Here is a 57,532-nt window from a genome sequence, read left to right as displayed (position 1 = left end):
CCGCGCCTAAATCAAGTGTAAGGCCAGTATAGAAGAATCAAACCGGCTTGTGAAAATTAAGCTGGACGAAGCGCCCGTTACCGTCATCAAAACAGGTAAAACGGGTTAAACAGGCGTGCGGCAAATCGATATGAAAACTTTGGGTAACCGGCAGCTTGAAGGCTTCTGCGAATATTGCTCTGATCACACCGGCATGGGTTACTACCAGCACGCGGCGTCCGGCCTGCTCAGCCAATAAACTTTCCCAGCCCTTCCTGACGCGGGCGGCGAATGCTTGGTAGCTTTCCGCGTTCGGCGGGGTGAAATGGACGGGGTCTTTATAAAATGCCGCCAGTGAGTCGGGCCAGCGACTGGAAATTTGCTCGGCGGTTTGGCCTTCCCAAGCGCCGAAATCAATTTCACCCCATGCCGGTTCAATCACCAAATCCTGTTGCTGTTGTTCGCACCAGGCCGCGGCAAAGGAACGGCAACGGCGTAGCGGCGAACTGATCACCACATCCCACTGCCCTGCCCCGCATTGGCCATACATCTGCCGCCAACCGCGTTCAGTCAGCGGATCGTCGGTGATTCCGCGATAATACGAACCGCCACGGGCTTCGCCGTGTCGCAGAAAATCGATTACGGTCGACTGATGCATCGCGATGGAATCAAGTGTTCAAGGTATCCATCAAATCGATCATGAACTCCATTTCCTCGTCTTCGATCCGTTGCCATGCCCTAAAGCCCAGGGCATTCAACACCCCACCGCCTTTTTCATCCTTATCCATCTCCAGTAATATTTTTTGAATGTCGGCGCGGCGATTCTGTAATCTCGGCCCTATCATCAAAGAATGGTAGATGACGCTTATTTGGCTACGCACCAAGATCCGCAGCTGTTTTTTAATCACACCGGACAGGTTGTCATAGGCCTCCGCCAGAATGATGCCGACATCCGCTTCGCCTTTCAGCAGGTGTTTGGCCACCAAAACATGATTGTCCGATAACAACGGGACGATATTCCCGGCGTGCAAATCCGCGGGCTCCAACATAATCATGCCCATCAGGCGCACATCCGGATCGTCGGTGAAAGCCACCCGAGTATTCGGTTGTAAGTCGGCCACATCGTTGATATTACTGTCGGCGTTAACGGCAATGATCGCTTCGTCGGATTCGCCCTGGGCGCGTACCAGCGGCAAAAAACCTTTTTCTCGGACCAGCATGGCGGCGTCGAAGGGGTTGGCGTAAATCAAATCGATCTTATCGGCTGCGATGGCCTGATGCAGGTCTTGATAGTGATTGTACATTTCCAAATGGATGGCCTCGGCGCTCTGCTTTTGCAACCAAGTGTTGAATATATACCAACCCGACAGGTGGTCTGGGGCAAAATCCGGGCTGACTGTAAACATGTAAGACATGATGCTCCCCAATTAACTAAGTGTCGGATACAGTGCGATGCATTCATCGACTTTACTGCGCGAGGGTTTGCGGCGCACCGAGGTATAGCCAACCACCTTACCGCCGCGCACATTCGGAATGACCGTGGCTTTTACCCAGTAATAACCGCCGTCCTTACGCAAGTTTTTCACGAAGCCTTGCCATTTTTCACCGCGTTGCACCGTATCCCATAAGTCTTTAAACGCAGCGGACGGCATGTCCGGGTGCCTGAGAATACAATGCGGCGCGCCGATTAACTCCGCTTCGGTATAGCCCGACATTTCCACAAATGCGCGATTGACGTGGCTGATAATGCCATCCGGCGTCGTGGTGGAAACAATCAATTTGCCGTCGGGATACGGCGTTTCAAGCTCGGTGTACAGCACTTTTCTGGATTTGCCGTCGCAATAGGTAAGCGTTGCTTCCTGGTACTCGCCAATGATGTCTTCGGGCTTCATATCAACGATCATGATTTACTCCGGGTTGCCGGTTAGGGTTTACAGCATTTCGGAAATACTCTCTGCCGCACGCTTCACATCAAGAAAGATGAGTCCGAGCTTGGCGTTGGGTTTGGCGAGTACGGTAAGCACGGCTTCATTACCGGCATAGGTCATTAGCACATAGCCCCTGGCACCTTTGATCAACACCTGTTCCAAATTGCCGCGATTTAATTCTTGGGCCGTTCTATCGCCCAAAGACAACATGGCTGCACTCATAGCGCCTACCCGATCCTCGTCCATACCGGCTGGCAACACCGACGCCATCATCAGACCGTCGGTGGAAATCACACCTGAGGCTTCTATATCCGCCGAAGTACCGTTCAGCTCGTTTAAAACCGACGTCAGCATGTCTGCTTTCATAATCTAATTCCTATTCATTAATGGGTGATATGCGATCCGCTTAATTGGCAGCATCAGCGGCTTTGCTTAAATAACGGGTGATTAAAGCCCAGGCCAAGGTTACAAACTCCGCTTGGTTAAAATGCGGTACGCCGCTGATCGCCAGCACAAAACGGTGCTTACCGACGAACATCGGCCAAAAACCGATTTGACTGTTACCGAACGGATCAACGATGGCCCAGGCATGGCTGGAAATACCCATATTGTTTATCAGTAATCCGGAACGGCGTTTATGCACCGTTGCCAGTTCCGCGCTGAGCGCGGACAATTCTTCGGCGACCTCATGCGGAAAACCGCTACACGCCAGATAAAACCCTTGGTCATCTGCCAATAGCACTTTGCCGCTCTCGGAAATCGATCCCAATAAATCCGGCAACATCGTCTCAAGCGCAGCCTGTGGCGCCTGTAAAGGCGTGTCTACGCCTTGCACCCAACCTAGCTTTTGGCAGTACAGCAACAATTGCAAGGCTTTGTCCTCGTCATCGATTTCCATCAATGTTTGCAACTGCGCGATAGTCAGTGCCGGAGTCTGTTCCTGTTGCAGCAAGCGGATTAAAAACCGCCGGGGTTTATCGTTTTCGGGTGACGAGACAGCGTAGTAAGCACCAGCGGGAGTAGGATAGAGATACAGCCCGTTAATCAGATCAAATCTTTCCATGGTGATTACCCCGCCAAACCAGGATCCAGGGAATATAAAAGAGCTTGTACCAACAAAGAAACATCATTCTTTTCCCGTGCATCCACCGAAAAAACCGGCGGTTTCAAGCCAAAGCCTTGCAGTTGCGCATGGTAGTCTTCTATTGAGGGTGTGCTACTTAAATCCATTTGCGTCACCCCAATCGCTACGCTGGTGTCGTTGATAAACTTACCGAACGCATCCAGAAAAAAACGCATATCCTGAAAAGGATCTGCGCGGGTATTGTCTAGCAATAAAATTAAGCCGATGCCGCCGTTGGTCAAAATATCCCACATAAAATCAAACCGTTCCTGGCCGGGAGTACCGTACAAGTGAATTTTTTCGCCGCCCGCCAAATTCATGACACCGTAGTCCATCGCCACCGTAGTGGATGCTTTACGATTTTTTGTCATATCACTGGCAGCCGCATCAGTTTTTATCGGAGGCACATCGCTACTAGCGTTGATTGCAGTCGTTTTGCCGGCGCCTACCGGGCCCGTGAAAATAATTTTGTATTGACTCATCGAGATTCCTTATCGTTTGCTAAGCGCCGCGCAATTTATTGAGAATTTTGCTTAATAAACCCTCATTTTTGGGCTTCTTGGTGGGTTCTACGGCAATCACCGCATCGGCTTGACGTTCGCTTTGTTTCAATATGCCTATCGTCTGGCAAGCACTAATAAACACAAACACATACTGCGGTTTGACATGTAACAGACCAGCAACTTCCAATGGCGTTCTCGGTGCCTGAACCAACAATGCGGCAATGCGCAAAGCGTCTGGCGTGATGACCAGTCGGGTAAAATTCGGCCATCTTTCTAAGTAGACAGGCCCTTGAATATCCAGACCTATCGGGAAGCGTCCTTTGGATGTCCAGATTGCCAATTTCCAGACAAAAGCCCCCATATCTTGAAACTTATCTTCGGCGCGCTGAATGGCGGTTGTGGAATCGACTGCCGTCAAAATCATTTTGCCGACGGAGCCTTTACCCAATGGCATCCCGGCAAATGCGCGGGTTTGTTTATCGTCGGCATCGATCCAGACTTCCTGGCTTTCCGGAAAAATCGTCAAAGGTTTCCAAATCGAACAAAGTTGCAAAACACGCGACTGTAAATTGGCCGTTTTATATGCCGACATCACGTAGCCCAAAAAATACTGGCGCGGATCGTAACAGGCTGTTAACAACTGCACCTCGTCGTCAAAATCGATGTCGCTCAGTGTCCCTAAAAACGCTGTGAAGCCGCCTTCGTTCAACTGCATCGCAGAATGATGTTTGCTGGCCTTGTGGTGCTCAGCGGCATCACCTGTTTTTGGCGCCTTAGCCTTATTGACATAGACATCCATAGCCATTTTTTTCGGCTTCTCGTCCTTGGGCGGGGGCGGCATATCAGCTGTCTTTGCAGGTGCTTGCGCAATCTTCGTACGTTCGGCAACGGCTTTGCGAGCATCGGCAACCGCCTTAATCTTGTTCAGCACCGCCATTATTTGCTGGACATTCACCGGCTTCTTGATGAAGTAAGTATTATCCAGTTGTAGGTTTTGTAATGACAATAAAATGATCGGTCTGCCCGGCGCGGCGGCTTTTCTGGCATCCAGAATATCCCGGGCTTTGGGGTGATCCGCGTCGATCATATCAATGCTGGCTTCGGCATCCTCGACCACGACGGCAGCCCCCCGACAAGGCCCCTTCAGATACATTTCCATGGTTTTATAAGTGCGGGTATCCATGCCATGCAGAGCGATTCGAAATGGCGTTTTGTTCGACTTGCTCATGATGCCTGTCCTTCAAAATAATGTGCCAATTCCAGCCATTCACCCTCCAGCACCACGCCGGAGTCGCTAAATCGCTGCCGATTGAGCTGAAAGCGCTCCCGGTTTTTTGTAGACTTATACAGCTCTAACAAAGCCAGTTGCAAATCCGGACGATCATGTTGCAGGTTGATACCCGTTTCCAGCACATCCATGGCCTGTTCGAGCTGACTGTATTCGATAAAGTCGTTGGCTAAGGCCAAGTAATCATGTTGCGCTTCGGTTTGCTGTCTGGACCTGACCAGTTCGCGGCTAGCCAACAGACCTTTACTGAACAAAGAATATCGATTAGCTGGCGGCGTTTGCCCGTCAGTTTTAAGCAAATCCTGACATTGCTGGACCAGCAGCCGCGACTGGCTAGCTTGTATCATACGGCGACTGATCGCAGTTCCTTTCCCTTCCAGAATAATCACGAAATCCAACAAGGCCGCGTAGAGTTGCTCGGACAGGCGCTGGTCATAACAAAAATAAATCCGGCGTAGATGCGCCAGCAGATCTTTCGGGTTTCTACTAATTTTAAAAACTAATGCGGTCAATGCGTAATCAGCATCGGCGCTGGGGCAGCTAAATAAGCTAAGCTCCCGGTCGTGCCAAAAGTCGGTTTCTTGCGGGATTGCATCCAGCGATGGTCCAGCAAGCAGTAGGGAAAAATATTGGGGCATACCACCCTCCGAATCAAACGATGCTCGAAGGGTAGCAGTTAAAATGCCAAATTCCAGGATTTAGTGGGGTATTTGTTGTCTTGCTTCACATATTGCCTGCCGAACGGCAACTGGTGCCGTGCCGCCGATATGATTGCGGGCAGCGACCGACCCTTCCAATTTTAGAATATCGAAAACGTCCGCCGTAATGCTGCCGGAAAAGCCCTGCAACTCTGAGAGAGTTAGTTCCGATAGATCCCGCTCTGTTTGCAGTCCTAAGCGCACAGCTTGACCCACGACTTCGTGGGCATCGCGAAAAGGCATACCTTTGCGAACCAAATAATCAGCCAAGTCGGTAGCCGTCGCGAATCCTCGTTTTGCGGCGTTGTACATGTTTTCGCGTTTGGCTTGAATGCGCGGCATCATGTCGGCAAAGGCCCGCAGACAATTGTTTAAGGTGTCGGCGGTATCGAACAAGGGCTCTTTGTCTTCCTGATTATCTTTGTTATAAGCCAAGGGCTGGCTTTTCATCAGCATCAACAAGGACACCAAGTGTCCCGTAACCCGGCCGGATTTGCCGCGCACCAGCTCCGGTACGTCGGGATTTTTCTTTTGCGGCATGATTGATGAGCCAGTGCAAAACGCATCCGGAATGTCGATAAAATTGAATTGCGCACTGGCCCACAACACCAGTTCTTCCGAGAACCTGGACAAATGCATCATGATTAAACTAGCGGCCGCGGCAAACTCAATCGCAAAATCGCGATCACTGACCGAATCCAAAGAGTTATTCGACGGCCGGGAAAATCCCAACAATTCGGCGGTCATGAAGCGATCAATGGGATAGCTGGTGCCCGCCAATGCTGCGGCACCCAAGGGCATCACATTCAGGCGTTTACAGCAATCTTGCAGACGTTCTTTATCACGGCACAGCATTTCGAACCACGCCATTAAATGATGGCCGAATGTCACGGGTTGCGCGACTTGCAAATGGGTAAAACCCGGCATGATGGTATCGGCCTCGCGTTCCGCCACATCCAATAAAGCGATTTGCAGGCGTTGCAACTGCGTCAATATGGTTTCGATTTCGCTACGTAAATATAGTCTTATATCGGTCGCTACCTGGTCATTACGCGAACGGCCGGTATGCAGTTTTTTGCCGGCAATCCCGATCAAATCGGTCAAGCGCGCTTCGATGTTCATATGCACATCTTCCTGCTTGATTGACCAGACGAACTCGCCGCGTTCGATCTCACCGCCGATTTGCATCAATCCGCTGCGAATGTCGGCGAGTTCCTGTTCGGTCAGAATACCTATTTTGCAAAGCATGGCCGCATGCGCCAACGAGCCTTGAATATCTTGCCGGGCCATGCGCCGGTCAAAATTGACGGAAGCGGTAAATTCTTCGACAAACGCATCGGTGGCTTCGGCAAAACGAGCGCTGGAAAGTTTTTCGGTGTTAACGGTGGTCATAAGCAATCAAACGGTAAATGCAAAAGAAGCGGGAATTATACCGATGCTGCGGCTATCCACCTTGGGAATTGCACACTCACTCGCAAACCGCCCAGTTGCGCGGAACGCATAATCTCCAACTCGCCACCATAAAATACGGCGATGTCACGCACAATCGCCAAGCCTAGCCCATGTCCCTGCACTGCTTCGTCCAGCCTTAAACCACGCTTACTGAGTTGCTGCATGTCCTGCGCCGAACAACCCGGACCGTCGTCTTCGACACTGATAGTAATGCCGGTGCCATGTTCAACCGAGACTAGAACCTGCTTGTCAGCCCATTTGCAGGCGTTATCCAACAAATTACCGGTCAGCTCCAGCATGTCTTCCCGATCAAAATTGATTAGTTGATCGGGGGCATTGACTTGGATCGCTAAATTTTTCTCGACATAGACATTTTGCAACAGCATGACTAAGGCAGTGAGTTCTTGCTGTGGATTAAACACGCTGGCGGTTTGCATATTACCGGAGATACGGGCGCGTTTTAATTCTCGCTCGATGCGCTCATGGATCGCTTGAGTTTGCTGTTGCAGCAGATCGCGCAGCTCGGCATGACCATCGAGTTGCGAATTTTCAGTCAGTCGAAACAGCATCGCCAACGGCGTTTTCAGCGCATGCGCCAAATTGCCAATCGCGGTGCGAGACTGGTGCAAGCGCCTCTCAACCAACACCAACAAGCGATTAACTTCCGCAACCAAGGGTTTGATTTCCGCCGGCACTCTGGCTTGGATCTGTGACTGACGGCCGTAGGCAATCTCGGCTAGTTCGTCGCGCGCCGCCTGCAACGGTTTCAGCGATCTGCGCACATCGTTACTTTGCAGGGCGATTGCGATCAAAAGCACCATGGCCGTCAATATCAGATAGGCGAGCCGGATGTGGTCTATGTCATGGCCAATATCGCTTAAATCCTCGGCGATGCTAACGGTGATTGCATGACCAAATCGCTCGAAACCTCGACTCAAAACCAGTAAAGGTTGGTGATGCGGTCCATCAGGAAAATGGAATTGCCTGGCGGTATTGGGCGGCTCGGTAGTAAAAGGCAAAACGTCGTCTTGCAGCGAACTTGAATAATAGGTTTTTCCGTCAATCTGGATCACAAAGTAGTGACCCGAATAGGCTTGGCCGTAAACCGTGCCGGCATGCGAGCTATCGAAAATCAGTTGTCCTTCCGCGTTAAGCGTCAAGGTATCCAGCAACGAATCGCCATCGTGCTGTAAGCGGGTCAGCATTTGTTTTTCCGCCACAGAGCGAATCACCCAATCTGCTGCCAACCAGTGTCCGGCAAACACCATACTCAGGATAATGATCAGGCCGCGGTTAAGACGCTGGCGTAATGAAATCACGGCTTGTCGCCGAAGATGTAGCCTTGCCCACGCCGGGTAGCGATCAAATCCTTACCCAATTTACGCCGTAACCGATTGATATACACTTCGATAACGTTGCTGGCCGGGTCACCGTCGCATTCGTAGACGTGCTCAAGTAAATGGGTTTTGGTAAGCAACTTGCCGGGATGCAGCATGAAATAGCGCAGCAAACGAAATTCGATTGCCGTCAACTCAACACACTCAGCACCATCAACGCTGACCGTTTGCCTGTCTTCATCCAAGGCCACGCCGCAACCGCACAGTTGCGGTTGCATCACACCGTGCATGCGCTTTAACAGGGCCTGGATGCGTGCCTGTAACTCCTCGATATGAAACGGTTTGCCTAGATAGTCGTCGGCGCCCACTTTAAAGCCGTCGACTTTTTCATGCCAGGCGTCCCTGGCCGTCAGCACAATGACCGGCACATGATTACCCGCTTGCCGCCATCGTCGCAGCACTTCCAGTCCGGGCATTTTCGGCAAGCCTAAATCCAGGATGACAATATCGTAGGATTCAGTCATGCCCAAAAATTCGCCATTCTCGCCATCCATGGCCAAATCGACCGCAAACCCGGCTCTTTCCAGATCGGCTTTTAAAGATCGGGACAGGCCTGGATCGTCTTCTACCAGCAATAGTCGCATAGTTGAGTCATAACAATGGTTGGTTTCAAAGATTTACTCGGAGTAAGGGTATTTTAACCCCGAACTTTTAAGATTGGATTTATCTCGGTTTCCTACACTAGCTACATCTGCAACTAAGCATGCCGAGGTAAACCACATGAATAACCAACACACCGTAGCGGTCTGGGACATTTTTATCCGTATTTTTCACTGGTCGCTGGTCGTTGCCTTTACTGTGGCCTATTTCACCAGCGAGGAAGAAAACGCTTGGCATATTTACGCCGGTTACACGGTTTTGGGTCTGATTATCTTCCGCATTCTGTGGGGAATCATCGGCAGCCGCCATGCCAGATTTAGCGACTTTGTCCGTTCTCCCGGAACTGTTCACCGCTATATTCGCGAACTGCGCGCTGGCTCCGCGAAACAGTATGTCGGCCACAATCCTTTGGGCGGCTGGATGGTCATGGCATTGCTCTCAACGCTGCTGGTTGTGACGGTCAGCGGCTTAAAAGTATATGCGATAGAAGAAGGCCGAGGTCCGCTGGCTGCCAATCCAACAACACTAACTTTGATTAGCGCTGCCCATGCGGAAGAAAACGACGAAGAGGATGGAAAAGCAGAAACGCAAAGCCAAGATGAAGAATTTTGGGAGGAAATTCATGAAGGGGCAACCAATTTTATGCTGGTCCTAATTGCCTTACACGTAGTGGGCGTCTTTGTTTCTGGTAGAGCGCACAACGAACACTTAATCAAAGCTATGCTAACCGGAAAGAAATCAATTAAATGACACTAAAAATGTGAGATTTCCCACAATTTTAATTTTGAATTCATTTTCCATTGTTATAAGTCCCGCGACTTTTAGTTGTCTAAATATGTCGAAATCGACTTTTGAGTTTAGGCAACTGACTACGTGCCTTGCGGTAAGACTTCTTAGCTTTTTGACTTAGTCAGGCTTTATCTCGGCCTATCAAAATCAGGAGGTCGTCGGTTCACCCCGCCAAGTTTCATTGTTAGTTAAAGTCAATTGACACACCACAAACCTACAGGGAACACTCAATGAAACAGATGACATTCTTACTGCCATTGCTGGCGCTCGGTTCTATTGCCGAAGCAAGCGACATCAGGGGCGGGCTAGGCAACTTTGACGCACTGAATCACACCGGCGGTCCGGTCTACGGCATAGAAATAGAACTCGACGATACGAACAGCAAAGATGTAGTCAGCACCTACCCAGGTAATCATTACGGTTACGGAAAAATACGGGAAGACCTCAGCGACCCGGCGCACCCCAAAACCTTCGTACGTTACGAAAAAGACGGTGCCTTCACCAATCCCTATCCAATCGGCAGTACCTTGTATTGCTACGATTTAAGCAAAAATGTCGGCTGCGAACATTTTGGGGTGCACTTTGCCTACTCCGCCACCACGCCTTATAGCGCGGTCAAATACAACTGGCTGGTCAAGGATGGCAGTGGCAAACTGGTTGTTGGTCCCGCGCTGCAGTTGAATACGCCGGTATTCGACTACACCCCACCGACCACTGACTTCCCTGCTCAAGTCGTGGCAACCATGCCGGCTCCGGTTGTTCCGCAAAGCGTCGTAAAAGAATTTGGCGAACCCAGTTGGGTCAAGGTTATTAAAACTAAAACTCACAACGCTCGGGTTTTGGCCTTAGGCGCACTGATCAGTGATGATCATGACCACGACGGTCTAGCAGACTGGACCAATGGTGAGCCGGACGAAGTCGAATCCGAATGGTATTTGCTGCAATCCCACAATGGTGTCAGCAACGCCAAATCCGAATTGCGTGGCGGCAGTGACAGCATGGGCAACAACGCCGAAGAAGTCGTCACCCGCCGTTATGAGTTTTATGCCTATGGCGGCCCCGCCGCGTCCATTGATGGCGAAAAGGGTGAAGCCATGTGCGATGCGGTCGGAACGGATAATCTGCACGGCGACGGCGTAGTGGAAGTAACCGATGCCAACGGCGGCTCTCATGAATTCGATTGTTCGACTGCGGAAGTCGTCGGTGCCTATCAAGGTTCGCAAATGACGGAATTCCTAGCCATCTCGCCCTTCGCAATGGTCGACGCGCTGCAAAACGGCAATGTCAACGAAGTGTTTCCGGAGCGGCCCACCATTAGCGGCGGCAACACGCCTTACGTGGTCAACGTCAGCGCCGGCGCATTACCAAACGGTTTGACTCTTGCGCAAGACACAGGTCTGTTATCAGGCCTGCCTTCCAAGGTAGGCATTTTCAACTTTACCGTCTCAGCGAACGATGCCGATAACACCAGCGCATCTAAAGCTTTTACCGTGAAAGTAACAGGCCCCGGCGATACGGATCGCGATAACGACATCGACATGAACGATTTGAACGCCATCAAAGCCAAATACGGCAAAGTGGTAGCAGCCAACGACCCCGCTGATCTGAATGGCGATTTGCGAGTCAATATTATCGATTACAGAAAGGCAGCTTCGCTTTGTACCTTGCCGCAATGTGCCGTGGTCAACCCTGCGCCCTGAACCAATTTTTAAATACTTTTGCCGGAGCAGTTAACTCCGGCTTACGCTTCTATGGAACCTTTCATGAACAAACATTTACTTACCAAACTGCTTGCGCTGGCATTCGTCGGGTTTTTCCAGACCACCGAAGCGGCCACGCTTAATCTTAAATTTTCTGACAACACGAATATCCGCTCATTCGCTAAAGGCTCTATTTTCGATGTCAATATTTATATTAATAACGTTGCTGATTTGGCGGGCTTCGATTTCGATCTGACCTACAACAGCACCAATCTATCGGCGCAATTGCTAAGCAGTGGCAGTATTTTTGGCACTGACACCGAAAGTCTGGCGAACAGCATTACCCCAGGCTCGGGCGCAACCTTGGGGAAAATTCATTTTGCCGAAATGCTGTCGGGCAGCGTCGCAACCGGTTTGAATATCTCTGAGCCCACCTTGCTGGGCACCGTCAAATTTCAAGCGCTCAATGTCAGCGCGGGGAATGCCTTAAGCATAATCCCCGACCCGATCTATACGCCGGCACAACTACTATTTCTCTCCGATGCTAGCGGGCCCGCCACAACCATCACAGGCGCTACTGTCCACGTCACTGCCGCACCAGCCGCTGTTCCGTTGCCTGCATCTGTCTTCTTGTTTGTTCCGGCGCTGTTAGGCATATTCGGCTTTGGGAAAAAACCAAATTAAAAAGCCATAAAGCAGTTCGCCGGGTTATCGCAGCGATTTTGTCCGTCGACGGATAAGGTGGTAGCAATGTCAAAAGCCATCCCTTGGGGATGGCTTTTTCGTTTTTAGGAGGCAAAGGGAAAATTAAATTGAACAACGTTTAGTTTATCGTTATAGTGCCTTCCGGCAAATCGCAATCTGTCTGCTAATATGCGCTTACGGGAGGAATATCATGTTAAAAATTGTTTTACGCTGGCTGTTGACGCTAGTCTATCGAGTCAAGGTCCACGGGCTGGAAAATTACGCTAAAGCCGGCAACCGCGTGTTGATCGTCGCCAACCACACTTCATTTCTCGATCCTTTGCTGCTGGGCGTGTTTTTGCCGGACGACATCACCTTTGCGATCAATACCCAAATCTCTGAACGCTGGTGGCTAAAGCCATTTTTGCGTTTATCCAAAGTGTTTCCGATGGATCCAACGCACCCCTTGTCTTTAAAGGCGTTGATTCATCATTTGCAAAGCGATACCAAAACCGTGATTTTTCCGGAAGGCCGGATCACCGTGACCGGCTCCTTGATGAAAATCTACGACGGCACCGGCATGGTTGCCGATAAATCGGGGGCAACCTTGTTGCCGATTCGCATCGACGGCGCTGAATACAGCCGCTTTTCCAAGCTGGGCAGCGTGCGTCAACACTGGTTTCCGCGCATCACCATTCATATTCAGCCGCCAACCTTGATCGAGACTCACGGCGATGTGACCGGCAAAGCCCGCCGCAAGCATAGCGGCCACATCCTGGCTGACATCATGACGGAAATGATGTTTGCCACCAGCCATTATCAACAAACCATCTTTGCGGCCTTATTGGAAGCTCGGGCTTTACATGGCGGGCGTTACACCGTTGCTGAGGATCTGGAACGCAAGCCACTAAGCTACGACGCACTGATCACCCGCAGCATCATCGTAGGCAAACTAGTCAAAACCCTCACGCAAACCGGCGAGAATGTCGGCGTGTTGCTGCCCAATAGCTGTAAGACGCTGAACGTGGTACTGGGTTTACAGATTTATCAGCGGGTACCGGCGATGCTGAATTATTCAATCGGCGCCGCCGGCATGGCCGCCGCTTGCCGCACCGGACAAATCAAACTTGTGCTGACTTCGCGCAAATTCATTGAATTAGCGAAACTGGGAGACGAAGCCGCAACGCTGGCACAACACGTCAAATTAATTTATTTGGAAGACTTGGCGACATCACTAACAAGTGTCGACAAAATCATCGGCTTGCTACAGGCTAAAACCGCAAGATTTTGGTACAAAAGCCAGGACTACGATGCTGACGATGCGGCCGTCGTACTGTTTACTTCAGGTTCGGAAGGCTTACCGAAAGGCGTGGTGTTGTCGCATGCCAATATCCTGGCCAATCATAAACAAATCAGAGCGCGCATTGATTTCGGACCGGGGGATGTGGTGTTGAATTTTCTGCCGATGTTCCATTCCTTCGGCTTCACGGTCGGCACGATGATGCCGATATTGAACGGCATGACCAGCTTTTTTTACCCGTCGCCACTGCATTATGCGGTGATTCCGGAGATGGCATACGAGGTAGGCGCGACCATCATGTTCGGCACCAATACCTTTTTGGCGGCATATGCCAAAAAAGCCCATCCTTACGATTTTTACTCATTGCGTTACGTGGTAGCCGGCGCCGAAAAATTGCAAGAAACCACCCGCACCACTTGGTTGGATAAATTCGGTATCCGTATCTTGGAAGGTTACGGCGCCACGGAAACCTCGCCGGTAACCTCGGTAAACACGCCGATGGACTACAAGGCTGGAAGCGTCGGCCGCTTCATGCCCGATATGTTGCATAAATTGGAACCGGTGCCTGGCATTGAGAACGCCGGTAAATTGCATGTTGCCGGCCCCAACATTATGAAAGGTTATCTACTGCCGGACAATCCCGGAGTTTTGGTACCGCCTTGCTCCGCTGCTTTCGGCGAAGGTTGGTACGATACCGGCGACATCGTGCATGTCGACGAGGAAGGCTTTATTCACATTCAAGGCCGCAGCAAGCGCTTTGCGAAAATTGGCGGCGAAATGGTCTCGCTGACTGCGGTGGAACAATTGGCTATCCACGCTTGGCCGGAAGCGCAGCATGTGGTGGTCAGTTTGCCCGATCCAAAAAAAGGCGAACAACTGGTATTGTTGACCACGCGCCGCGACGCCAACGCGAAACAGTTGGCCGAAGCCTCCACCGGCGTCGCCACCATCAATTTACCCAAAAAAGTGTTTGTGCTCGATAAACTGCCGGTATTGGCGACCGGAAAAACCGATTATCCTGGTGCGACAGCCTTAGCAGCCGAATTACTGATGTCGGACCAATAAAATATGTTCAACGCTGAAAAGAGACTCGCTGTTTTGATTGACGCTGAAAATACTCGTCTGGCTTCTCTTGAAGCAATTATTACTGAACTCTCAAAATACGGATATATCGTCGTAAAAAGGGCATATGGTGATTGGGCCTGTCCAGCGCTAAAAAATTGGAAAGAGCCTCTAAACGAGTTGGCAATTCAACCAATACAACAGTTTTCTTATACTCAAGGTAAAAACTCATCCGACGCTGCTTTAATTATCGACGCAATGGATTTGTTATATTCTAATAAATTCAATGCTTTTGCACTTATTTCAAGTGATAGTGACTTCACTCGACTAGCAACCCGTTTAAAGGAATCACAACTTCACGTTTATGGTGTTGGAGAAAGAAAAACCCCTATGGCGTTTCGAAATGCCTGCGATGACTTCATCTACATTGACGTTTTAACCACTTTGGACACTGATGATGAAGACAGAGATTTAGATAAAAACCAACAGGTGATAAAAACACAATGGACAAGGCAGCAACTGTGTATGGATACAAAGTTAATTAATATGCTTAGAAACGCAGCTAAGGAATGTTCAAACGAAAATGGATGGGCACTTTTAGGTCTAGCTGGAAGTTTAATAAAACGCCAATTTCCAGATTTTGATCCTAGAAATTATGGCTACATAAAACTTTCAAGTCTAATTGACGCCACTGCTCTGTTTGAAATAACGCATGAAAAAATGAAGGGTACTAACGCAACCAGGATGTCCTATCGCGACAAGAGGCTACAAAAAATCTGACCACTTTTCCGATAAGAGTATAAATTTTTCAAGCTAGGGACCATTTCGAATGAGCAAACACATCTATCCCCTTTTAATCGCGCAATTCCTCTCGGCATTTGCCGACAACGCCATATTGTTTACAGTCATCGCCATGGTGATGCAGGATGCGCACCCGGTTAGTTGGTACGTGCCGGCACTACAAAGCGTGTTTCTGGTGGCATTCGTAGTGTTGGCGCCCTGGGTGGGTGGGTTTGCCGACAGCCATGCTAAATCGCGGGTGTTGATTGTCGCCAATCTGATCAAGGCTTGCGGTGCCGGCTTATTGTTATTTAAAGTCGAACCACTGTTAGCTTATTGTGTAGTGGGAGTCGGCGCTGCGTTGTACAGCCCAGCCAAGTATGGGATTTTACCGGAACTGGCAGGACATGACGGCTTGGTGAAAGCCAATAGCTGGATAGAAGGATCGACTATTCTGGCGATATTGACCGGCATGGTGGTGGGCGCCAAGCTGGCCGATCATTCCACCACTTGGGCCTTGCTTGTAACAATATTATTGTTTTTGATTTCTGCTGCCACCACCTTATTCTTGCCGATAGGCTTACGTAAAGCGCCACCGTCCGGCTCGAAAATCAGGCTGTTCTACTTGGAAGTTAAAACATTTCTGGCAATGCCACGCTCACGCTTCGCGGTGCTGGGCGCATCCCTTTTTTGGGCAGCAGCAGCCAGTGTGCGGGTGATTATCATCGCCTGGGCGCCGTTGGTGTTAATGACGCATAACGCCAGCGATATTGCCAATCTCACGCTATTTTTGGCTATCGGTATCATCGCCGGTTCAGTCCTGGTCCCACGCTTGATTCCGCTGGAACATTTGCGCCGCGCCCGCATCCCGGCCTATCTGATGAGCATCTTCATCATCGCCCTGAGTTTCACGGAAGCAGTCTGGCCGGCGCGTTTTGTGTTGTTTTTAATGGGTATGGCAGGCGGCATGTTTATCGTCCCAATAAACGCTGCTTTACAGGAGATCGGCCAACAAAGCATAGGCAGCGGCGGTGCGGTAGCGATGCAGAATTTTTTCCAGAATGTAGCAATGCTATTGTCGGTCGGCGGCTACACCCTGGCGGCAGCCGAACAAGTAACGCCGATTACAGCACTAATCGGCTTGGGCTTGCTACTACTGGCGGCTACTTTTCTGGTGGTTTGGCATTTACCTGAAGTGGAGCAAGCGCCTTCCAGCCTTGAATAAAGGTTTGCACCAACAAATCCACGCTTAACTTGGATGCTGCAATGTCGCTGACTTGCGGTTTGGCGGTTAGCGACAAAATACAGATGCCATGCACGCCGCTCCACAAAGTTCTGGCTGCCAGCCGGCTATGTTCCGCGGAGCTGCCGGGTGTAAGCTGGATAAACAACACCTCGACAATCGCAAACATCTGCTCCACCTTTTGTAGATACCAGTCAGGCTGAGGCTCCTCGCTCTGAATATCGAAGATCATTCGCCAGCGATTGAAATGCTGGGCGGCAAAATTTAGATAAGTTTCCGCCAAGATCAGAATATTTTCCTCGACACTGGCGGACGGTTCACAGTGAAGCAATTGTTTAGCCAACTCATCCAATGTGCGGCCTTTGACGTGGGTCAGCAAATCGTTCATATTGGCAAATACCATATAAATGCTGCCCACGGTATAGCCGATTTCCATCGCGATTTTGCGCACGGTCAGAGCGCTATAGCCGTCCTCTATAACGATGGTTTCTGCGGCGACCAGCACCATTTCCTTGATTTGTTCCTGACTATGTTCGCTTCTTCTTGCCATATGTTCTCTGCGACATGCACTAAAAACAGCTACCATACACGACCTTGCCTCAGGAATCGATAGTTTACATGCACAACGAACTTCTCGATGTCGTCGATAACGACGATACAGTGATTGCCCAACAACCCAGGTCGGTGATTCACGCCAACAGCCTGCGCCACCGGGCCGTGCATATTCTGGTTTTCAACGATGCTGGCCAGTTGTTTCTGCAAAAGCGCTCGATGAAAAAAGATTTGAACAAAGGCTTATGGGATACCTCGGCGGCTGGTCACGTCGACGCCGGCGAAAGCTATGACCGTTGCGCGCCTCGTGAATTAAAGGAGGAATTGGGCATATTTGCCGAAAGCCTGGAGAGTTTATTTAAATTGGAACCTAGCACCGACTTAGGTATGGAATTTATCCAGGTCTATCGGTGTCGGCATAACGGACCATTTAGCTTAGCGGCAGATGAAATCGACGAAGGTTGTTGGGCAGATCCGGATAACCTGGATAAGCGCGTTGCCAAGAACGATCCAACCTTGACGCTGACGTTTAAAATTATCTGGCAACGGTTTAGGAATATTGCAAACTAAAATGCTTGTTAGATACTCATCATCAATGTCACTTAAACGATGAGATTAAAACGCAGATAAAAACGAAAGTGGCGGAGCGGACGGGGCTCGAACCCGCGACCCCCGGCGTGACAGGCCGGTATTCTAACCAACTGAACTACCGCTCCGCAGTAGAGAGCGGCGCATTCTACAGCATATCGCCCAAGCGTCAAGCAAAAGCCCAAATTAATTATGCCGGCACCATCCTGCCCACTCTGTAACAGCCCCGATACCCATCTTTATCACAGCGACGCAAAACGCGATTACACTCAGTGCCGACAGTGCTTACTGGTGTATGTCGCTTGCTCTCAGCACTTATCGCCGAGCCAGGAAAAAGCTATTTACGATCTACATCAAAATACCATTGACGATCCGGGCTACATTGAATTTCTATCCCGCTTGGCAAAACCTTTGCTCAGAAAATTACCGAACAATTCTGTTGGACTTGATTATGGTTGCGGCCCAGGCCCGGCGCTTGCAGAACTGTTCAAGGCGCGTGGGCATCGAGTAAATGTCTACGACCCATTCTATGCGGACTTTCCTGAACACCTGCAAAGAACCTACGACTTTATCGTCTGCACCGAGGTAGTAGAGCATTTTCGCACGCCGAAACGTGAGTTCGACACGCTGTTTAGACTATTAAAACCCGGCGGTTGGCTGGGCATCATGACCAAATTGGTCATAGATGCCGAGGCCTTTGCCAAATGGCATTACAAAAACGATCAAACCCACATCGCTTTTTTCTCGCGACCGACTTTTCATTGGTTAGCGGCGCATTATCATTGCCAAATAGAATTCATCGGCAACGACGCGATTATTCTGCAACGCAATCCTGACCCTTACAACAATTGACTTCCACGGTGATATGGTCGAGCTGCGCGAATTTGCCCAATAGATTCTTGTAATAACTGGGCGATTTTGGCTGCTGCGTGACCAAAACCACGATTGCCGCATAATGATTGGCACTAACGGGCCAAACATGCAGATCGCTGACAAGGCATTCGCCGTCTTCCTCCAGCGCGGTTTGTATCGCGTGGGTGTATTTGGGGTTCATGGTCTGGTCCAGCAATACGGGGCTGGTCTCTTTGATTAAGCCGTAAGCCCAGACCAGAATCACTGTCGCGCCAACAAAACCCATCACCGTATCCAGCCAAACCCAACCGTAATATTTGCCAGCCACCAAGGCGACGATGGCCAATACCGATGTAAGGGCATCGGCCATTACGTGTAGATAGGCCGCTCTTAGGTTGTGATCGTGATGATGGGAGCGCTGAGCTTGATCTTTGTGGCCGTGTTCTTCATGGTCATGGTCATGGTCATGGTCATGGTCATGGTCATGGTCATGGTCATGGTCATGGTGAGCATTATGCCCGTGTCCATGGTGGTGATCGTGATGGTCTCGCAATAATAGCGCGCTTAACAGGTTGATCAACAAACCCACTTGCGCGACTAAAATCGCCTCGTCAAAGCGAATTATTTCCGGCATCAGCAACCGCTGCACCGAGTCGGCAATCATTACCAAGGCTACCATCGCCAATGCTATCGAACTGGCAAATCCGCCCAATACACCCACCTTGGCGGGGCTAAATGCGAAGGTTTGATCATTCTGGTGGATACGGCTGTAACGGTAGGCGAAGATTGCGATCATAAAAGCCACCACATGCGTAGCCATATGCCATCCGTCCGCCAACAACGCCATCGAATGAAACTGCATACCAGCGACAATTTCCACAATCATCGTCGCAAACGTCAGAAGCAGCACCCATTTGGTACGCCGCTCGCCTTTGCGATTGATCCGCGCGAAATCGTGCGAATGTTGCCAGTTACTCAATTGATGTTCATGCATCCATAGTTCCTTGTTCGCTAAAGCCGAAATCATTACCTAGGCAGCATTTTAGCGCAGCTTACCTGGAAACACTTCCGCAAAGTAAAAGCCCCTGTTATTTGCGGCAAACCGCCGTAAAATAAGGTTTTCAACCTATTCGCCCTGCACTTTCAAGCATTCGATGAGTAATTCCGAGCAGATCTTCAGCGTATCTCAGCTAAACCGCGAAGCCAAACGCTTGCTGGCCAGCCATTTCTTAACCGTGCAAGTACAAGGCGAGATTTCCAATCTCAGCCTGCCCTCTTCCGGCCATTACTACTTTACCTTGAAAGACGCGCAAGCCCAGATCCGCTGCGCCATGTTCAAAGGACAACAGCAACGACTAAGGTTCAAACCTGCCAACGGCAATCTGGTGATCGCCACCGCGCAAGTCAGTTTGTACGAACCGCGCGGCGATTATCAATTGGTGGTGGAACAATTGGAAGAAGCCGGTGACGGCGCATTGCGTCTGGCTTACGAACGCCTGAAACAAAAGCTATTGCTAGAAGGTTTGTTCGAGCAAAACCGTAAGAAACCGCTGCCGCCACTGCCAACACAAATCGGCGTCATCACCTCGGCCAGTGGCGCAGCGATTCACGATATTCTCAGCGTACTGAAAAGGCGCTTTCCGGCGATCCCGGTGCTGATCTATCCGGTAGCGGTGCAAGGCGAAAGCGCGAAATTCGAGATCAGCGCGGCATTGGCAACAGCCAATAAGCAAGCTCTGGTAGATGTGATCATCCTGGCGCGTGGCGGCGGCTCGCTGGAAGATTTGTGGGCCTTTAACGAAGAAATCGTCGCCAGGGCGATAGCGGCCAGTGGCATTCCGGTGATTTCAGCAATAGGCCACGAGGTAGATTTCAGCATCGCCGATTTCGTCGCTGATTTGCGCGCACCTACACCATCGGTAGCGGCCGAATGTGCGGTGCCGGACCAATCCGCCTGGCTTAATCGCTTTACAGCTATTGAGCGCCAACTAACCCGGCAGATGAAAGATAAATTACAGCAGCAACAGATGCATTTGAGTTGGCTAAATAAAGCCCTACAAACCCAACATCCGGGCGAAAAACTACAACGCAATGCCCAGCGTCTCGACGAATTGGAACAACGCTTGAATCGGGCGACGCGAGCCGGCTTGGGGCTGTGCCGCCAGCGTCTGGTGTTAAACACCCAGCGTCTGAATGGACAGCAACCGTTGGTATCGATTCACGGCTATCGGCAGCAACTTGATTACTTCCAACAACGATTAAGCCGTTCGATGCAAATTAAACTGACGGCATTGAAAAATCGGCAACACGCGATATCACAAACCTTACATGCGATTAGTCCACTGGCAACGCTGGAACGCGGTTATGCTATCGTGCAACGACACGAAAGCTCCCAGCTGGTGAAGTCGGTTAAGCAGTTAGCCAAGCTTGAACTGTTCGACATTAGAATGGCCGATGGGCGCATCGTTAGTCGAGTTGATGAGGTGATACCCGATTAAATCTGGCCTGCGCTTTAATTGCCATCGACAATCATCCATCCGTTTTATCGTCGGCGATTAATAGGCATAAAACATGCTTTAGTGCATTAGTTTACAAATCACACGAGTGTTCAAATGACAATATTCGACAGAACCATACCCCTGAGTGTTGGTTATGCTCACATCGATCATGATCACGGCATCTTTATTGATTTGGTAAATCAATTGGATAAGGCCAATAACACTGACTTTCCGGGCTTGTTTGCGCAATTGTATCAACACACCGAAGAACATTTTGAATCTGAAAATCGGTTAATGGCGCAATTCGGATTTCCGGCGGAAACCGAACACAAAGGCGAACATCAACGGGTTTTGGAAGAATTCAAACAGTTTAAAACCCGGATCGACAAAGGCTTAATTTCCTTTGGTCGTGCTTTTGTCAAGGAGCGTCTGCCGCAATGGTTTTTATTGCACATTACGACAATGGACAGTGCATTAGCGTCACACATTAAAGCACAGCAGGAATTGCAAGACGAATGACGCCCGATAAGGAGCTGAGAATAATAAGAGATTTTTACGACGCCGCCGAAAGCGATGCTATCTATAGGCGTTTGCTCCAGGAACAAAATTGGCCCGACAATTGTTACAGCGTTGCCGGTCGGGAATTTACTTTACCCCGCCTGCAAACCTGGCATGCTGATCCGGGGATAGTTTATAGCTACAGCAATAATCTATTAAAAACTCGGCCCTGGACGCCATTACTATCGGATATAAGGCAAAAAATCGAACAGTTCTTAAACTTTTCGTTTAATTCGGTATTAGTGAATTTATATCGAAACGGCGAGGATTATGTAGGCTGGCATGCGGATAACGAAGCGGAGTTGGGGCCACAGCCTTTTATCGCATCATTGACGCTGGGAGCGACCCGACAATTTGCATTTCGGCATAAAAAAACCGCGGAAAGCGGCAGTATTTTACTGACTAGTGGAATGCTATTGATTATGCAGCCCGATTTTCAACACCACTGGCTGCATAGTATTCCTGTCGATCAGAAGTTGACTCAAGGACGCATAAACTTAACGTTTCGGAGAGTTATCGCTCCGAAGTAGCTTAGTTTATCGCTTTGGGCAAGCAGCCTTAATGTTGTTCCAATGTTTTAGCTTGCTCAGCTTCAAACTTCTTTCTTTTGTCGCATTTCTCACTGCATACGCAATTGCCGGTGCCTCCGCAAGACCCCTTGATGGCATTCCGACCGAAAAGCACACCGACTGCCATGACGGCAATAACGATCAACATAAATAAAAATGTTACTAAAAAATAACCCATTTTTTTCTCCTGTTTTTTCTAATCACTGAAACGAAAAAAGGAGCGATCCGAAAATCGCTCCCTGTGCTTCGCGTCAGATTAATACAACTTAACCGCCGAAATCATCCAACATAATATTTTCAGGATCCACACCATTAGCCAGCAGCATGTTAATCACTGAAGAGTTCATGATTGGCGGCCCGCACATGTAGTATTCACAATCTTCTGGGTTCGGATGTTTCTTGATAAATTCTTCGAACAACACGTTGTGAATGAAGCCGGTATAACCTTTCCAGTTATCTTCAGGTAAAGCATCCGACAAGGCTACATGCCATTCAAAATTGTCGTTTTCTTTGGCCAGCATATCGAAATCTTCAACGTAGAACATTTCGCGTTTGCTACGTGCGCCATACCAGAAAGTCATTTTACGCTTGGATTTCAGTCTGCGTAGTTGATCGAAGATATGCGAACGCATCGGCGCCATACCGGCACCACCACCGATAAAGACCATTTCAGCATCGGTTTCTTTGGCAAAAAACTCGCCGTAAGGACCGGATACGAAGACTTTATCACCTGGTTTCAGATTGAAGATAAAAGACGACATGATGCCTGGCGGAATGCCATCCGGCGCCCCTGGAGGCGGCGTAGCAATCCTGACGTTCAGCATGATTTCCTTTTCTTCAGGATAAGATGCCATTGAGTACGCGCGTAGAGTCGGTTCTTTTACATCCGACACATAGCGCCACAAATTGAATTTATCCCAATCAGGACGGTATTCCTCGGCAACATCCATATCCGCATATTTTGAAATATGGGGCGGGCATTCGATTTGGATATAACCGCCGGCGCGGTAATTGATGGCTTCACCTTCCGGCAATTCCAACACTAGCTCTTTAATGAACGTTGCGACGTTGTCGTTGGACTTAACGGTGCATTCCCATTTCTTAACACCGAATACGCTGTCTTCGACTTCGATATCCATGTTTTGTTTGATGGATACTTGGCAAGCCAGACGTTCGCCGTGTGCGGCTTCCCGTTTGGTGATATGCGATTGCTCGGTTGGCAGAATGTCGCCCCCGCCGCTGTGCACTTTCACTTTACATTGACCACAAGTGCCGCCGCCACCACAAGCTGAGGACACGAACAATTGGTTGTCCGCCAATGCGGTCAACAATTTGGAACCCACCGGTACATGGATTTTCTTTTCGTTATTGATCAGAATTTCCACATCGCCAGAGGCCACCAGTTTACTTTTCGCGCCGATGATCAAAAACACCAGCGCTATCACGATGACCGTGAAGAAAATAACACCTAATGCAATTTCCAGCATTACGATACCCTTATAATTGAATTCCAGAGAAAGCCATGAAGCCCAGAGACATCAAGCCAGCGGTGATAAAAGTGATGCCCAAACCTTGTAATGCAGCAGGAATATCGCTGTATTTCAATTTCTCACGCACACCGGCCATGACGGTAATCGCCAAAGCCCAGCCGAAACCACTGCCTATACCGTATACCACGCTTTCGCCGAAATTGTAGTCACGTTCGATCATGAACAAGCTGCCAGCCAAGATCGCACAGTTCACTGTAATCAGCGGCAGGAAGATACCCAAGGCTTGATATAGAGCCGGAAAGAATTTATCCAGAATCATTTCCAGAATCTGCACGATAGCAGCGATCATACCTATACAGCTCAACAAGCTTAAAAAGCTTAAATCCACACCGGTAATGCCTATCCAAGATAATGCATCTTCTTTCAACAAAGTTTGGTAAATGAAGTTATTGGCAGGCACTGTTAAGGTTTGCACCACCATAACGGCAATACCCAAACCCATGGCTGTGGAGATCTTCTTGGACACCGCCAAGAAGGTACACATACCCAGGAAGAATGACAGCGCCAGGTTTTCAATGAAAACCGCTTTAACAAACAGACTGATATAGGCTTCCATTAGTGATGTCCCCCTTCACCATGAGCAATCGACATGATTTTGAACTCGTTGTGTTCCACCTGTTTGGGTTTCCAGGTACGGAAACCCCAAATGATCAAGCCGATGATGAAAAACGCGCTGGGCGGCAGCAGCATCATGCCGTTCGGTACGTACCAACCGCCATCTTTGACCAAAGGCAGCACATCGAAACCAAGCAGTTTGCCTGAACCCAAAGTTTCTCTGAACAGCGCCACGATAATCAGGATCAAGCTATAGCCCAAACCGTTACCGATACCGTCAACAAAGCTTTGCAGCGGCGGATTTTTCATCGCATAGGCTTCAGCACGTCCCATAACGATACAGTTGGTGATAATCAACCCTACGAATACCGACAGCTTTTTGCTGACATCAAAGGCAAAGGCCTTAAGCAACTGATCGACCACAATAACCAGCGAAGCAATGATGATCATCTGCACGATAATCCGAATGCTGCTCGGTATATGCTCGCGCACCGCACTAATCGCTGCGCTTGAACAGGCAGTAACCGAAGTCAAGGCCAATGCCATGATCAATGAGGTAGACATTTGCGACGTTACCGCCAGCGCCGAACACACACCAAGCACCTGCAAGGTGATGGGGTTGTTATCGACCAACGGTTCGAATAATACTTTTTTAGTTTCTTTATCCATGATAAGTCCTAACCGTTTTTTCTAATTTTGTTTAGATAGGTGGCAAAACCTTCGGTACCCATCCAGTATTGGATCAAATTACTGACCCCACGACTGGTTAAGGTTGCACCGGCCAAACCATCCACTTTGTAAACAGAATCCGGGCGACTGGAATCAACACCGCCTTTTACTAAAGTCAAAGCCACTTCGCCTTTGTCGGAATAGACTTTTTTGCCTTTCCACAACGCGCGCCAGTTAGGATTGACTACCTCACCACCCAGGCCAGGAGTTTCACCTTGGTCGTACAGGTTGATGCTTTGCACGGTTTGCGCATCAGCTTCCAAGGCTAAAAAGCCGTACATCGTAGACCACAAACCGTAACCGTTGATAGGCAGAATAATGGATTGCAACTGGTCGCCGTTTTTAACCAAAAACACTTTGGTGTATTTGGCTTTTTGACGGATGCTGGCGATATCTTTCTCGACCGGAATCAACTCGTTCTGCGCTGGGTCTTTCGCAGCCTTGCGTTGGTCGTATTCGTCGACATTGATATTGTCTACGTAATCGCCTGTTTTCAGGTCGACAATCTTGCTTTCGATTCTTTCCGCAAAGGCTTTATCTATATCAGTACCCTCTTCCAACAAACCAGCCACATCAAGAATGTTTTTCTTCATGTCCAGGGCTTTGTTGTAGCCTTGCAAAGGCCGTAAAGCGACTGTAGCGATAGATACCAATACAGCGCACACCAAACATAAGGCCAAAGCCACGTTGACGGTTTTTTCCAGGCTGTCGTTACTTAAAGCCAGGATTCTGTCGGCGTAAACTCTGAACTGTTCGTAGTACTTGCAGAGCTGCTCGTTGTACTTACAGGTTTTTTTCTCGGCATTAAGCATGGCGTTTGATCCTTCTTCTAATATTTGCTTGAACAACAAAGTAATCAATCAATGGTGCAAACATGTTTGAGAAAAGAATTGCAAGCATCACACCTTCCGGGAAAGCCGGGTTAATAACCCGAATGATGATAATCATCACGCCGATCATGCAGCCGTAAATCCAGCGACCGGTGTCGGTCACAGCGGCAGAAACAGGATCAGTTGCCATAAACACCGTACCGAAAGCAAAACCACCGACTACCATATGCCAGTACCAAGGCATCGCAAACATTGGGTTGGTTGTGCTGCCAACGATATTCAATAAAGTGGACATACCGATCATGCCAATCAACACGCCAGCCATGATGCGATAAGAAGCAACACGTGTATATAACAAGAATGCAGCACCCAACATACAAGCTAATGTGGATGTTTCACCCATCGAGCCGGGAATGAATCCCAAAAACGCTTGGATCCAACTGAAACTCTCTTTAATCGCCTCGACGCCACCAGCCGATGCCAAAGATAAAGCCGTCGCGCCACTGTAACCATCCACTGCAACCCATACTGCATCGCCGGAAATTGAAGCCGGATATGCAAAAAACAGGAAAGCACGACCTGTCAAAGCGGGATTAAGGAAATTTTTACCGGTACCACCGAAAACTTCTTTACCCAACACGATACCGAACGAGATACCTAAAGCCACTTGCCACAAGGGGATGTCGGGTGGCAGGATCAGGGTATACAGCATTGACGATACCAAGAAACCTTCGTTGACTTCATGCTTGCGTACGGTTGCAAACAACACTTCCCAAACGCCACCTACCGCTAAGGTAGTGATGTAAACAGGGAAGAAATACAACATGCCGTGCACCAGACAGGAAATCGGGTTGTACGGGTTGTAGCCGAATAGCGCCATTGGAATGCTGCGCCAATTGTTGATCGACTCGACACCCATACCCTTCATGGCTAAGTTGGCTTGATAACCCGTGTTGTACCAAGCCATCAAAATACAAAACGCCGTGGCGATTACTACGAACGTCATGGTACGTTTCAGATCGTTACCGTCACGCACATGGGTTTTTCCGCGCGTTACATCGGATGGCGTGTAAATAAAAGTATCCACCATCTCGTAGAGACCGTAATACTTTTCAAACTTGCCGCCCTTTGTAAAATGCGGCTCTATGCTATCTAAAATATCTCTAGCCGACATTATCCTTCCTTCTCGATTTTAGTTAAATTAGCTCTGAGCACAGGCGCGAAGTCATGCTTGCCTGGATCGACAAAGGTGAACAAAGACACGTCTTCTTCACTCAGTTCCAGGCAGCCAAGAGACTGTGCAGTGTCGGTATCGCCGACTACAATGGCTTTCAATAAAGGTGTAGACAAAATATCCAAAGGCATCACTGTCTCGTAGACTCCCACCGGAACAATGGCGCGATTGCTACCATTTTTATCGGTGGTCAACGGAAACAGGCGATTATCTTTACGATCTTTGCTCGACACGTACACATTCATAGCCGAGTATTTGTCTTTGCCGGGAACGATCCAACCGAAAAGCTCACGTTCACGACCTTCTTTTATAGCAGAAACTTGCAAACTGTAAGCACTCAAAAATGCCAGAGATCCGGCAGCCTCGTGGCCATACAAAACAGAGCCCGAAATTACGCGGTTTTCAACATCTTGCAATTCGCCGGCAACCAAATCGTCCAGATTGGCGCCCACACGTGTGCGTACCAATCTTGGGTTTTTAACTGTTGGACCAGCCAAAGAAACGATGCGTTCTACATTCAGCTTACCTGTAGTAAACAATGCGCCAATAGCAATTACCGCCTGGTAATCAATATGCCATACGAATTTATGGATATTGACCGGATCGATAAAATGAATATGGGTGCTTGGCAAGCCGGCAGGATGCGGCCCGGAAAACTCCGCTACCTGAACGGCTTGATTCGCTACCAAATCAGTGCCCGTCGCTTTGCAAAGATAGGTTTTACCGGATGTCAACTTAGAAACTACAGTCAAGCCATTAGCAAAGTCGGCAGCACGTTCCTTGATAATCACAGCAGGATCTGCCGCCAGCGGACGAGTATCTATCGCTGTGACAAAAATTGAACTAGGCGTTGTATCGACAGCAGGGATTTTGCCGTAAGGACGTGTCAGGAACGCAGTCCACAATCCTGATGCCAGCAAATTTTCCTTAACCTGTTCTTGAGTCAAATTGCCTAACTCAGCTTCGCCGTATTTGCTGAAAGACTCTTGCTGATTTCCTTGCAATTCAATGACCACAGACAACAGCGCACGCTTGTCGCCACGGTTAATAGCTTTAACCACACCCGCACCGGGTGAGGTAAAGTTGACGCCAGGATTTTTTTTGTCAGAAAAAAGGGCCTGTCCTAATTTGACCTTATCTCCTTCGGCAACCATCATTTTCGGCTTCAGATCGATGTAATCGGCACCCAATAAGGCGACCGATTTGATGCTGTTACCATCGCTAATCTTTTGTTCGGGTCCGCCTGTTATAGGCAAATCCAAACCTTTCTTTATATTAAATTGCATAGTTAATACGCCTGCTCCCCAGACTAGTTGCAGCAAAAAGCCCATTGCGAAACACCGATCCCAAAGGGCACTTCAAGACAAAACATGTTCATTACATCACAAGTTATCGGCTTTCTCAACGGAAAATCCCAAGGCTTGTAGCCCTTTAAGCCGAGCGATAGCGCCCGGCATAAGTGGAAATACCGCTCAAATATCAACCACTTTATCGATATCAAAACCACTCACATACTTGCGCCCGACATACCCCCGGGTATTGCTTAAGATACGGGCATCCGCTATCCGGTAATCACCCAAATTGTGCACATGACCGTGAAACCAGGCTGCTATTTCATATTCGTGAAATAAAGGCTTCAAGTCATTACAATAAGCCAGCTTTTTAAGTACGTTGGGTGAATCGATCCAACTCCATTCGGTGGGCGCATGATGAGTGACCACTATGGTCCTGCCGGCGAAGGGCGTGGCAAGTTGTTGTTCTAACCAGAATTTAGATTCCCGATGTAGTTCGGTAAAGTGTTTGGGCTCGAAAGTTTGGCCTGCAAATGACACCTTGCGAAAGTCATTCAAGGTATTTCCCAGCACTTCGGCCTTTTCGGCGCCCTCGATAAACAAATTCGTCCACAAGGTGCAACCCAAAAAGCGCACACCCTGGAAGATAAACTGATCTTTTTCCAGGAACTGAATTTGACTGCCCGCACATTCCCTACGCAACATTTCGATAGTCTGTTGATATTCGTAACCATAAAACTCATGGTTACCCGCCACATAAACCACAGGCTTGCCGATAGACTTCAACCATTCGACACCTTGTTTGAATATGCCGATATCGCCTGCCGCCACGACCAAATCGGCATCGGTTTCCGGCAGACTCTGCTCGCCAAATTCCAGATGCACATCAGAAAAGTAATTTATCCGCACAATTTGCTCTTTCGTCCTGTTACTAAGGAGGTATAATTTATATCCTAAGTGAATTACTTGGTATTTTTTAGATAACTTTCAGTTTTTGCAGACCACACTTCTATGTCGATTAGCTCCAGAAAACACACCCAACAGGTTTTGGTAGGAAACGTAAAAGTCGGCGGCGACGCTCCGATTGTAGTTCAATCCATGACTAATACCGATACAGCTGATGTGGCAGGAAGCGTGCAACAGATCATGGAATTAGCCACAGCGGGCTCGGAAATGGTCCGCGTCACTGTCGACCGTGAAGAAGCTGCGCAAGCCGTACCGGAAATCGTCAACCGACTGGCACAAAAAGGCTTTTCGGTGCCCATTATCGGCGACTTCCATTTTAACGGCCACAAGTTACTGGAAAAATATCCGGATTGCGCTCAAGCACTATCCAAATACCGTATCAACCCCGGCAATGTCGGCAAAGGCAAAGCGCGGGACCCGCAATTTCAGCAGATGATAGAGTTTGCGATTCAATACAACAAACCCGTGCGGATTGGCGTCAACGGTGGCAGTCTTGATCAAGCCGTACTAACCCGATTGCTTGACGAGAACAGACAATTAGCGCAACCCAAAGAATTACCCCTGATCACACGGGAAGCCATCATACTCTCCGCCCTGGAAAGCGCGGCTAGAGCCCAGGAAATCGGGCTGGGTAAAGACAAAATTATCCTATCCTGCAAAATTAGCGATGTTCAGGAGTTGATCAGCATTTATCAAGACCTGTCCAGCCGTTGCGATTACGCCTTGCATCTAGGCCTTACCGAAGCTGGCATGGGCTCCAAAGGCATCGTCGCATCAGCAGCAGCGCTCGGCGTACTGATGCAGCAAGGCATAGGCGACACCATTCGGGTATCCCTAACACCCGAACCCGGTGCCGCGCGCACCAAAGAAGTCATTGTGGCCCAGGAAATTCTGCAAACCATGAACTTTCGCTCCTTCACACCCATGGTAGTGGCCTGCCCCGGTTGCGGACGCACCACCAGCGATTATTTCCAACGTCTGGCGCAAGACATTCAAGGCTATTTACGCGACCAAATGCCTATCTGGAAAGATAAATACAAAGGCGTGGAAGATATGAAAGTCGCGGTAATGGGTTGCGTCGTCAACGGCCCCGGTGAAAGCAAAAGTGCCAACATCGGCATCAGCCTACCCGGAACCGGCGAGTCACCTGTTGCGCCGGTTTTTGAAGACGGTTTCAAAACCGTCACCCTAAAAGGCGACCATATCGCTGAAGAGTTCCAAGCTATAGTCGAGCGTTATATCGAATCGCATTACAGCGCGCAGTAAAAACGTTTCAACACAAAAAAGGCGGCTGAAAGCCGCCTTTTTTATAAACCTATCAAAAGCCCACTATCACTGACCAAGATCATTATTCCTGCCAGGAACAGACCCGCTTACGCCGTTGACCAAAGTCCATTCGTCCGACTCATTTTCACATCAAACCTGTCGCGCAATTTGCTTCCATTCACTCTCATTTGATTGACCAGATCGCGCAGTAAACCGATATAGCAACCCTAATACTGTCGCTCCAACAAATTCAATGTATAAAAAATACGGCACGCTTGGACGAAACCATCCGCCATCGCCACTGTTTTTATGAACTACGCTACCCCGGCTGCCCATCCAACCTGGGCGACATCAAAATTGGCGAATAATAAAATGCGAACAAGGAAAATGCCGCCAACCAGCAATAGGTGGACACCATCACCAAACCGCCATACCAGTTTGGCAACAAAGCCGGAAATAACACCCGAAACAACGCGGCCAGATTTATCAGCACAAAGGCCAGCGCCATCACATTCGAGGCTTTTAGCGCCCTGCCGGTATGGCCCAACGCAACACGGGCCATCATGCCCAAAGTCAAAATACCGATGCCGCCCACAGTAAAGGCGTGTAAAGCCAAAGACTGCGGAACCACAGCAAAAGCAGAGAGCGATACCAAGCCAAATCCAAGGATCAACCAACCATAGCCGATGTACAAAACCCAAAGCAGGGGCACAAACCAAATCCGCGGGTTGTACCAAGCCGCCACTCGCACAATATTAATCACAATCGCCGCTACCGCAGCACCAGCCAACAAAGCGCCGGATATATTCAGCATCAATAATGCAAACACCGCCAAACTCACCGCAACAGCGGCTATATCCAATGCCGGATTGCGAATACAAATAACCCCAGATAGCCCCCGTTCGGTAAAAAACGGAAATACCCGGCCAGCGATGACCAAAATCATCGCAACGATAACAGTAACCACCAGGACCAGCCCTAGCGAGGCATTACCGGCCATACCCAGAACTTGGGCATGAATCAAACCATTACCCAAGGCTAATAACAGCAATAAGGCGACAAAAATCAGATTTTGATAGTTGCCGGTTTTTAAAATTGGCTTACCCACAAAATACGCCAACACCGGCAAAAATACGAAATCGACGGTGCCTATCAACAAATCGGGCAGTAGTTCGGAATAAAAAGGCAATACCCGGCCATAAATCCATAAAAAACACAGCGACGCCAGTTGATCGGGAGTCACCGTTTGTAAGCCAGTCCAGTTTCTAACTGCTGTTAGTAAAAAACCGGCAATCACCGCTGTGGTGTAGCCAAGCAACATTTCATGAGCATGCCACGTGCTGCCGGTGAAGTAATTATCGATATGCAGCGAACCGTTGGACATTGAGTTCCATACTGCAATCAAAGCCAGAGCTGATAATCCCGCCAGCGCGAAAAAGGCCCTAAAGCCCATCGCAAACAGTGGATAATCAAAAACCGGTTTGTTATTCATGCAAACGCTCCTCCAGCCAATCGATTTCGTTATTCGAGAAACCGGCAATTATACGCACTTCTCGGTTAAAGGGTCCCTTGGGCTTGCCTTTGAAATAATTCAGGATCAGGTCTTTAAAGCAGTGTTCAGGTTCCAGACCGCGCTGTCTGGCCAGATTATTGAACCAGTAAGAACCGCGCTCGACATGCCCAACTTCGTCGTTATAAATCCTCCGAAGGATAGCTAGACCGGGCTGATCGTCGATAGCAACCAGTTTATCCATCATACCCGGCGTCACATCTAATCCGCGCGCCTCCATGCAACGCGGCACTATCGCCAAACGCGCCAAAATGTCATCCGAAGTCTCTTCGGCATGCGACCAAAGCCCGCGATGTGCGGGCAAATCGCCGTAATCGAATCCCAAGCCAAGCAAATGAGTGCGAATCAACTCGAAATGCTGCGCCTCTTCGTCGGCGATGATCAGCCAATCCCGATAAAAATCGTCCGGCAAGCCGGGAAATCGGGAAATGATGTCCCAAGCCAAATAAATTGCCACGAACTCGATATGCGCGAGTGCATGAAAAAAAGCCGCTTTACCCTCGTTGGAATCCAGACGACGTTTAGGCATCTCTCGCGGCATCAACAATTTCGGCCGGCTTGGAAATACGGTGTTGCATATCGGCAAGACCGCCCGGTCTGTTTGCAGGGACAATAAGCCGTTATCCAACAACTGCCTGGCTTGATGAGTTAAAACAAGCTTTTGCTCAATATCGCCATTGAATAAACAATGCTCCGCAAAATCGGATAGGCTTTGGGGCTGTTCTGCCAAAATCGAAGTTCCTGTTTTCTCGCTACCGATGAGTCCATCCCATCCGACAACCACGTAAATAGGTCAAACTAAGCACGACACTATCAGAAGTGCCCGGCGTTTTTATTTTTTAGACATAAAGAAATAAACGGTTTGGCACTTCAAAACCATATTGTTGCCGGATTTTTCGATTGCCTCGCAGGTTTCCATCTTCGAGCGACCCGGCGCCGCCTGTTTGACAATCTTGCCGCCTTCGACGGCGTAATTCAGCACAGCCCGCATTTGGTCAAGTCTGGCATGCGAATCGTTTTCATGGGTCATGCCTTCGATAGTGCCGTCATCTTTAAACGTCCAGGTAGTATTGGAACTACGGGCCTTGCTGCCATCACTAGTGTTAGATTCTTTATCGATTTGCCATGTACCCAAAACATCGGCTTTGGTCAGCTGAACTTCCGCTGTGGCGTGAAAAGATAAAAACAATAAAGCAACAGCGGAGAGTTTAATAAATTGCATGGTAAAGCCTTTTTGAGATTATGTTTTTAGAGCTGTCGATTGTAACACGGAGCCGGAGGCAGCCTCCTTTACTTGAATACCGCAGCTATACTCAAGCCAAACTAGTCAGACGACGCCCCTACAATCGGCCAATAACGCGGCTTAGCCAGGTTAAAATCCATCCAAGAAAACGCACATCACAAGTTTGCTGAATTTATATGTCCGAAGACATCCTACATTTTACCTACCGCTTAAGCGCAGAAGATTACGACAGCGCCGATTTCCTAATCGAAGTTGATAAACAAAGCATGACCCTTATTTCTGCCGCTCCCCCTCCCTATCCTCTATGGACGGAGCTCACGTATCAACAATGCCGCAATTGCCCGTTAAAACCTGAGCAGGTTCCGCACTGTCCTGTCGCGATTAATTTGGTGTCACTGTTAAATTTATGTGGGCACCTAGTGTCCCACAAGCAAATGGCTGTAGAAGTCATTACCGATAGAAGAACCATACGCGCCGAAACCACTGCTCAACATATCGCCAGTTCGATTCTAGGCTTAATTATGGCCACCAGCCCGTGTCCGCATACTGAATTTTTAAAGCCAATGGCACGTTTTCACTTACCCTTGGCCGATCAAACTGAAACGATTTACCGAGTAACCACGATGTTCCTATTGGCACAGTATTTTCGGCAAAAAGACCACCTACCCTATTCCCTGGAACTGGATGAACTGCTCGCGCTATATCAAAACTTACAAGTTATCAACCTCCATTTAAGTCAACGGTTAAAAACTGCGATTAGCGAAGATGCAGCGGTAAACGGCGTGATTTTACTGGATTTATTGTCAAAGTCGGTTTCTTGGTCAATCGAAGACGGTCTTGAGGAAATTCATCATTTATTCGATGGATACCGCAAATTAGCTCAATAGTCTGCCGACAAAAACTTTCTTGCACAAACTATCGCTCGCCAATGGAAGCAGCCAAATAGACCAAGCCACCCTAATACCCAAGCCACTGCCTCAGAACGACTGAGTCACGTGGCGACAACAACCAATCCTTCAGGAGTGCCGACGTTAAGCTGCTCAGCGATGTGTATAATCATGATGTGTATAATCATAAGGTTGACACATCCCATCCATACACTTATAATAACTAAATTACTTACCTAGATAAGTAATGCCGAGGTGGTGAAATTGGTAGACGCGCTAGCTTCAGGTGCTAGTAGGGGTAACCCTGTGGAGGTTCAAGTCCTCTCCTCGGCACCATAATTAATTGCAGATGCAATATTATGGTGAAAAAGAATAACTGATTGTTTTATAAAACATTCTTTTGATTCTTTTTTCCTTGCCACATGCTTTTCTTTGCTACATTTCGTAGCATCATTCTTCCTAATAGTCGTTCTTAAAGTCCCTTTGGCACAAATATGGCACATTGGGAGTGCATTTATGGCTACTATTCGCAAACGACTTGGTAAGTACCATACGCAAGTTCGCAAAAACGGTAAAAGCATAACCAAAACTTTTACAACTAAAGCAGATGCTTTGAGATGGGCAAAAGAACAAGAAGTAAAGATTGAACAAGGCAACTTTACGGACAAAAAAGAAAACGTAACCCTTGCATTTTTGCTGGATCGTTGGGAAAAAGAAGTTCTTGTTCACCTTAAAAGCTGGAATGTAGAAAGGTACAAAGTTGCATTAGTGACAAGAGAACTCGGCAATCTTCCCCTGGAACAAGTAACAAGCAACTTGTTATCATCTTATAGAGAAAGTCGGCTTACACTAGCCTCTAATCAAACAGTCAAACATGAATTGAGCTTGATTAAGAGAGCAATGAAAAAAGGAATTGAATGGAACTACGTATCAACTGTACCAGTTGTAGCCTCTCCTTCCCTCAAAGGACAAGCAAGAACAAGAAGACTTAACAGGCTGTTGAAATTTTTGTGGGTTCATATACCCGCCAAATTATCTCCCCTATCGAGAGATTCTCCGCCAAATAGCATCGACCCAATTCTCAGATCAAATTCAGTATATAACCGCCTTCCAGAAACACTGGGAAAAACACTTATATAGATAACGCAGAATAGCTATCGTTATCGTCAACCGCCGCTGAAACGCGCGCAATTAACTCCAAGTTGCTATTGCGCTCCATCATACCCCCTATAGCCAAGGTAACAATCATCGCTTCGAACGGATACACCAAATGAGCACGGTAGCGTTGGTAATACGTTTCTTCGTCCAAGTCGCTAATCCCCTGACTAGCTAACGCCGCCATGTATAGCTTCAGCAATTGTTTTTCATGAGCACGCCGAGACTCCGGCTTCAGCGATGTCGCTAAAAAATAAGCGAGGTCACTAACACCCTCACCCATCCGCACCAATTGCCAATCCAGAAAGCCTGGCTCAGAGTGATTCCAAAATAGATTGCCTGGATGACAATCATGATGCACCAAGGTCTGCACACCGGTTGCCAATATCCTGGTGATTCGCCGCCGATCCGCTGCATAGCGCAACGCGGATCTATGCAATTTGCTGGGCACCAAGCGCCCTGCGCGATCAAGGCCACGCTTCATCAAGGGCACAGCCAGTAAGGTCCCCATATGATTCTCGACATTGTGACTAAAACCGTTTAACCAGCGATGCGTTTTCAATAGCCCAGCATTGCCCCAATAGTGAGCATGAAAAACAGCGAGCTTTTCAACCACCTGCTGAGCTTGCTCCAAGGACAGAGCGTCTGCGGTAAGCCCGGGCCTAAATCCCAGCTCATCCAAATCCGCCATTACCAATGTAGTACCGCGCCCTAACAGACTTTCAGCCGCTAAAATTTGCGGCACACTCACCGGAACCCCCTGAGAAAGCGAATTATAAAAATGAACTTCCTTATGCAATAAACGCGGTATGGCGGTAATCGCTCTGGACTTAATTGCCAGCGACGGCGTTTTTACAAACCACCGACTTGGAACGACGCCGATGGCGTCATGATTCACGGTTAGCCGCAAGCGCGTCGATGTGCCAATATTGACGGATCGAATATCTACTGTACGTACTTTGGCACTGGTTGCGTATCTATCAACAATACGTTGCGCCCATTGCCGAGATAATTGATCCGGGTGATTCACGACAATATGATCTCTAAAACGGCTCAACATCGGATTAGGCCTGTCTCAAATATTTGATAAATCGAAATATTAGCCGCCGTATTCATTCAATTTAACTTTATCGATCAATCAGTGATTAATTATCAAAAACGCTATGTATTCCTATAGTTTTTCAAGCAATAAAAAACCCGCCAAGTCAAGTAACTTGCGGGTTATTCAATATTCAATCTCAAAAAACTTGGTCGGGACGGCGGGATTCGAACCCACGACCCCTTGTCCCCCAGTCAAATAGAGTTTTTTATCAATCAATAAAATCAACAACTTGCAGATCTCGCAATTTAAAATCCTACTACAGTTGCACCAATATCAACGTTATTTATATGTTGCAGTACTACGATTTTACTACACCAATGCTACACCGAAGCATGTTACAAATTAGGCTCCAGGAACAACTGATGGTAACGATCTAGTAATGAAATATATTATTCCACATGATCAGTTTGGTATTGTTGCTGCCATACTGAGAACTCCAGCGGACGCAGCCCGAAACGAATTGCATTTCCCGCATGCAAAGTTTTAAGTTCGTTTTGTATCAAAATAATGAATCGTTGCTTGTCTTCTGTAGACACTGAATCTGGAATCCCTGCCATGATCGATGTTTCATCCGCAGTCATTCCCTCCCTGACAATGGCTCGTATCACTTCAGCCAGTTCGTTTCGATAACGTAATCGAACGATATCCGGCGGCACGAGCTGCTGCTGCACGGCAACGTATTGCTGACATGAACGCTCGTAAGCCCAGATGTAGACATCTCTCAACAATTCAATTCGATTCAGCTCATAGACTCCGAGGACCGCGTCCACGTAAGCCTGTTGAGGCACATCGATAAAGGACAGTGGACAGAGATTGTGCTGAATCAGCGGGATGTTGGCCGCCAACCGCGAAACCCGTTTGTTGACGTCTTCGAAGGGTTGCAAGTAGGGCAAATGCACCATTAGGAAAAATGATTGTTCAAACGGATCGCTGATTTCAGCCGCCATAGTCATGACAATCCCAAACAACTCCTCAATCCGTTGCGGCATCGCAATCGGCAAATAAACACTACCCCCGATATCGACCGCACGATTGCGAAGGCGACCACAACTCATCGGGTCCGCTAACAAACCATCCGATAAAAAGGCATGTACGGCAATAATAGTTTCTGCTGCAACGCCGGCGTGCTCGGTGTCGCGTACCAAATATTCAATAGCCGACTTGTGATTGAGGATCATCTGGGTTTCCATGACATCCTTACCTTCAGCCGCCTGACCGAATTCGATCAAGCGTTCGGTATCTAGTCGGCTATAGGTATTGCCTTCCAATCGTGATGAAGCCCACGATAAATCAATGAGTAAGCGATTCAATATGTCACGAGCAAACGTGCCGGCCGGGGTTTGTTCAGCCGGCGACCGGCCCAAGGCATGCAATTGTTCACGTAAACTGGCTGGTAAGTAATAGGTGTTGTTTGGATAGTACTGCCCCAGAAAATCGGGTTGGTAGCTGACGGGAGATCGTTGAGTCCAAGGTTGACGAATAAAGGACTTAATCTCTTCGCCTTCTGGCGAAATGGGAATATAGACTTCGTCAACGAATTGCCGGCTCGAACCATCAACGACATCAACCGAGTCGAAACCCTGACCAGGCTTTGCAACTTTATACTTCAGTGCTCGCCCATCGCCTTCGCTAAAAACGCGGCGCTCTGCTACCAATGTGGCCAGGCGGCGTTGCAAAGTACGCCCCTTGATTTCAAAGTCTAGCTGTTGCGCAATGTCTTTCGCACCAATACCTTCAGGATATTGGGCAATCAACTTCTCGACTCGATCCAGCTCTTCTGATGGGACTATTTTTGGCATGATTTGATTTTTGGTGTCGCGATTAACTTTAATGTGCCATTTAATATGTCACCAAACCAAAAATCGCGCCATAAAAATATTCTTGGTGGTACACACATAAACATCAGCCACAATCAACCCACCCAAGTCATCACATTCCTTCCGATCATAAGATCAAGTAAAAAAGCAGGGCAAAACTCAGAGGATCGGCGAAAAACAGCTAAAAGAGAGGTTTTTCGAACATATAGAATTTTTGGCAACGTCGTAAACTCGCTTCAAGATCAAAACGGTGAGCTGACGATGTTCATTATTCACAAAATAAATCAAGAGTTTAAGTCACCTGGCATTTCAATCCAAATCCCTATTAAGCACCTTTGGATTGGCTTGATCGGTGGCCTTTGCATCATCAGCCAACCCATGGAATCAATGGCTGCTGATTCCATTCAAGCGAATGGCAACAGCCAACAGTCCCTGGCATCAAACACTAAATTACAAAACACGCAGTGGGGACAAGTTGCCCGTAGATATCGCATTGACCCCTATATTCTGTATGCCGTTGCGCTCACGGAGTCGCGAAAAAACGGTGAACAGAATCGTGTCATGCCCTGGCCCTGGGCCATCAATAACGCTGGCAACTCATTTATTCCTAACAGTCAGCAGGAGGCAGAAGCTTTACTTAATGAAATGTTGGATCAGGGCAAGCGCAATATCGATGTCGGCATTATGCAAGTGAATCTGCGATGGCATGGCCACCGCGTTGCGAAACCTGAGCAACTATTGATTCCGAGCACCAATCTCGAAATCGGCGCTAGCGTACTCTCAGAGGCCATCCAATCGGTGCCAGACAATCCCGCTCATGGTATCGGCCGATATTACAGCTGGAAAAACGAGCCTGCAGCCATTCAGTACGGACAAAAAGTAATCGCCTTGGCGAATCAAATCCGAGCGATTCTTTAGCCAATAAAGGATTCCAGAATGGAGGAAAATCTCTACAAACTCAATCTCGACTACCTCATCGTCGCTCAATCCTTAATTTTGTCCGAGAGCGAACAGAAAGCCATGTTCTGCCTGGGCTTAACGGCAGACGCGGTTTCATTGATCAGAAAGATGCCGCTCGAACAGTTGAAGATCCTGGCTCGAAGCGATTGCCTGACCTTTATTCCCCGTTTCAATCCCCACAAATGGAGCGAATTCCTAAACACCCCAAAAGCCGAAGTCCCGGATGTACTCGACGCACGAGCCATCGATCTACTGATGCTTTTGTCCGCCCACCCTCCAGAGTCATGAGTAGTCATTGCTCCTTTACTGCTCGGCTCAATGATCAGTATTGGGCCTATCAATTACTGAGACGAAAGTTGCGCACAAAATTGGCCAGTCGGGCCATCAAAACCCTGCGCCCCAAAGACTTGTGTAACCTTTATTTTTCGCTGCACCGAGAAAGTCCAGTATCTGGGCTAATTCCCAGCATTACATCGCTACCGCAAGCGCGCGAGTCGTTTCTGTACATGGCCCTATTTGCTTCAATCTATCGAAGCGCTTGTCCGGGTGATATCAGATCGAAAATAGACCTGAACGCTATGATTTTTGCCTGGGATACTTTTTGCACACTTTATCCAAACCATATTCAGGAACGCCGACCGTTTGGCCGCATAAGACCCGCAAATTTCGATGAAGCCTGGATTATCACCGAAGCCCTGAAAGATAGACTCGCTGAATTACCTTACTGTACGACCTGCCATACCCCCTATCTGGTCATTCATGGCTGTAAATACCAACAGGTCTGTCAAATGTGCGTGTTAAACCAAATGCATAAAGCCAAAAACATCATTGGCTAATTGATTCTTTCAAAGAATCTTGGGATAGTATTCACTAGAATTTAGGATCAGCTGAATACTCGAAGTGGAGGCCAATCATGGCGACATTTTCATCCGGATTAAGCCGACAAGATACCCGAAAACCCTCAGTCTTTGCCGGACATCATGCTACGGTGATTTGCAACGAATGCAACCGGTCCATGGTGCCGAGAGTGGTCGTTTACTATGGCCGACCAGTCAAGTCAGTTTGCCCTTTCTGCGGCGCTACGTTTGCACGGTTTCCGAGTGGATTACAGCAATTTTTACAACAGTTTTCCCAAAAAATTGTTTCATTCGCTGCTTTTAAACGAATAGCTTTGGTAGCCACTGGCTTTGGTTTGATTTGGCTTCTTGCAACGATTGAAATACTGCCTAGCGAGATGGAAGCCCTTGGGATTTTCGGTAGCATCATTTTCAGTGCTTTCGGCCTAACTGAACTTTGTTATCAAACTATCGAATTCATTGCGGAACAATTATCGCACAAGAGTAGCTATTATTGGTCAGCAATAGCTTTGATCGCAATTCTGATTCAGTATGTTAGAGATGATCTCACTCGTTATGTCGTAATGGCTTCCTTCCTGATGATAGTTCGATGGATACTAGCCGGTTTTGCAGCCGCTAGAAATTATTCTCAGTAAAAGTTAATAGTTTATGCGGCCTCGCGCCCGATTGTAATTCCCAATCTGGTCAATCAGATCCATGCGGCCTTGACCAGCTGCACTTTTAAGTAGCCTTGCGATATCATTACCTTCGACACTGCCTTCCTCTTCTATTAACTGGCTTCTTGCAATACCAAGGGTGCCGCCATATTCGCCAGCAACTGCAATTCCTGCAAACGCTTCAAAAATAGTAGCTCGATAATAAGCCTGCTGACCTGGAGTCAACCTATCTGCAACTTCGTTTACTCTCTGATCTGCCCATATTTCCGAGGCGTCTTTAAAACCTGAATACGACTGGTTTGACGCATACTTTATCGAATCCCAAATACTCATCCCTTTTGCCTGACCCTGTTGTACAAACTCAGCAAACTCTCGGATATGTTGATTGCTAACGGAGCCCACAGCTTCCAGATTCTTCACTGAGTTGTAAAGGCCACCACCCAAATAATCAAACGACGCCTCAGCTACCGAAGGCGTCTCATTCGCCGCGGCCGCAATCGATTGTCTAAAATGCTCGGCTTTGACATTAGCCAATTGCCCAAAGCCTTGGCTGGACTGTTGTTCGCGTTCAGCCAGATTTCGATCATGTTGTGCTTCGACACGGCTTTCGCCACCGGCAATTTTCCCCTTCGCTGTACGAATCTGTGCCTGCGCACGCTGACCCAATGATTCGGTTTCAGCACGTGGGTCTTTGAGCTGAGCCTGTTCGACAGCGGTTTTAACCATACCAGTTTCCGGCGCATTGGCTTTCAGCGATTCGTTCTGGCTGGCATTCAAGGTTTGATCGGCCTGCGGTGCATTAAACGCATCACTCAGCAGTTGATAACCCGAGATTTGCGCCTGGTGCGATTGTTGATCATCCAGGGTTCGGTAACTGGGTGACGAGAATCCGGTCAGTAACGACATCCCGGCAGCGGCATAGGCCTGATCGGCATCGCTGATCCAACCAGCGGCTTTCCACTGCGATGCAAGTCGTTGGGTATCACCACGCAGCCCATATTGATCGAGGGTTTGATCCAGGCGCTCCATCAACGTGTTGTCATGAGCGATCTTGTAACCGGTTTCCGCCGCGCCGAAACTCGCCTGCGTCCCGAAGCGTTGTTGGGCCGATAGGGTTTGTTGATAGGATTCGCTAGCAGATACCGCGTCGGTTGCGCTGTGTTGCAACGAGGACAAAGATTGATTTTGCAGTCCCATTGAGGCGACGTTTCGGGTACCGGTTTGCGCATCCAGTGTCAGGCTTTTCGCCAACCCCGCTTGATAGCCCTGACTATCATTGACCGTTTGACTGATGTCGGCGGCAATAGCATCGGACTTGTCCTGACTGACTTTGAAATCGTTCTGCAAGCGTCCAGAGATGACTCCGCTCAATTGGTCGCCACCCAGCTTGGCCCCGGCATTGGCACTGCCGGCCACCAACGCCGAGAACTGATCGGCTGAAATCCCGGTATCAGCATGTTTCTTGGCAAAGGCCTCGCCGAACTGACGATTATAGGCATCGGTATCACTGGAACTGCTGGCAATCTGATTGCCCAACGAACGGCTGTCAAACGCATCGCTGGTGATGCTGGCCGATTTTGAGGCCGTGGACGACACGCTATGCATGAAGCTGCTTGTCGCCTGTTCGGAAGCGCTGTAAGCCGACGAAACCGCCGCACTCATATCCTTGCCGGCCGTGAAAGTCGGCAACACCTTGTCGACGCCGGTTTGAGTAACCGCCGACAATGGACTGTATTGATGCTGCGCCTGAGCATTCAATACCGGCGCCGGACTGATCACATCGGGCGTGGCGATTCTTTCGTTAATGGTGTCGCCGCCATCCATGCGTCCCAGGAAATGGGTGGCCGTCACCGCACCGCGATAGATCAACATCAACGTGATCGCCGGCGTCGACGCCGCCAGCATGCCGCCGATTGACAGCCATTGCTGCAACTCCATGTCCAGCTGGTAAATGCCCATCATTGACGGCAAGTTGTAAGTGGCCGTGGTCAGTGCCGCCATTTTGCCGGCGACCGACATCTGTATGAAAAGATTGATCACCGCCAGTATCGGCATCCACAATTGGATCCACAGCAACATGGAAAAATAGCCGATGTTCATCCGGATGCCGACATTGCCCAGCATCACCACAAAGGCCATAATCGGTGCGATGGCATAACTCAAACCTTCGATGAAGGCCATCATCGGTCGTACGATCTTGGCAAACAGCGTTTGCTCTGCCGCCCATTGGGTATTGCGTTGCTGAATGGCTTGTTCGACCATCGCCGCCTTGTTCCAATGCAAGCCGTCTTCATGCCGACCAATCACGCCTTTCTCAAACATGGGCATGATCGCTGACATTAGCATGTAATTGGCGGCATCGACCACACCGAGCCCTGCCAGAGCATCGAAGGCATCCTGGATTTTCGGCACCGTGTCAGCTGCCGCCGGCACACCCAAGGTCGGTTGCAACAACCCTTCCAGCGCCGTCGCAAAGTTCCCATTCGCCACCACACTCAAATCAGCCCAGGCATCGGTGCAGGTTTTGGTTTGCGGTTGGCCGCCGACATAGATTTGAGTCATGTAGATGTCGGAATCGAAGCGGATGGCATTCAGGGGATCGGCATCGCGCAAGATGGCGTCCACCGATTTTTGATTCAGATCGACACCGGTCAAGGTGCATTCGCGCACGTAATTGGCAAACGAGGTTTCCATGTCGCTGCCGGCATTCGGCACGTTGGCCGCGCCTAGATTCACCCGCGACAACAAATTCTTCCGCACCGCCGTCAAAGTCTGCAAACTGTCAGCAAAGCCGTTGCCGGTCATCGATGGTGTGCCAAAGCCTTGTTCGAACAATCGGGTGGTGCGATAGCCCATATTCGACATCACGCTACCGACCACCGCTGGACCCAAGGGTACATTGTCGACCACCACCACGCTACCGGTATAAGCATCCTCAATCGACACCCGCACCGACGGCGCATACAGCATCAGCCACAACACATAAGCCAACAGCAAATCCTGATAGCGAATACCGCGGCCATCCCATTGCAACAAGGCCCTCAGCATCACAATGATGACGCCGATCAAGCCGCCGACTGCGGCCGCAGTGCGGTAATCACCGGTACCGGAGATCATCGCGATCGCATTCAGTACAGCTTGCAAATAGGCGGAATCGCCCACGGAGAAGATTTCAAACATGGGCGACCTGCCTTTTAAACAACGTGGGAGAAATGCATTGCGAGGAGATGGAAGGGATGAGCGTTTAAGGACTTGGCCAAGCCATCCCGGAAGCCGGCAACTGCGCCACGGTGCCGTAGTGTTTAGGCTTCACGGTGGTCATCAACTGCTGGTAAAACGCCATCAAGGTTTGAGGGTTGCCATAACGACCGGCGATGGTGACGTATTCGTCCTGGATTTGCTCCCTTGCATCCTTCAACGCATCCATCAGCAACTTGGCGTAGGCATGGTCATTCATGTGTGCGGCAGTTTGCACGGCATTGAGCAAATCGTTGACAATCAATTGCGCCAATTCCAGGGCAATCACCGGTGCCGCTTCTTCGGCCCACACTTTGGCGATACCGGCATCTTCCCGCGCCAGGTTATGGATCATGCCGCCGATGGCATCCGGCACGGTTTGCATGAAGGCTTTTTCGCTGTCGGTGATTTGACCGCTATTGGTCGAGAATTTGTAGATTAAGCCGTTGCCGCTATTGGCAGACCCAAGCAGAATCTCCATCACCCGCTGTTTCAAGCCGAGCAGATTGACGTTCTGGACAATGGGTTTCAGACACTGATCGGCATCGTGGCCATCCGAACAGGTATACATCCGCACGGTTTGATAGCTGTTGCCGGCGTCATTGCCGTACATCAAATCCTTGATCCGCAAAATCGGCGGCGGCGCGCTAATGGCATTGTTCTCGCCTTTGCCGTCGGGTGCGGCTTGCGGCGCATCGACGATCACCGTGCCGGAAATGCTCATCGCCGCTTCCAGCAAACTGTTGCCGCCGAAACGGAACCAGCCCCCAGCATTCTGATTGACCAAAGCCCTCCACACCAGATTGCCCTGGATGATCTTGGTCATGTCGGCCGGGTCGTTCTGCTTGATTTGCTGTACAGGATCGCCCAGCGTGCTGGTATTGGTCCAGCTGGAAAACACATCCGAAATCCCTTGGGTAAACGAGGCATTGGATAGGTTGGTTTTGCTTTGCAGATCGAAGGCTTTGACCGTGTCGTTAACCAGGCCCTGTGCCAAACGGCAGGAGTTACTGAACATCTGGTTCATCTCCTGGATTTTCTTTTGCAGGTCGGTCATCACCGATGCGCACCATGGACACATAGCGCCAACGGCGAGTTGGAATGCATAGCCTGAGGCATTGGCGGCGACATTGCGCAGCAATTGCACGAACTGGTTGAAGTTGATGAAGCTGAAACTGCCGGCGAATAAATCGATACCACCGCAGCCGGCACTGAACGACGGTGGTACAAACGAGACTAGGTTGGTATTAGTGATGCCATTGCGCGCCACCAGGCTGCCACCGGTAATCACGCCACGGCGCTGCCCCAAATGCGCGGTGGGTGCCGTGACATTGGTCATGGTGCCGAACATGCTGTCCATTTCCTGTTGCAGGTCGGCATAGGCTGGAACGGCACTCTCAACTAACAGAATCAATACTAATACCTGGCGATATTGGTAGCGATAGCGATACCGAAATAGAAATGAAAACGACATCATGGTGTACTCCCGAGATGCGCACTGCGTTGCAATGCCTGGATCAGTGACAGTGGATCTTGAGTGACCGCAGGGCTGATGCTACCGGCGGCCGGTAACAACATCGGCGTGTTACGAATGCCCTGAGTGATTTGGTATTGCGAGGCATCGATCCAACCGGCTTCCTTGGCGGCCAGCAGAATCCGTCCGGTGATTTCTTCCAGAGACAAGGCGCCTTGCGCCAAAGGCAAAATCTGCTTGGGCGGTTTCATTAGAAACAGTGCCGGTGTCTGTTCAACCCCCAACATTGCAGCCTGACCGTTATCCCGTTTGAACTGACTGAAAAAGCCGTTCGGCATAGGTAAACCATCCAGCGACACGGGATAAATCTTGAATCCATAGGTGTTTTCCAGCATCGCCAGAATCGGCGCCTGCACATGGCAATAGGGACAATCGGACCGGAAGAAAAACAAAATACCGGCTTGGGCGGCAATCGCCTTCAAGGCGCGTTCGGCCACCACGCCGGCCTGATGATTGGCTTCATTGGCCGCATAGGTTGCCACCGGTCGGCGCACGGTTTCATCGAGTTGTGGATCGGACATCACCACGTAACGGGCGGCGTTGGTAAAGCGCTCGGCTTTATCCATCATCACCCGCTGCAGGTAATAAAACGCGGCGACATTTTCGGGACTGGGATCGTCGATCGCCTGGTTCAGGTAATGCTCGAGGTTCTGCTTCAACCAGGCCGAAGAGAGTGGTTGGGGTTCTGCGGATGGCTTGGCTTGTGTTTTGGGTTCAATTTCAGCTTGAATGACGCTGAGTGGTTTGCTGTCAGGCTTGGGCTTTTCCTGATCAGCTTGAATTTCGGGTTGGGTTTTTTTAACCGGCTCCGGCAACACCTCGTACCAAAACCAGCCGCGCTGTTTGTCGGCGAAATAGGAAACCTCGGGCGCGTCGTCCTTACCCATCGCCACAGAGGCTCTGAGACACAAACTCATGATGATCGGTAAAGAAATGGCGTTTCGGTTCATCGCGCCATTTTCCGGCAGATTTTCCCAGCAACTTTTGCAGCTGACGACGAAAACGCCATCAGCTGCAACATGGTTCGAAATGCGATCGCAGATCGCGACCGTAACGTCAGACGATCGCAAATTCGGCGCCAACTGCAATCGTTATCCCATATCGGTTGCCTAAAATGCCGGCGTTATTGCGAACGGGCAATGACCCGTAAATCCCAATAGGAAATCGACTTTCGATTTGCCTACGCTAGTAGGGAAACGTGGCAACGGTAATCCGCCCGAAATCCGAAGTTATTTCCTAGGTAGGCATAATTGACGCCGTTTTGCCAAGGCAATGCCTAAATAAATCATCGGGATAATGACAGTGAAATGCCTACTACGGTAGGCATTTCAGCTGCAAAACCTATGCACTAAGGCGCTTTCCAAGGCTCGCAATGAACAGAAAATCCCGTTAGGCATTATCCATGTCTATCCCTACAGTTAAGTAATAGGAAAATTCATGTCCAGCGAACAACCTGTCAACAGTCAGCTCAATCTTACTGAACAAGACCTGCTGCATTGGATCGAAACCCGGTGCGATCATCTCCAGGCGCAAGCCAAAGTATTGGTTGATGATTATTGGCGCCAATTGAAAAGCCAGCGCCAGAAACACAGCAAAAGCGAATCGGGCCGAATCGGCGTCCGCATCCGCTGTCGGGAAAACCAACGCGCTTTCAGCATTGAGTGGTATCGCATGGCCACGTTGCGGCAAAACGGCCAGACCAGGCCCATTGCGCAGTACGTTAAGAAAGGCCGTGGCTATCGTTATCCGCTTGGCAACCTGCTGAAGGGCGAACCCGCCTGGGAGGCGGAATTAGTCGAAGAACTGGAAACCGAGTTTGCCCATATTCGGCAACAGCTCGATCGGCTGGGAAAAATTCGCGATGCGGTGCAGCGTTATTGCAGGGTAATTGAAGCCGATGCCAATACTAAATTCATCGGTTGAGATGGCTGAATGAAAAGCATTGCTCCAATAAACTTGAGAGAATCATGGTCCCCGATGGTCACAACTCGCCGGTCGGAGTAACTACCAATTTCACTAGTTAAGGCATCTTGTGACCCAATCGGCTGTCCGCTATTCGGCGAGCAAATTGACATTATCACTGTCCGACCCCCGATCATGAGCTGTCTGTTGTGACTGACCGCTTTGTGACGATGAATATGGTGGAATGAAGGTAACAGTTATGCTATTAACTAAACTGTAGTTATCATGTTTTCTACAGTTTTGGCGTGTTGAACTTTCTATCCGTCATCCGCAGCTGGAGGCACGGTGACTTCAATGCGAGCTATGCGTCGGACAGAATATTGAAACAAAATCTCATTGATCACAAAGGGGGCATCATCCATGCGAACAATTATCGAAGGTGAGTTGAAATTCCCATCCATCTGCGCCAGGCAGAACATTGCCATTAATGTCACTGAGCAAGTAGGAAACCGCTCAATGCGAGCTATTATCACATTGGTTGTGGTGGCATCGGCACTGTCTGGATGTTCGCCCTACCTCTATCAAAAGGAAGTGGAGAGCTTCAATTCGAGCATTACCGCTGTGTCGAATGGGGTAACACAGGGGCTCGACAATATTGACCAAGATCAGGCTGCGACAGATCTCGCGCAAGTAGTTGGTGCGAGGGCTGGGGTAAACCTGAGTAAAGGATGTGGAGGAAATCCAGATGAACTGTGTAGGCTAATGGTGCCCCCCAACAATACCCCAAATATTTCTGCGGCAGACAAGTTCGCCCCCGGCAAACCTGAGACAAAGAAGGCGCTCGCCGCGCTGAAAGCGTATGCAGACGGGCTGGCAGCGGTCACGAATGCCCAAGATCGCAAGGATTACGATGCGGCCGCTTCACAGTTGTCATCGAGTACGGCGGCACTGGGCACCGCGCTTGGCGCCGTAACCCCAGGAGGCGCGGCTGCCGGGCCAGCACTAGGGGCGGCCGTAACGCTTGCAACCTGGACAATTGGTACGGGTCTCGATGCGGCGCGGTACGACACGCTGAAGTCAGCGATCGATGCAGTCGGGACACCGTCTATCGATTCTGAAAAAGGCAAGCGTAGCACGATTGAGGTTGTGGTCGATAAGGCAGTAACGCCCATGCTAACATCGGTGCAGTCCGCCCGTATAAAGTTGCTTACCGATCAACTGAATGCCCGCATGGATCGGATTAATATCGACCTTGATGCCCGCATTGCTATTGCTGATGAGAAGTGCGCCAAGAAGGCAACGTGTCCTGCGGACATATCACTGGATCGGTACGATACGCCTTTGGCAGACTCGGTATCGTTGGTCGCGAGTTTGAATGCGCTCAAGGGAGTCGATCCGGCTGCAGTCGGGGAAAGCCTCGTGCAGGCGCATAACGAAATGATGAAGGCGGTAAACGACAAATCCAGGCAGTTCCAGAATCTCGTGAGTGCAATGGCCGATTTCGCCGATAAGGCCGCTGCCGTTGAAAAGGCATTTGCTAAACAGCCGACGGCGACCGCCGACGCCAAATGAATAGATGATGGGGAATAAACCATGGCAACAGAAAAAGACATTACGGATCAGCGTGACAGCGATGTCGAGTTGTTGGATAACATAATCAGTGAGGCCATCACGATAAAAAACGGCCTTGCTATCGGCGATCCGCAACGGCTCGAGCTTAGTACTACTATTAGCAATCTAATGGATAGCCGGACAGACTTACACATTCAAGAGTTGATGGCCGGTTTGCATAGTGCGCAGCTAGCTGCGGCACTGGTCAAGATAACGGCGGCAAGTGACGATCTCAAGAAAGAAGCGGAAAAAATGAAAACCGTCACCACATTTATAAGCAGAACAAACGCCGTAATTGGAGCGGCGACGAAGGTGACGAACATCGTAAAGAACGGCGGATAGCCTGACTAGACCTTTCGATACGGATCATCTAATGTTTAACTGCCGTTTGCTAAACTTCGCGAGGGCAGTTTGGGGATATTTAAATCCATACCCGAATGACGTAACCGGTCGCCCAGGTGCTCGCCTTCTCTCAAGTTTCATCGCCGGAAAGCGACTATTTGTCGGCGATTTAAACCACCCCAAAGCCGCCGCCCCTAGCAGCGCAGGCAAGCGATTGGTCTTTGCTCCAGAGCCGCCTTCAAGGGTCATGAAAAAACATTAGTCCATCTAATTAAACTGCGACATAAAATGTCGCTGACCTGAAAATGGAGAAATTAGTATGTCCGATTACATCATGTGTGCTCGCGCCGTTGAAGGCGATAATTTCATATCCGAACCCGGTAAAAGTCTGTATCTCGTGGTACCAGATAAAGCCAATGCGCCGCTACCAAAGCATAAAATCGATCCCGACGAATGGGTTAAAATATTACGTGCATCGGCTATTTGGAGATCTTCGGCTGATGATCCTGACCAACAACGATTCAAGGATCGCGGCGATATTCTGGTTTTTATTCATGGCTACAACAATTCACAGGAAATTGTTATGCAACGCCATCGCCAATTGAAAAATGATCTTGCAGCCATTGGTTACAAGGGTGCGGTAATGTCATTCGATTGGCCAAGCGCAGACAGTCCATTGAACTATTTGGAAGACAGGCATGATGCCAAAATTACAGCACTGCAATTGGTTACCGACGGTATCCGAATTCTTGCCAAGGAACAGGGACCAGATTGTATGATCAATATTCATTTATTAGGGCATTCGACTGGAGCTTATGTTATCCGCGAAGCCTTTGATGACGCTGACGATGCCAATTTAATCCAAGCGAGCTGGATGGTTAGCCAAATTGCCTTCATAGCGGGAGACATTTCTTCGGCTTCATTGAAGCAGGATAACGCAACTAGCGAAGCGCTTTATCGGCACTGCGTTCGCTTTACTAATTACTCGAATGGCTCAGATTCCGTTTTAAAACTATCCAACGGCAAGCGCTTGGGAATGGCTCCAAGGGTGGGCAGAATGGGTCTGCCGGCTGATATTCCGGCAAAAGCGGTTAATGTAGATTGCACTGATTACTTTCAATTGCTTGACTCAGACGATACCGTTAAAGCGTCTGATCAAAATGCAAAAATAGGAACTTTCGATCATTCATGGCATATCGGTAACCAAGTGTTTACTCGGGATTTGTTTGAATTATTAAAGGGCGATCTCGATAGGAATTTGTTGCCGACCCGTGATGTGAGTTCCGGCGTGCTTAAACTCAAAAGACCGTAAAATAATTTAATATCTACCGTGAAGAAGGGCTATAACGGCGCAATGGCGCTCGGCGACAAGGCACTGGCTTTCGCGATCTGAAAGCAGAGACGAACTCGTTCGCTTCCCTAATATTTTGTCTGGTGCCTACGGTAAAAACTCGGGCACCGCGACCGTCAAGGCATGTAGTAACGGCATGTTGGCAAACTAGGATTTCTGATCTTGCACGCCGTATGAACTTGTAATCATTGGGGTGGACATTCACGTTTTGTGGGACTGGCTACTGGCTGACAACATTTTGTTGGGTAGGGCTTTATTTTCTTGATCTGATCTGCGATGTCATCAAATTTTTTCTTTATATCCTCATTGTCTGATTTCGGTTTTTCAGACTGAGCGAGATGAATCTTGATTTCAGCCAGATCTGAATTGATCGTTCCAATTTTAGTCTTGATTTCATCATTTGCCAGCGACTTCCTCGATTCTATTTGTGCCATATGCTCAAGGTGTTTCTTTGCATTATCGTCACAAGACACTAATAAAACGGCAATAATTCCAACAAAGCCCAAAATACCAAAGCACACCGACCAACAACGGATAGAAGAACTATCGCTCGACATACATTGACTAGAAGATATGATTTCTTTTAACCCAGTTACCATTGCTTCATCAAAGCGTTTTTTGAGTTCTAAATCGTTGGGCTCTATTTTTTTCATCAGATCGATGAACTTGGCTGTTCTCTCTTCAAGTGAACTCACTGTTGCAACTCCTATAAGTGATAATTGGACAAATAACAGGTATTCAAGCACTCCTAGCCAAACTGGAAAAAATCCAAGAGCTTGACGCTCGACAAAGTAGCGATGAAAGCCAGGATGGCTTGAACATATGACTGCTCGGCAAAAGAGGAAAAGGCTCCGCGATTCAGGCTTTTTGCTTCTTCTATGACCGTTTCCAATTGGGAAATAACGGTATCCTGATCTGGGATTTGCCGATTTTTCCCTCCATTCGCCCCTTTGTAAGTTTTCGCTCGCATCAAGGCGCTACTGAGATATTCGATACCATGATCTCGGGTAGCCTCTGCCGCCCAGCGCATCAGCAATGCACTGGAAACGACCAAGAGTAAGGACGCACCATAGACGACTAATAATGGCCAAGGCACGCTCCATGCATCAAACAAACGGCTGCGGGCAAAAATCACCAGAAATAATACTGAAACTGGATAAAATACAAAGGGTTTGATGACTTCTGTACATCTGGCGATAAGTTGAATGTCCAGCCAATTATCGAAACCGATATAACCACTATGATTATCTTTATAGCTCCGCGAAAAACCTAAGCGGTCGATGTCAGTACATTTCCATATGCTTTTCCCCCATAACTTTTGAGCCAAGCGTGCAACGCGGCCGGTGGCATTGTTGACGTAAAAAACTAGGAAAACCAACAGGAATACAGTAATCAGGGTTATGGTCTTGTCTACATAGGCCATGGACACACCGCGAACAGGGGGTTCAGGCATACCCCAAGAGTCGATAAAAAAATAACATGCCATGAAGAAAAGAATCCCATATAAAGCGGCCGTGGGTACGAGAGGCTCTTGCAAATACTCCCGCCATGCTTGTTCCGCAGAATATTGTTCGTCTGCCTTTTGGGTACTCTCTTTTTTCGACCTAACGCCGGTTTCTTCCCAACGGATGAACATCGCCTCGTCTTCGTACAATTTCTGGATAGCTAGCCCCCAGGAGTTTCCGCACTTGACGTCCACTAAGTTTTCAATGTCAAAGAAATGATGGCTGATTTCCCTGTCACTGCTCCTGATGGTGTCATTGATCCTATGGGTGTAATACAACGATAGCGCAATCGCAAACAAGCGAATGATTTCGCTCGGCCATGCGCTGACCCCTTCGCTCCAGAAAAATGGCTCTGGGGAATCGAGGTAGCCCCAGATAGATAGCATTATCACAAGACTAACAAATACCGTGAACATCAAAGGCAATACGTTTTCCGGTAAGGCCTGCATCTTGTTAAAAGGTTGATGTTTTATCCAATCGAGAAATGTTTCTCTATGTTGCTTCCCCATAAGCTTCAATACAAACGACAGCGCACCTGGATTCGACAAGACCAATAGAAATAGAAACCCCACGCTCCAAATCCAGGAAAATCTTGGTGGTGCATGTTGCGGGACGTTATCAGGGTGAGGATCGTCGCATTGCGCCAAGCTGGATGGCTCGCAGGTATCATCGAGTGATTCTGTCGGAAAAGTGATATCCATATCAGACGGTACGGCTGTCAACCTTACCGCCTCATTGCTGCCGATTTCGAACAAAAGAGGCTGCCAATCCGTTCCTATATTGCCAGCTGGTTGCGTAGATTGCAGGGCTGTCAACACAGCTGCGTATGCCGCCGTTTGTAAACTGCTACGAAAAGGTGGGGTATCCTGTTGCAGACTCTTATTTAGAGTCAAATCGAAGGATGATGCGACGACGAGATTGCGCGTATAGCGGTCGTCGCTGCCGTTGAGCATGTTGTCGTCGAGATCCGTGGTAAAAAAGACTACCTCGGGAAATGCCGGCTTGAGTATGCTGAGGATAAGCAGTTTGTCGTAATAATCGTTGGCGATCAAGCCGATGGCGCGAATACCCTTGCCGGTTTCTTTACGGAGATCATAATCTTTTTGCTGTAATTCTTTGTCGATGCGCCGCAGATAATCGATTTGGACATCCCCTTCCGCACGTGTTTCCGTAGCCTGCGTGGCAGAGCTGGCGGTTACGGTGTTGGACTCCTTGTCGTCACCGGGCTTGTTGTTGTCGGCTTTTGCCTTATTTCCGATCAGTTTGCCATCGAGACCGCGCAGAAATTCATACTGAATGATCCCGCTTTCCTTTAAGCACTGGTCGCCGGAATCTTCCTGCCATGCCTCGCACAGGTTTTTTCTGAGGTTTCTGGCATAGGCTGTATCCCATTGGTTGATCAGAGCGATATGCCTTGTATCCGTCACATTCCGAAGCTTGAGTTCATTTTTCAGTGCCTTGGCGAGTTCAAAATCATCCGGGCCGATTCTGTGGAAGGGGATGCCCTTCTGCTGCAAGGTCTTGTATGAAACATCATCGTGAATGCTCGCCCAGGGAGAATAGAACTCCAGGCGCGGGCAGGGCGTTAAGGACGAGCGCATCTCCTCCGCCATATGCTCCAGGACTGTGGAGTCTCCAGGGCCAATAATTTTAAGACTTAGTTTGTTATGGAACGGACATTCAACCGATTCCGGATATAGATAACGAAAAAAATTGGCTAGCCGTACAAGGGGTTTGCGGGCCACAGGTGATTCAGGTTTATTCGGTTCGTAATACTCACCGTCAAAAGCTTCTTCATTAAGCCAAATCAGCAGTACGCTACCGTCCTCGGCGTTGTTCCCGATTTTTTTATCTTGAGTCAGCCATTCGAAGGGGACAATTTTAGGGAAACCTTCATTTTGACTGTTTTCAGAACCGGTATTCTCCTTCTTGTCAATCGTGAGATGTTCTATATGCTGTGCGTCTTCGGGAACGTAACCTTTCACGTTAAGACCGGCCAGCACGGCATAACGGGCTTGGCGGCGGAATTCGCCGGCGCCCACGTAGGCTCCTCCGTTCAGCATCACCGCCAATACGGTAACGTTACCCTGTTCAAGTCGCTTTTTGATAAGACCCTTTAATTCGTTCTGTCCAAATTCGAATTTCTCGTATTCCCTGGATTCGGCGCAACCGCCATCTTGTTTGACATAGGTTGGTGAATTGCTCCCCACAATCGTCCGATAACATTCAGCTTTCTTGTGTTCGGATTCCCGGTGGCGGATAACCGCTTCGAAAGGGTCTTGCCATAATCGGGCATCTACATCCTGGATGAGCTTGACTGAATCGCCCTTGAGCGGTGGAATAGGTCTTGGGGCATCAGCGGCCTGATTGGCCCAAATTGCTCCACACAGAAGCGAGATTGTGGCGACGATACTCGCCCAATCGCCTAATCCACCTTTGCTTTCTTTTCCAGCCATTTTTGTTAACTCCAGATTCTATATTCAGTTGTCGCTGAGCACTTACCTCAATGGCGTTAAATCAATAAAACTAGTAGCGGTCATTCGGCAGCCGACATCGGTTTCCATACCAAGGAAACGAAGTAAACGGGGTTACATGGATACCAACATTACTCGTAACGAAAACAGTCTGCACCTCCCTAGACCATAACTTTGTAAAAATTTGCATTAAGACTGAAATATTGTCAAATCTGATATTTTCATTTGATCCGGTTGTTACGTCTACTGCGGTAGGGATTCAACGTGCAAATACCTATGCAGTAAAGCGCTTTCCAAGGCTCGCAATTAACAGAAAATCTCGTTAGGCATTGTCCATGTCTATGCCTACAGTTAAGTAATAGGAAAATTCATGTCAAGCGAACAACCTGTCAACACTCAATCCACTCTCACCGAACAAGACCTGCTGCATTGGGTGGAAATCCTTGTCATCACCAGGCTCTATATATAGATTAAAAATAGATTATATATAGATTAGCACCCTCAAATTTCAGCACAATAAAATCGCTGCAGCCCACGAATAGCATAGCCTGCGGCGATTTTACAATTTACTCCAAGCGTCGGTCTAATGCCGTGTCAAACGTCGGCCTAATGCCGTGCTTTTTGTCGGTCTAATGCCGTGCCCGTCGGTCTAATGCCGTTACCTTGTCGGCCGAATGCCGTGCCTCCGTCGGTCTAATGCCGTATCCGCGTCGGCCTAATGCCGTATCGAGAGGCTTCGACCGACCCAAAATAGCGTCGGTCTAATGCCGTGCTTTTTTAGTGCTGATTATCTTCCAAAAAACGTTGCTGACTGGGCGTCGGTTGGCGTTTGATTTTCACGATATCATCAGCAAATTCAAAGCTAGCCAAAGTACCAATACTCACCAAGGCGTCCAACGCTTTACCCAAGCGATATTTGAAATCGCGCAGGGTTTTTGAGCCACTACCGCTGAGTCGATGGATGGTGGTAATTTTCATCGGGAACGGAGCAGCATGGGACGACAAGAAGCCGTGTAACCATAATGCCAAGGGTTGTTTGCGCAATTTTTGCCGCTGCTCGAATTCAATGTAGGTGTAGCCCTCCTCGAACAGGCGCAGCATGGATTCGGTCAACTCCACCACGTAGCGCTGGGTCTGTTCATCACGGTAATAACGCAAGAAGCCTTTTTCACCGAAGGCATCCCGGCCGTGAAAGGTGATTTCGACAAAAGCGCCGCCCAAGCGGGCCATAGATTCTTTCAGCCATTCGTGTTGGCTTTTGCCGCTACCGCGCCCCAATGCCGTCAACAGGGCATGGGCACTGAAGGTCACGCTAAATCCCGGTAATTGTTGCCGGGACAAGTGCACGATCTGCATCCAGACATCAAGGTCCGATTGATTAAGCTGTATGCCGAGGTAACGAACCTCGATCCCGTCGACCGCAGCCAACAGTGTTCGTTTTTTGTAGGCAATGCGTTCCTTACCCTGGATGCCGGCGAACAACGCACTCCGCAAACAGGCATTGGGCGTACCGCGGATTGCCGACGGCCAGTTGGGCAAAGACTTCATCGGTTCGACCACCCGCCATTTGGCTTTTTTCCGCTCGGTCAGAGACTGAAAGCGTTCGGTGAGATTGTCGAGCGAATGGTTTTTGCTAATTCTGTCCATGACGACCACCTCACTTCTTCAAGCTGCCTGGATTGCAGCCATGGCTTAGCACGTTGTGTGGGATAGTCATGGTTTTGACTAGCGCCTGCTCCTCCGGTGTCATATCGAGTTGGTGATGGCAATATTTTCGCCAGGCGCGTTCGATGACCTGTGCATCGTCATCCGGGCTATCTGGGATGTGGGACGTGCTGACATTAAGGACATGACCCGCTGTGTCGTCACTTGCCAAGTAAACGCCAAGCGGCTGATCGACCTGCCTGACAACGTGTTCAATCGATGCTGACCGAAATACCGAACCGCCCAATCCTCCTGTCTGCCAAGCATTATCCAGGCGACAGGGTTGTTCGGGTTGAACCGGCACAATCGATTCGATGACGGTCTCGCTCACGGCAGCATCGGGATGATTTAGCGAAGTACATGCCGTAATGCACAGCATGGGCACAAGACAATGGATTACGAGCGATTTGGATTTCATGAGAGCTCCAGGGGTAATTAAAGGGAGCTCGTTACACTAAACACTCTTTTGCCAGGCCTGCTTGCAGCTGACGTCGAATTCGTCGCCAGCTGCAAGCGACGATTGAAAAATTCCCGGCAAGATGCGGCGTTATGGAAAATACGCCCTCGACTCTCATTACCCGCATCCGCCAACGTCTATTTGGCGTCGAGTCCGCGCCTGTCGGTCAGGTTGCGACAACGATTGATGAGGATGTGCCGCGTTATCCGCCATTCATGAAGGGTCTGCCGGCTGCACCTGTAGAACGCATCCTGTCCAGTCAAACGGAGTTGATTGCGGATATTGAACAGGCGCTGGCTATGCCGGATAGTCTTTATCAAACCATAGCCGCACCGGTCATACGCCGCTATGCCGCCTACAGCCACTTGTTGCCGGCTTCGGAATCGCATCATCATCGTGGCGCCGGTGGCTTGTTTCGGCACGGATTGGAAGTCGCACATTGGGCGACCTTGGCATCCCAAGGCAGTTTATTTGCCACGTCAGCATCACCCAAGGAACGAAAAGCACAAGAATTACGCTGGCGGCTGGCGGTCTGTTTTGCCGGGCTGTTGCATGACATCGGCAAACCGGTCGCCGATATCGCCGTGGTCGACGCCCAGGGGC

The 57,532-nt window shown here is 49.2% G+C and carries 57 protein-coding genes and 2 tRNA genes; 25 read left to right on the top strand and 34 right to left on the bottom strand.

Annotated features, from left to right (window positions below):
* Positions 1-37: 37 nt before the first annotated feature.
* Genes cobC through CWO84_RS10450 form a run of 11 tightly spaced genes read right to left on the bottom strand, consistent with a single transcriptional unit; the run spans position 38 to position 8,952 of the window.
* A complete protein-coding gene (gene cobC, locus CWO84_RS10500) occupies positions 38-637 on the bottom strand; it encodes an alpha-ribazole phosphatase family protein (protein WP_033159324.1) in 600 nt (199 codons plus the stop codon).
* A gap of 10 nt (positions 638-647) precedes the next feature.
* Entirely contained in the window at positions 648-1,394 is a 747-nt protein-coding gene (locus CWO84_RS10495; RefSeq protein ID WP_033159325.1) for a phosphate/phosphite/phosphonate ABC transporter substrate-binding protein, read from the bottom strand.
* 12 nt (positions 1,395-1,406) lie between these two features.
* Entirely contained in the window at positions 1,407-1,883 is a 477-nt protein-coding gene (locus CWO84_RS10490; RefSeq protein ID WP_033159326.1) for a PAS domain-containing protein, read from the bottom strand.
* Positions 1,884-1,910: 27 nt separating this feature from the next.
* Entirely contained in the window at positions 1,911-2,273 is a 363-nt protein-coding gene (locus CWO84_RS10485) for a roadblock/LC7 domain-containing protein (protein WP_101052602.1), read from the bottom strand.
* A 40-nt stretch (positions 2,274-2,313) separates the two neighbouring features.
* Complete coding sequence (locus CWO84_RS10480; RefSeq protein ID WP_101052600.1) at positions 2,314-2,970, bottom strand: hypothetical protein; 657 nt, start codon at positions 2,968-2,970, stop codon at positions 2,314-2,316.
* A 5-nt stretch (positions 2,971-2,975) separates the two neighbouring features.
* Positions 2,976-3,512 (bottom strand): ATP/GTP-binding protein, encoded by a 537-nt coding sequence (locus CWO84_RS10475; RefSeq protein WP_101052598.1) that lies wholly within the window; start codon positions 3,510-3,512, stop codon positions 2,976-2,978.
* 19 nt (positions 3,513-3,531) lie between these two features.
* Positions 3,532-4,761: a hypothetical protein gene (locus CWO84_RS10470; protein WP_101052596.1), complete on the bottom strand. Its 1,230-nt coding sequence runs from the start codon at positions 4,759-4,761 to the stop codon at positions 3,532-3,534.
* On the bottom strand, positions 4,758-5,459 hold the full coding sequence (locus CWO84_RS10465) for a hypothetical protein (protein WP_101052594.1): 702 nt from the start codon (positions 5,457-5,459) through the stop codon (positions 4,758-4,760). Before CWO84_RS10465 ends, CWO84_RS10470 begins: the two co-directional genes overlap by 4 nt.
* Positions 5,460-5,519: 60 nt before the next feature.
* On the bottom strand, positions 5,520-6,911 hold the full coding sequence (argH, locus tag CWO84_RS10460) for an argininosuccinate lyase (RefSeq protein WP_101052592.1): 1,392 nt from the start codon (positions 6,909-6,911) through the stop codon (positions 5,520-5,522).
* Positions 6,912-6,946: 35 nt separating this feature from the next.
* The gene (locus tag CWO84_RS10455; protein WP_101052590.1) at positions 6,947-8,290 is read right to left on the bottom strand and encodes a sensor histidine kinase; all 1,344 of its coding nucleotides are present in this window, start codon (positions 8,288-8,290) and stop codon (positions 6,947-6,949) included.
* A complete protein-coding gene (locus tag CWO84_RS10450) occupies positions 8,287-8,952 on the bottom strand; it encodes a response regulator transcription factor (protein WP_101052588.1) in 666 nt (221 codons plus the stop codon). The genes CWO84_RS10455 and CWO84_RS10450 overlap by 4 nt, the downstream gene beginning before the upstream one ends.
* Before the next feature lie 136 nt (positions 8,953-9,088).
* On the opposite strand from CWO84_RS10450, the gene CWO84_RS10445 reads away from it, so the two are divergent.
* From CWO84_RS10445 to lplT, 6 genes are all read left to right on the top strand, one after another.
* Positions 9,089-9,718 carry a cytochrome b/b6 domain-containing protein gene (locus CWO84_RS10445; RefSeq protein WP_033159334.1) on the top strand — a complete coding sequence of 210 codons (630 nt, stop codon included), beginning with the start codon at positions 9,089-9,091 and terminating at the stop codon, positions 9,716-9,718.
* 269 nt (positions 9,719-9,987) lie between these two features.
* Positions 9,988-11,457 (top strand): putative Ig domain-containing protein, encoded by a 1,470-nt coding sequence (locus CWO84_RS10440; protein WP_101052586.1) that lies wholly within the window; start codon positions 9,988-9,990, stop codon positions 11,455-11,457.
* 63 nt (positions 11,458-11,520) lie between these two features.
* Positions 11,521-12,141, top strand: coding sequence for a cohesin domain-containing protein (locus CWO84_RS10435; RefSeq protein ID WP_165786303.1), 621 nt, complete (start codon positions 11,521-11,523; stop codon positions 12,139-12,141).
* Between the two features lie 211 nt (positions 12,142-12,352).
* Positions 12,353-14,506, top strand: a complete 2,154-nt coding sequence (locus tag CWO84_RS10430; protein ID WP_101052582.1) for an AMP-binding protein — start codon at positions 12,353-12,355, stop codon at positions 14,504-14,506.
* Positions 14,507-14,509: 3 nt separating this feature from the next.
* Positions 14,510-15,283, top strand: a complete 774-nt coding sequence (locus CWO84_RS10425; RefSeq protein ID WP_033159338.1) for an NYN domain-containing protein — start codon at positions 14,510-14,512, stop codon at positions 15,281-15,283.
* 49 nt (positions 15,284-15,332) lie between these two features.
* Entirely contained in the window at positions 15,333-16,508 is a 1,176-nt protein-coding gene (gene lplT, locus CWO84_RS10420; protein WP_033159339.1) for a lysophospholipid transporter LplT, read from the top strand.
* Here lplT and CWO84_RS10415 read toward each other — a convergent pair.
* Complete coding sequence (locus CWO84_RS10415; RefSeq protein ID WP_033159340.1) at positions 16,447-17,076, bottom strand: WHG domain-containing protein; 630 nt, start codon at positions 17,074-17,076, stop codon at positions 16,447-16,449. The genes lplT and CWO84_RS10415 overlap by 62 nt on opposite strands.
* A 68-nt stretch (positions 17,077-17,144) precedes the next feature.
* On the opposite strand from CWO84_RS10415, the gene CWO84_RS10410 reads away from it, so the two are divergent.
* Positions 17,145-17,648 (top strand): NUDIX domain-containing protein, encoded by a 504-nt coding sequence (locus tag CWO84_RS10410; protein WP_033159341.1) that lies wholly within the window; start codon positions 17,145-17,147, stop codon positions 17,646-17,648.
* A 69-nt stretch (positions 17,649-17,717) separates the two neighbouring features.
* Here CWO84_RS10410 and CWO84_RS10405 read toward each other — a convergent pair.
* Positions 17,718-17,794 (bottom strand) — tRNA-Asp (locus CWO84_RS10405).
* A gap of 64 nt (positions 17,795-17,858) precedes the next feature.
* Here CWO84_RS10405 and CWO84_RS10400 point away from each other — a divergent pair.
* Positions 17,859-18,518 (top strand): class I SAM-dependent methyltransferase, encoded by a 660-nt coding sequence (locus tag CWO84_RS10400; RefSeq protein WP_033159342.1) that lies wholly within the window; start codon positions 17,859-17,861, stop codon positions 18,516-18,518.
* On the opposite strand, the gene dmeF is transcribed toward CWO84_RS10400, so the two are convergent.
* Entirely contained in the window at positions 18,481-19,512 is a 1,032-nt protein-coding gene (gene dmeF, locus CWO84_RS10395) for a CDF family Co(II)/Ni(II) efflux transporter DmeF (protein ID WP_101052632.1), read from the bottom strand. The two genes, CWO84_RS10400 and dmeF, sit on opposite strands and share 38 nt — an antisense overlap.
* A 160-nt stretch (positions 19,513-19,672) precedes the next feature.
* Between dmeF and xseA the strand changes: the two genes are divergently transcribed.
* The 3 genes from xseA to CWO84_RS10380 all read left to right on the top strand — a co-directional run bounded on the left by xseA (position 19,673) and on the right by CWO84_RS10380 (position 22,104).
* Entirely contained in the window at positions 19,673-21,016 is a 1,344-nt protein-coding gene (xseA, locus tag CWO84_RS10390; RefSeq protein WP_033159344.1) for an exodeoxyribonuclease VII large subunit, read from the top strand.
* Positions 21,017-21,130: 114 nt separating this feature from the next.
* On the top strand, positions 21,131-21,535 hold the full coding sequence (locus CWO84_RS10385) for a hemerythrin family protein (protein WP_051670515.1): 405 nt from the start codon (positions 21,131-21,133) through the stop codon (positions 21,533-21,535).
* A complete protein-coding gene (locus CWO84_RS10380) occupies positions 21,532-22,104 on the top strand; it encodes an alpha-ketoglutarate-dependent dioxygenase AlkB (RefSeq protein ID WP_033159345.1) in 573 nt (190 codons plus the stop codon). Before CWO84_RS10385 ends, CWO84_RS10380 begins: the two co-directional genes overlap by 4 nt.
* A gap of 28 nt (positions 22,105-22,132) precedes the next feature.
* Here the strand turns inward: CWO84_RS10380 and nqrM are convergent, their stop codons facing one another.
* From nqrM to CWO84_RS10340, 8 genes are all read right to left on the bottom strand, one after another.
* Positions 22,133-22,321: a (Na+)-NQR maturation NqrM gene (nqrM, locus tag CWO84_RS10375; protein WP_033159346.1), complete on the bottom strand. Its 189-nt coding sequence runs from the start codon at positions 22,319-22,321 to the stop codon at positions 22,133-22,135.
* An 88-nt stretch (positions 22,322-22,409) separates the two neighbouring features.
* Positions 22,410-23,630, bottom strand: coding sequence for an NADH:ubiquinone reductase (Na(+)-transporting) subunit F (nqrF, locus tag CWO84_RS10370; protein WP_033159347.1), 1,221 nt, complete (start codon positions 23,628-23,630; stop codon positions 22,410-22,412).
* A gap of 10 nt (positions 23,631-23,640) precedes the next feature.
* Complete coding sequence (nqrE, locus tag CWO84_RS10365; protein WP_101052580.1) at positions 23,641-24,249, bottom strand: NADH:ubiquinone reductase (Na(+)-transporting) subunit E; 609 nt, start codon at positions 24,247-24,249, stop codon at positions 23,641-23,643.
* On the bottom strand, positions 24,249-24,917 hold the full coding sequence (locus CWO84_RS10360; RefSeq protein ID WP_033159349.1) for an NADH:ubiquinone reductase (Na(+)-transporting) subunit D: 669 nt from the start codon (positions 24,915-24,917) through the stop codon (positions 24,249-24,251). Before CWO84_RS10360 ends, nqrE begins: the two co-directional genes overlap by 1 nt.
* Positions 24,918-24,925: 8 nt before the next feature.
* On the bottom strand, positions 24,926-25,789 hold the full coding sequence (locus tag CWO84_RS10355) for a Na(+)-translocating NADH-quinone reductase subunit C (RefSeq protein ID WP_033159350.1): 864 nt from the start codon (positions 25,787-25,789) through the stop codon (positions 24,926-24,928).
* Entirely contained in the window at positions 25,782-26,981 is a 1,200-nt protein-coding gene (locus CWO84_RS10350; protein ID WP_033159351.1) for an NADH:ubiquinone reductase (Na(+)-transporting) subunit B, read from the bottom strand. The genes CWO84_RS10355 and CWO84_RS10350 overlap by 8 nt, the downstream gene beginning before the upstream one ends.
* Positions 26,981-28,327 (bottom strand): Na(+)-translocating NADH-quinone reductase subunit A, encoded by a 1,347-nt coding sequence (locus CWO84_RS10345; protein ID WP_033159352.1) that lies wholly within the window; start codon positions 28,325-28,327, stop codon positions 26,981-26,983. The genes CWO84_RS10350 and CWO84_RS10345 overlap by 1 nt, the downstream gene beginning before the upstream one ends.
* Before the next feature lie 186 nt (positions 28,328-28,513).
* Positions 28,514-29,242, bottom strand: a complete 729-nt coding sequence (locus tag CWO84_RS10340; protein ID WP_033159353.1) for a metallophosphoesterase — start codon at positions 29,240-29,242, stop codon at positions 28,514-28,516.
* A gap of 102 nt (positions 29,243-29,344) precedes the next feature.
* Here CWO84_RS10340 and ispG point away from each other — a divergent pair, with 102 nt between their 5' ends.
* On the top strand, positions 29,345-30,565 hold the full coding sequence (gene ispG, locus CWO84_RS10335) for a flavodoxin-dependent (E)-4-hydroxy-3-methylbut-2-enyl-diphosphate synthase (protein WP_033159354.1): 1,221 nt from the start codon (positions 29,345-29,347) through the stop codon (positions 30,563-30,565).
* Positions 30,566-30,884: 319 nt separating this feature from the next.
* On the opposite strand, the gene CWO84_RS10330 is transcribed toward ispG, so the two are convergent.
* The 3 genes from CWO84_RS10330 to CWO84_RS10320 form a co-directional block, all read right to left on the bottom strand.
* Positions 30,885-32,057 (bottom strand): NnrS family protein, encoded by a 1,173-nt coding sequence (locus tag CWO84_RS10330; protein ID WP_033159355.1) that lies wholly within the window; start codon positions 32,055-32,057, stop codon positions 30,885-30,887.
* Entirely contained in the window at positions 32,050-32,865 is an 816-nt protein-coding gene (locus CWO84_RS10325) for a ferritin-like domain-containing protein (protein ID WP_165786302.1), read from the bottom strand. Before CWO84_RS10325 ends, CWO84_RS10330 begins: the two co-directional genes overlap by 8 nt.
* A 102-nt stretch (positions 32,866-32,967) precedes the next feature.
* On the bottom strand, positions 32,968-33,357 hold the full coding sequence (locus CWO84_RS10320; RefSeq protein ID WP_033159357.1) for a lipocalin family protein: 390 nt from the start codon (positions 33,355-33,357) through the stop codon (positions 32,968-32,970).
* 197 nt (positions 33,358-33,554) lie between these two features.
* On the opposite strand from CWO84_RS10320, the gene CWO84_RS10315 reads away from it, so the two are divergent.
* The 3 genes from CWO84_RS10315 to CWO84_RS10305 all read left to right on the top strand — a co-directional run bounded on the left by CWO84_RS10315 (position 33,555) and on the right by CWO84_RS10305 (position 35,405).
* Entirely contained in the window at positions 33,555-34,265 is a 711-nt protein-coding gene (locus CWO84_RS10315; RefSeq protein WP_033159358.1) for a hypothetical protein, read from the top strand.
* A gap of 249 nt (positions 34,266-34,514) precedes the next feature.
* Positions 34,515-34,601: transfer RNA gene (locus CWO84_RS10310), tRNA-Leu, on the top strand.
* 180 nt (positions 34,602-34,781) lie between these two features.
* Positions 34,782-35,405, top strand: coding sequence for a hypothetical protein (locus CWO84_RS10305; RefSeq protein ID WP_101052578.1), 624 nt, complete (start codon positions 34,782-34,784; stop codon positions 35,403-35,405).
* Here CWO84_RS10305 and CWO84_RS10300 read toward each other — a convergent pair.
* Both CWO84_RS10300 and CWO84_RS10295 read right to left on the bottom strand, forming a co-directional pair.
* The gene (locus CWO84_RS10300) at positions 35,398-36,450 is read right to left on the bottom strand and encodes an ecdysteroid 22-kinase family protein (protein ID WP_225892861.1); all 1,053 of its coding nucleotides are present in this window, start codon (positions 36,448-36,450) and stop codon (positions 35,398-35,400) included. The two genes, CWO84_RS10305 and CWO84_RS10300, sit on opposite strands and share 8 nt — an antisense overlap.
* A gap of 461 nt (positions 36,451-36,911) precedes the next feature.
* Entirely contained in the window at positions 36,912-38,321 is a 1,410-nt protein-coding gene (locus CWO84_RS10295) for a Fic family protein (protein ID WP_101052576.1), read from the bottom strand.
* Positions 38,322-38,324: 3 nt separating this feature from the next.
* Between CWO84_RS10295 and CWO84_RS24935 the strand changes: the two genes are divergently transcribed.
* The 4 genes from CWO84_RS24935 to CWO84_RS24155 all read left to right on the top strand — a co-directional run bounded on the left by CWO84_RS24935 (position 38,325) and on the right by CWO84_RS24155 (position 40,791).
* Complete coding sequence (locus CWO84_RS24935) at positions 38,325-39,257, top strand: transglycosylase SLT domain-containing protein (protein ID WP_240618023.1); 933 nt, start codon at positions 38,325-38,327, stop codon at positions 39,255-39,257.
* A gap of 18 nt (positions 39,258-39,275) precedes the next feature.
* Entirely contained in the window at positions 39,276-39,587 is a 312-nt protein-coding gene (locus CWO84_RS10285) for a flagellar transcriptional regulator FlhD (RefSeq protein ID WP_101052574.1), read from the top strand.
* 68 nt (positions 39,588-39,655) lie between these two features.
* Positions 39,656-40,135, top strand: coding sequence for a FlhC family transcriptional regulator (locus CWO84_RS10280; protein WP_240618022.1), 480 nt, complete (start codon positions 39,656-39,658; stop codon positions 40,133-40,135).
* Positions 40,136-40,212: 77 nt separating this feature from the next.
* Entirely contained in the window at positions 40,213-40,791 is a 579-nt protein-coding gene (locus CWO84_RS24155) for a hypothetical protein (protein WP_133120664.1), read from the top strand.
* Between the two features lie 3 nt (positions 40,792-40,794).
* On the opposite strand, the gene CWO84_RS10270 is transcribed toward CWO84_RS24155, so the two are convergent.
* From CWO84_RS10270 to traF, 3 genes are all read right to left on the bottom strand, one after another.
* Complete coding sequence (locus tag CWO84_RS10270; protein WP_101052569.1) at positions 40,795-43,992, bottom strand: conjugal transfer protein TraG N-terminal domain-containing protein; 3,198 nt, start codon at positions 43,990-43,992, stop codon at positions 40,795-40,797.
* A gap of 64 nt (positions 43,993-44,056) precedes the next feature.
* Positions 44,057-45,526: a conjugal transfer protein TraH gene (locus CWO84_RS10265; RefSeq protein ID WP_101052566.1), complete on the bottom strand. Its 1,470-nt coding sequence runs from the start codon at positions 45,524-45,526 to the stop codon at positions 44,057-44,059.
* A complete protein-coding gene (gene traF / locus CWO84_RS10260) occupies positions 45,523-46,500 on the bottom strand; it encodes a conjugal transfer protein TraF (protein ID WP_240618021.1) in 978 nt (325 codons plus the stop codon). Before traF ends, CWO84_RS10265 begins: the two co-directional genes overlap by 4 nt.
* Between traF and CWO84_RS24930 the strand changes: the two genes are divergently transcribed.
* The 5 genes from CWO84_RS24930 to CWO84_RS10240 all read left to right on the top strand — a co-directional run bounded on the left by CWO84_RS24930 (position 46,499) and on the right by CWO84_RS10240 (position 50,750).
* Positions 46,499-46,696, top strand: coding sequence for a hypothetical protein (locus tag CWO84_RS24930; RefSeq protein ID WP_240618020.1), 198 nt, complete (start codon positions 46,499-46,501; stop codon positions 46,694-46,696). The genes traF and CWO84_RS24930 overlap by 2 nt on opposite strands.
* A 324-nt stretch (positions 46,697-47,020) precedes the next feature.
* Positions 47,021-47,506 carry a conjugative transfer protein MobI(A/C) gene (gene mobI / locus CWO84_RS10255; protein ID WP_101052564.1) on the top strand — a complete coding sequence of 162 codons (486 nt, stop codon included), beginning with the start codon at positions 47,021-47,023 and terminating at the stop codon, positions 47,504-47,506.
* 399 nt (positions 47,507-47,905) lie between these two features.
* Positions 47,906-49,057, top strand: a complete 1,152-nt coding sequence (locus CWO84_RS10250) for a hypothetical protein (protein WP_101052562.1) — start codon at positions 47,906-47,908, stop codon at positions 49,055-49,057.
* A 21-nt stretch (positions 49,058-49,078) separates the two neighbouring features.
* Positions 49,079-49,438 (top strand): hypothetical protein, encoded by a 360-nt coding sequence (locus tag CWO84_RS10245; RefSeq protein WP_101052560.1) that lies wholly within the window; start codon positions 49,079-49,081, stop codon positions 49,436-49,438.
* A gap of 319 nt (positions 49,439-49,757) precedes the next feature.
* A complete protein-coding gene (locus CWO84_RS10240; RefSeq protein ID WP_101052558.1) occupies positions 49,758-50,750 on the top strand; it encodes an alpha/beta hydrolase in 993 nt (330 codons plus the stop codon).
* A gap of 224 nt (positions 50,751-50,974) precedes the next feature.
* Here the strand turns inward: CWO84_RS10240 and CWO84_RS10235 are convergent, their stop codons facing one another.
* The 4 genes from CWO84_RS10235 to CWO84_RS10220 form a co-directional block, all read right to left on the bottom strand.
* Entirely contained in the window at positions 50,975-51,484 is a 510-nt protein-coding gene (locus tag CWO84_RS10235; RefSeq protein ID WP_133120663.1) for a hypothetical protein, read from the bottom strand.
* Between the two features lie 53 nt (positions 51,485-51,537).
* Positions 51,538-54,750, bottom strand: a complete 3,213-nt coding sequence (locus CWO84_RS10230; protein WP_101052554.1) for a hypothetical protein — start codon at positions 54,748-54,750, stop codon at positions 51,538-51,540.
* A gap of 795 nt (positions 54,751-55,545) precedes the next feature.
* The gene (trfA, locus tag CWO84_RS10225) at positions 55,546-56,415 is read right to left on the bottom strand and encodes a plasmid replication initiator TrfA (protein WP_101052552.1); all 870 of its coding nucleotides are present in this window, start codon (positions 56,413-56,415) and stop codon (positions 55,546-55,548) included.
* A gap of 10 nt (positions 56,416-56,425) precedes the next feature.
* Complete coding sequence (locus tag CWO84_RS10220) at positions 56,426-56,890, bottom strand: hypothetical protein (protein WP_101052550.1); 465 nt, start codon at positions 56,888-56,890, stop codon at positions 56,426-56,428.
* 131 nt (positions 56,891-57,021) lie between these two features.
* Here CWO84_RS10220 and CWO84_RS10215 point away from each other — a divergent pair.
* Positions 57,022-57,532: TraI domain-containing protein (locus CWO84_RS10215; RefSeq protein ID WP_205800367.1), on the top strand; the 511-nt coding region annotated here is incomplete at its 3' end.

This window comes from Methylomonas sp. Kb3 (assembly GCF_002834115.1).
Classification (GTDB): Bacteria; Pseudomonadota; Gammaproteobacteria; order Methylococcales; family Methylomonadaceae; genus Methylomonas; species Methylomonas defluvii.
The sequence above is the reverse complement of the archived record's forward strand: the minus strand, read 5'-3'. Positions and strand labels throughout refer to the sequence as shown.

What these genes read in the sequence shown, in the direction of transcription:
- cobC (WP_033159324.1), bottom strand. Translation starts at nt 637, where the DNA reads ATGCATCAGTCGACCGTAATCGATTTTCTGCGACACGGCGAAGCCCGT.
- CWO84_RS10495 (WP_033159325.1), bottom strand. Translation starts at nt 1,394, where the DNA reads ATGTCTTACATGTTTACAGTCAGCCCGGATTTTGCCCCAGACCACCTG.
- CWO84_RS10490 (WP_033159326.1), bottom strand. Translation starts at nt 1,883, where the DNA reads ATGATCGTTGATATGAAGCCCGAAGACATCATTGGCGAGTACCAGGAA.
- CWO84_RS10485 (WP_101052602.1), bottom strand. Translation starts at nt 2,273, where the DNA reads ATGAAAGCAGACATGCTGACGTCGGTTTTAAACGAGCTGAACGGTACT.
- CWO84_RS10480 (WP_101052600.1), bottom strand. Translation starts at nt 2,970, where the DNA reads ATGGAAAGATTTGATCTGATTAACGGGCTGTATCTCTATCCTACTCCC.
- CWO84_RS10475 (WP_101052598.1), bottom strand. Translation starts at nt 3,512, where the DNA reads ATGAGTCAATACAAAATTATTTTCACGGGCCCGGTAGGCGCCGGCAAA.
- CWO84_RS10470 (WP_101052596.1), bottom strand. Translation starts at nt 4,761, where the DNA reads ATGAGCAAGTCGAACAAAACGCCATTTCGAATCGCTCTGCATGGCATG.
- CWO84_RS10465 (WP_101052594.1), bottom strand. Translation starts at nt 5,459, where the DNA reads ATGCCCCAATATTTTTCCCTACTGCTTGCTGGACCATCGCTGGATGCA.
- argH (WP_101052592.1), bottom strand. Translation starts at nt 6,911, where the DNA reads ATGACCACCGTTAACACCGAAAAACTTTCCAGCGCTCGTTTTGCCGAA.
- CWO84_RS10450 (WP_101052588.1), bottom strand. Translation starts at nt 8,952, where the DNA reads ATGCGACTATTGCTGGTAGAAGACGATCCAGGCCTGTCCCGATCTTTA.
- CWO84_RS10445 (WP_033159334.1), top strand. Translation starts at nt 9,089, where the DNA reads ATGAATAACCAACACACCGTAGCGGTCTGGGACATTTTTATCCGTATT.
- CWO84_RS10440 (WP_101052586.1), top strand. Translation starts at nt 9,988, where the DNA reads ATGAAACAGATGACATTCTTACTGCCATTGCTGGCGCTCGGTTCTATT.
- CWO84_RS10435 (WP_165786303.1), top strand. Translation starts at nt 11,521, where the DNA reads ATGAACAAACATTTACTTACCAAACTGCTTGCGCTGGCATTCGTCGGG.
- CWO84_RS10430 (WP_101052582.1), top strand. Translation starts at nt 12,353, where the DNA reads ATGTTAAAAATTGTTTTACGCTGGCTGTTGACGCTAGTCTATCGAGTC.
- CWO84_RS10425 (WP_033159338.1), top strand. Translation starts at nt 14,510, where the DNA reads ATGTTCAACGCTGAAAAGAGACTCGCTGTTTTGATTGACGCTGAAAAT.
- lplT (WP_033159339.1), top strand. Translation starts at nt 15,333, where the DNA reads ATGAGCAAACACATCTATCCCCTTTTAATCGCGCAATTCCTCTCGGCA.
- CWO84_RS10415 (WP_033159340.1), bottom strand. Translation starts at nt 17,076, where the DNA reads ATGGCAAGAAGAAGCGAACATAGTCAGGAACAAATCAAGGAAATGGTG.
- CWO84_RS10410 (WP_033159341.1), top strand. Translation starts at nt 17,145, where the DNA reads ATGCACAACGAACTTCTCGATGTCGTCGATAACGACGATACAGTGATT.
- CWO84_RS10400 (WP_033159342.1), top strand. Translation starts at nt 17,859, where the DNA reads ATGCCGGCACCATCCTGCCCACTCTGTAACAGCCCCGATACCCATCTT.
- dmeF (WP_101052632.1), bottom strand. Translation starts at nt 19,512, where the DNA reads ATGCATGAACATCAATTGAGTAACTGGCAACATTCGCACGATTTCGCG.
- xseA (WP_033159344.1), top strand. Translation starts at nt 19,673, where the DNA reads ATGAGTAATTCCGAGCAGATCTTCAGCGTATCTCAGCTAAACCGCGAA.
- CWO84_RS10385 (WP_051670515.1), top strand. Translation starts at nt 21,131, where the DNA reads ATGACAATATTCGACAGAACCATACCCCTGAGTGTTGGTTATGCTCAC.
- CWO84_RS10380 (WP_033159345.1), top strand. Translation starts at nt 21,532, where the DNA reads ATGACGCCCGATAAGGAGCTGAGAATAATAAGAGATTTTTACGACGCC.
- nqrM (WP_033159346.1), bottom strand. Translation starts at nt 22,321, where the DNA reads ATGGGTTATTTTTTAGTAACATTTTTATTTATGTTGATCGTTATTGCC.
- nqrF (WP_033159347.1), bottom strand. Translation starts at nt 23,630, where the DNA reads ATGCTGGAAATTGCATTAGGTGTTATTTTCTTCACGGTCATCGTGATA.
- nqrE (WP_101052580.1), bottom strand. Translation starts at nt 24,249, where the DNA reads ATGGAAGCCTATATCAGTCTGTTTGTTAAAGCGGTTTTCATTGAAAAC.
- CWO84_RS10360 (WP_033159349.1), bottom strand. Translation starts at nt 24,917, where the DNA reads ATGGATAAAGAAACTAAAAAAGTATTATTCGAACCGTTGGTCGATAAC.
- CWO84_RS10355 (WP_033159350.1), bottom strand. Translation starts at nt 25,789, where the DNA reads ATGCTTAATGCCGAGAAAAAAACCTGTAAGTACAACGAGCAGCTCTGC.
- CWO84_RS10350 (WP_033159351.1), bottom strand. Translation starts at nt 26,981, where the DNA reads ATGTCGGCTAGAGATATTTTAGATAGCATAGAGCCGCATTTTACAAAG.
- CWO84_RS10345 (WP_033159352.1), bottom strand. Translation starts at nt 28,327, where the DNA reads ATGCAATTTAATATAAAGAAAGGTTTGGATTTGCCTATAACAGGCGGA.
- ispG (WP_033159354.1), top strand. Translation starts at nt 29,345, where the DNA reads ATGTCGATTAGCTCCAGAAAACACACCCAACAGGTTTTGGTAGGAAAC.
- CWO84_RS10330 (WP_033159355.1), bottom strand. Translation starts at nt 32,057, where the DNA reads ATGAATAACAAACCGGTTTTTGATTATCCACTGTTTGCGATGGGCTTT.
- CWO84_RS10320 (WP_033159357.1), bottom strand. Translation starts at nt 33,357, where the DNA reads ATGCAATTTATTAAACTCTCCGCTGTTGCTTTATTGTTTTTATCTTTT.
- CWO84_RS10315 (WP_033159358.1), top strand. Translation starts at nt 33,555, where the DNA reads ATGTCCGAAGACATCCTACATTTTACCTACCGCTTAAGCGCAGAAGAT.
- CWO84_RS10305 (WP_101052578.1), top strand. Translation starts at nt 34,782, where the DNA reads ATGGCTACTATTCGCAAACGACTTGGTAAGTACCATACGCAAGTTCGC.
- CWO84_RS10295 (WP_101052576.1), bottom strand. Translation starts at nt 38,321, where the DNA reads ATGCCAAAAATAGTCCCATCAGAAGAGCTGGATCGAGTCGAGAAGTTG.
- CWO84_RS10285 (WP_101052574.1), top strand. Translation starts at nt 39,276, where the DNA reads ATGGAGGAAAATCTCTACAAACTCAATCTCGACTACCTCATCGTCGCT.
- CWO84_RS24155 (WP_133120664.1), top strand. Translation starts at nt 40,213, where the DNA reads ATGGCGACATTTTCATCCGGATTAAGCCGACAAGATACCCGAAAACCC.
- CWO84_RS10270 (WP_101052569.1), bottom strand. Translation starts at nt 43,992, where the DNA reads ATGTTTGAAATCTTCTCCGTGGGCGATTCCGCCTATTTGCAAGCTGTA.
- CWO84_RS10265 (WP_101052566.1), bottom strand. Translation starts at nt 45,526, where the DNA reads ATGATGTCGTTTTCATTTCTATTTCGGTATCGCTATCGCTACCAATAT.
- CWO84_RS24930 (WP_240618020.1), top strand. Translation starts at nt 46,499, where the DNA reads ATGATGATCGGTAAAGAAATGGCGTTTCGGTTCATCGCGCCATTTTCC.
- traF (WP_240618021.1), bottom strand. Translation starts at nt 46,500, where the DNA reads ATGAGTTTGTGTCTCAGAGCCTCTGTGGCGATGGGTAAGGACGACGCG.
- mobI (WP_101052564.1), top strand. Translation starts at nt 47,021, where the DNA reads ATGTCCAGCGAACAACCTGTCAACAGTCAGCTCAATCTTACTGAACAA.
- CWO84_RS10250 (WP_101052562.1), top strand. Translation starts at nt 47,906, where the DNA reads ATGCGAACAATTATCGAAGGTGAGTTGAAATTCCCATCCATCTGCGCC.
- CWO84_RS10245 (WP_101052560.1), top strand. Translation starts at nt 49,079, where the DNA reads ATGGCAACAGAAAAAGACATTACGGATCAGCGTGACAGCGATGTCGAG.
- CWO84_RS10240 (WP_101052558.1), top strand. Translation starts at nt 49,758, where the DNA reads ATGTCCGATTACATCATGTGTGCTCGCGCCGTTGAAGGCGATAATTTC.
- CWO84_RS10230 (WP_101052554.1), bottom strand. Translation starts at nt 54,750, where the DNA reads ATGGCTGGAAAAGAAAGCAAAGGTGGATTAGGCGATTGGGCGAGTATC.
- trfA (WP_101052552.1), bottom strand. Translation starts at nt 56,415, where the DNA reads ATGGACAGAATTAGCAAAAACCATTCGCTCGACAATCTCACCGAACGC.
- CWO84_RS10220 (WP_101052550.1), bottom strand. Translation starts at nt 56,890, where the DNA reads ATGAAATCCAAATCGCTCGTAATCCATTGTCTTGTGCCCATGCTGTGC.